Source organism: Veillonellaceae bacterium, from assembly GCA_025992895.1.
Classification (GTDB): Bacteria; Bacillota; Negativicutes; order Veillonellales; family Dialisteraceae; genus Dialister.
The window spans coordinates 502,672-560,342 of sequence record DAJPGA010000001.1; the positions used below are offsets into that span (position 1 = coordinate 502,672).

Here is a 57,671-nt window from a genome sequence, read left to right on the forward strand (position 1 = left end):
GTCCGTCATCTCTCCCTTCCGACTTCGATTGCTGTCCCTGCTCTGGAGCTTATCCCGCAGATCATGCATGACAAGAAGCGGCGCGGCGGAGAAATCACCCTCGTCGTACTGGATAAGATTGGAAAAGCTCACCTCCTCAAAGTGAAGACGGCAGAGCTTGAGAAATACATCGTCACAGAATAGCAGGTGCATCATGATTATCAAAATCACACCGCAGACATTGGACGGCACGATCCACGTTCCCGCGTCAAAGAGCATGACACACAGGGAGCTCATCGCCTCCGCGCTTGCCCAAGGTTCGTCGATACTCCGGAACGTCACCATGTCCAAAGACATCGAAGCGACCATCCGCATCCTCCGCCAGTTCGGCGCTGTCATCGATGTGGAAAAAGGAGAGAAAGAAACCCTCATCCATGTCACGGGCGGCCTCAAAAAGCAGGAAGGGACAATCATCGCCGATGCCGGCGAATCAGGCTCGACGCTTCGTTTCCTCATCCCGATCGGCATTTATTCAGGAAACCGCGTCCAGTGGACCGGCCGCGGGCGCCTGTCTGAAAGACCGCTCACGCCTTACTACGATCTTTTCGATGAAAAAGGCATCACATACCAGGCTGAATCCGGCGGCCTTCCACTGACCGTTGAAGGGAAATGGGAAGGAGGCCTTTTCGAGCTCCCGGGAAATGTGAGCTCGCAGTTCTTCACGGGCATCCTCTTCATCCTTCCGCTCCTTGAAGGAGGCTCCGCTTTGGAAAGCACGACTGAAGTCGAGTCGGAAGGCTACATCAATATGACGATCGACACGATGAGGAAGAGAAATATCGCGCTGACGCTCCGCCGGGCAGGCCATTATGAAGTCTTCGGCCCGCAGGAGTACGAGCCGGCAGACACCGTTGTCGAAGGCGACTACTCGCAGGCTGCTTTCTGGCTCGCAGCCGGACTTTCCGGAGGGACGGTCAAGCTGAAGGGGCTCACAAGAAATTCCCGTCAGGGCGACCGCGCGATCCTCGATATTCTGATCCGCATGAATGCATTCCTTGCTTTCGAGCATGACGACATCATTGCCGTCGAGTGCCAGACAGAGGGAACGGTGATCGATGCCAGGGACTGTCCGGATCTCGTTCCCGTTCTGGCGGCGCTGGTTTCTGTCAGCAAAGGAAAGACGGAAATCGTCAATGCAGCCCGCGTCCGCCTGAAGGAATCTGACCGCCTCCATGCAATGGCTGTCGAGCTGAATAAGATCGGCGCGATGGTAGAAGAAACGAAGAGCGGCCTTATCATTGAAGGCGTGCCGGCCCTTACCGGAGGCACCGTTTCCTCCTGGAACGACCACCGCATCGCCATGGCTCTTGCCTCCATCTCGCCCCGCTGCAAGGAACCGCTCATCATCAAAGGCGCCGAAGCCGTCGCCAAGTCGTACCCGGGCTTCTGGGACGATTTGGCCTCGATTTCCCGCATTCCGCCTGAAGTCATCAAAGAATAAGGAGGGCTAATGGGAAATACATTCGGAAACACGCTTCATCTCACCATTTTCGGCGAATCCCACGGGACCGCCATCGGCTGTGTCATCGACGGCCTTCCTGCCGGGATTACCATCGACTGGGACAAGGTCTCCTTTGAAATGCGCCGCCGCGCTCCGGGTTCTTCGCCTCTCTCAACGCCAAGGAAGGAAAAGGATGAATTCGAAATCCTTTCCGGTTACTTTGACGGGCATACGGAAGGGGATTCCCTTGCGATGCAGATCAGGAACGGCGATCAGCATTCGAAGGACTACAGCCGCCTGAAGGATGCCATGCGCCCGGGCCATGCCGACTACACGGGCCATGTGAAATATGACGGATACAATGATTACAGGGGAGGCGGCCACTTCTCCGGACGCATCACCGCGCCCCTCACCTTTGCCGGCGCGATTGCCAGGCAGATCCTTGCCAAGGAGGGCATCGTGATCGGCGCCCATGCGCTTTCCGTCGCAGGCATTATGGATTTCCCCTTCGACCCGATGGGCGAAGAACGGGATCTTTTTGAGAAACTTTCCTCCATGCGCCTTCCCGTCATTGACGGCGAGCAGGGGGCAGCGATGGAAGAAGCCATCCTTGCCGCACAGAAGGAAGGGGACTCCGTCGGCGGACAGATCGAATGCATGGCCATCGGCCTTCCTGTCGGCATGGGCGAACCTTTCTTTGATTCCCTCGAAAGCGAAATGGCGTACATGGCATTTTCCATTCCGGCCGTGAAATCCATTTCCTTTGGCGACGGAGAAACGCTCGCCGGCATGAGAGGCTCGGAAGCAAATGACCCCATGCGCTATGAAAACGGGAAAGTGAAGACGATCACGAATCATAACGGCGGCGTCCTGGGCGGCATTTCCAACGGGAACCCGCTCCGCTTCACCGTCACGATCAAGCCGACGGCCTCCATCGGAAAACGGCAGGAGACAGTCGATATTTCCAAGAAAGAGGACACGATGCTTTCGATCGGCGGACGCCATGACCCCTGCATCGTCACGCGCGCCATTCCTGTCGTCGAGAATGCCGCTGCCTTCGTCCTTCTGGACCTGCTTCTCACGGGAAGGAGGTACCACTATGGCCGATGAAATGAAAAAACTCCGCGTCGGATGCTACGGCGCGAAGGGATCCTACACGTATGAAGCCATGGAGCGCCAGTTCGGTGAAAGGGAGAGAGAAGAGCACTACTACCCGCTCTTTGAAGACGTCCTCAAAGCCGTCTCCGAAGGCGCCATCGATTACGGCGTCGTCCCCATCGAGAACTCCTCGACCGGCGGCATCACCGAAGTCTATGACCTCATCATGAAGTATGACTGCGCCGTCGTCGGCGAGCAGCTGATCAAGATCGAGCACAACCTTTTGGGCGTGCCGGGCGCGACGATCGAGGATATCGACACCGTCTACTCGCATCCGCAGGGCTTTGCCCAGTGCCGTCCCTTCTTCAATGAGCACAGGGACTGGACGCTGAAGCCGTATTTCTCGACCTCAAGGAGCGCCGAGAAGGTCGCAGAGGACGGGAAGAAGAACCAGGCGGCTGTCGCAGGAAGGGCTGCTGCCAAGCTGTACGGCCTTTCCATCCTGAAGGAAAATATTTTCTTCAACGACAGCAACTGCACCTGCTTCTTCGTCATCGGGCCGCACATGGAAATCACGGAAAAGTCCGACAAGATCACCCTCGTCATTGCCGTACGCCACGAGCCGGGGGCCCTTTACCACGTCCTTGGCTACTTCTTTTACGGCGGCATGAACATGACACACCTCGAATCCCGTCCCATGGCAGGGCGGCCTTTCGAATATTTCTTCCACATCGACGTCACCGGCCGGCTCATGGACCCGTCCAACCAGCACACGCTGAAAGGCCTCGAATCGATGTGCACCTATTTCAAAATACTGGGAAACTATCCTTCCTGTATCAGTGAAGAGGAAAGAAAGGAGCTGCGATGAAACTTGGGCTTATCGGAGAAAAGCTGGGACACAGCCTTTCCCCTGAAATACATCAGAAGATTTTTGAAAAACTGGGCATCCGCGGCACCTACAACCTGCTTCCCATTGCCAGAATGAATCTGAATGATACCGTCGAATCCCTCCTTGAAAACATGGACGGTTTCAACGTCACCATCCCTTACAAGACGGATATCATGCCGTTTCTGGACGAAATATCCCCTGAAGCGAGGACCATCGGCGCTGTCAATACCGTCGCTGTCCGTGACGGCAAAAGATACGGCTACAACACCGACTATGATGGCTTTGCCAGAACGCTCGACAAAATAGCAGCCGACGTCAAAAACAAGAAAGTCTTCGTCATGGGCCATGGCGGAGCCTCGCGCGCCGTCGTCCAGTGCCTCCACGACAGAGGCGCAGGCGCCATCCTCATCGTCAGCCGCTGCCCTGAGGCCGTCGATGAATCCTTCCAGGAATTTGCAGAAAAGAGAGACTGCCTCATCATCGACTACAGCATCCTCAATCAGGAAGACGGCTACCTCCTCGTCAATGCCACCCCCGTAGGCATGTACCCGAAAGCAGGCTTCTCCCCCGTGCCTGCCGAGGTCGCTGAACGCTTCGACAAGGTCATCGACCTCATCTACAACCCCTCCGAGACAAAACTCCTCTCCGATGCCATGAATGCCGACAAGTCGAACGGCCTCTACATGCTCGTCATGCAGGCCATCCGCGCCGAAGAAATCTGGCTCGGCCATGATATTCCCGAATTCGTCGCCATGGAAATCGTCGAAGAAATGAAACAGCTCCAGAAAGAACGCGTCGAAGCAGAAAAGGCCAGAGAAAAGAAGGCAGGCCTATGAGGAACATCATCCTGATTGGCATGCCCGGAAGCGGCAAGACTACCTTCGGCAAAGCCATCGCCGAAAGACTCGGCCGCCCCTTCATCGATGCCGATGACTATCTTGAGGAAAAAGAAGGAAGAACCATCGCCTCCCTCTTCGCCATTTCCGAAGACGCCTTCCGCGACGCTGAAGAAAGGACCATCCGGGACCTCTCCGAAAAAGAAAACCTCGTCATAGCCACCGGAGGCGGCGTCATCAAAAGAGAGGTCAACATAGAGAACCTCAAGAAAAACGGCCACATCTTCTTCCTTGATCGCGACGCCAAAGATATTGCCAGCGACGTAGAAGTAGAAAAACGCCCGCTCCTCAAAGACGGCCCCCAGAAAGTCTACGACCTTTATCAGGAACGAATCACCCTCTACCGGAATGCCGCCGATACTATCATAGGCAACCACGGAAGTGAAGAAGAAGTCCTCAAAAAGATCCTTGCAATCATTGAAGGACTGTGAGTTGGAATATAAATGTAAAAGAGCCATGAAAATGAACATTCATCTTCATGACTCTTTTTTTGTGGAGAATTCGGGCGTCCCGTCCGGCAGCGTGGAAGAAGGTCCGCGGCGAATCAGGTCAGGAATGTCTTACTTTTTATCTTTTTGTTTCCAATGATGGATCAGGTCATAAATCACAGGAACAACGACGAGCGTAAGAAGGGTGGACGTGGTGACGCCTCCGATGATGGCATGTGCCATCGGAGCGCGGGTTTCAGCACCGGGGCCGATACCTAAGGCAATGGGGAGCATGCCGAAAATCATGGCGATACTCGTCATGAGGATAGGGCGGAGACGGATGGTGCCGGCCTCAACGAGCGCTTCTTCGCAGGATAATCCAGCCTGCATGCGCTTCTTGGCAAAATCAATAAGAAGGATGGCATTCTTCGTGACAAGACCCATCAGCATCATGATACCGATGAGAGAAACCAGGCTCAGTTCGCTCCCCGCGATGAAGAGGCCTGCCAGAGCGCCGATCATGGCAAGAGGGAGGGAGAACATGATGGCAAAAGGCTCGCTGTAACTTTCGAATTGGGCGGCCAGGATCATGAAAATGAAAGCAACCGCCAGGGCGAGCGCCATTGCCATATTGGAGAAGGAATCGTCCATGTCGTTTCCTGCACCGGCCTGCCCGACAGCATATCCGGCAGGAAGCTGGATCTTTTCGATGCTCTCGAAAAACTGCTCGTTTGCCTCGCCCATAGATGTGCCATCGACATTGGCAGAAAGGCGGATTTCCTTTTGCCGGTCATAACAGCGGACGTCGCTGGCGCTGGTGGAGTATTGCCAGCCCGCGGCCTGGGACAGCGGGACAAGAAGCGGATGGCCGCCTGATTCGTGATCGCTTGGCACATATACCTTCTTAAGCATATCTGCATGGCTCCGCTCACCGCCTGTAAGACGCATGCGGATATCCACCCGTTCATCCTTGTCGTCGAACTGTCCGATGGTTGAACCGTTCAGCAGCGTATGCATGGTGCTTCCCAGTGCGCTAGAGGAAATGCCGAGATCGCTCGCACGGTCTTCATTGAGCGTAAGGTTCAGCTTGGGAAGACCCGCATGGTACGTCGATGCTATGTCTACGACGCCTGGAATCTTTTCAAGCTTTTCCTGCAGATGGTCGGCCAGGGGGACAAGCTCTGACTGGGAAGGACCTGTGATGGAAATGGCGATTGGCTTGTCTTCGCTTTCGATGAAATCGGCGCGTACACCGGGGATTGCATTCAGCTTCCGGCGGATATCCCGGATGACTTCCTTCTGGGAATGGCTGCGCTTCTTTTTCGGAGTCAGCTGGATGAAGAAATTTTCTTCGCGATTGGCGGCATATGCATACACATGGCTGATTTCAGGCGATTTCTCCAGAACGGAAGTAAGCAAAGCGGTCTGCTTATCTATTTCCTCTACCGTGGCATCCGAAGGCGCCTGTACCTTTATCGTGAATTGCGACTGGTCCGTTGAAGGCAGGAATGTCGAACCCAGCATGGGAAGGAGACAGAGGCTGATCAGGAAAAGGCTAAGGGCAGCCCCGATGACACGATACCGGTATCCGCGAAGAAGCAGGCGGAGCGTCTTTGCATACCATTTCGTCAGACGTCTGAAACCGCGCTGCCATAAGAGCCAGGGCTTTTTCAGGAATCTGGGCATGGACGGCTCTCCGACCGGGAGGTAGAGGGCTGCCATCATCGGAGTGAGGGTAAAAGATACAAAGAGGGAGAGTATGACGGCAAAAGCGATCGAAAGCCCGAATTCCTTGAATATCTGCCCGTCGATTCCTGACATGAAGCCGACGGGAAGGAAGACGGCGGCGACAGTGAAGGTCGTTGCCATGACAGCCAGCGCGATTTCCTTTGTGCCGTCGATGGCAGCCGTCCTCGCATCTTTTCCCATCTGGCGGTGGCGGATGATGTTTTCAATCACGACGATGGCATCATCGATGAGAAGCCCGACGGAAAGCGACAGCCCGAGAAGGGACATGCTGTTGATGGAGAACCCGGCCAGCTTCATGAAAGAAAAGGTTGATGCAATCGAGGCAGGGATGGCGAGGGCGCTGATGACGGTGCTGCGCCAGTCGCCCAGGAACCAGAAGACAATCAGGACGGCAAAGATGCTCCCGATGAAAAGGTCGAACCATACTTCTGTAATCGATTCGGAAATACGCGATGCATCATCCTTGATGATATGGAGTTCCATGCCCTGCGGCATCTCAGCAGAAATTTCCCTGAGAGCCTTCTTGACGTCTGTCGCTACACTGACGGCATTGCCGCCCGACTGCTTTCCGATGGAAATGCCGATGGCGGGCTTCCCGTCATAGCGGGCCGTCGATGTGACATCCTTGATGGTATCCGCAACGCTCCCGATCTGCCAGAAGTAAATGGGCGTATTGTCACGGGTGCCGACGATGACGGAATCAAACTGGCGGACATGATCGAAATTGCCGGCAGTGCGCACGGAAATCTGCTGCCGGCTGTCCTTGAGATTTCCGGCAGGCACATCCTGATTGACGAGTTTGAGCTGCTCGCCGACTTCAGCAGCAGAAAGGCCGAAGGAATTCATCTGGTCCTGATCCAGCAAGAGCTGGATTTCCCTTTTCTGCTGGCCATTGATCGTGAGCTGGCCGACGCCGTTGATCTTCTGAAGGCGCGGCTTCACTACGTCTTCCACGAAGACGCTGATCTCGCGCAGGCTTGCCGTTTCTGAAGTAATTGCGACAGAAATGACAGGCTGCGCATTCATGTCATAACGGGAAATGACAGGCTCCTTGACGGAATCAGGAAGATCGCCGCGTATGGCGCTGACCTTGTCCCTGACATCCTGTGCGGCCTGGGAAGGATCGATGCCGAAATTGAATTCCACATTGACCTCGGATTCGCCTTCCCTGGAAACGGACTCGATATGCTTGACGCCTTTTGCTTCGCTGACAGCCTCTTCGACCTTCTCGGTGACTTGCGAATCGACCTGTTCCGGCTGCGCTCCCTCATAGGTAATGGATACCGAAACATAGGGGAAACTCGTATCAGGCATTTCATTGACATTCATTTTTGAGTAGTTCAGGATGCCCATCAGGATGAGCGCGGCCAGTATGACCGTCGCGAAGACAGGGCGCCTGATGCTGATTTCAGGTAAATTCATTGCGCTTCTCCCTGCTGCAGCGGGCTCCCGTCTTTCAGCATGTCCAGATTATCCGTCAGGATGACCATGTTTTCAGAGGCGCCCTTTGTGATTTCTATACGATCACCGATAATATCACCGGTTTCTACACGGACCTTCTTTGCCTTTCCATTTTCTTCCGTAAAGACATACCGGATGCCCTTCTGGCCAAGGACAGACCGTATCGGGACGGAGAGGACCTGCCTGGGCTCGCCGAGCTTGACCTGCGCCTGGACAAACATCCCCGGCTTTAAAAGCTGGCCTGGATTATCCACCTTGATTTTCACCTGGAACATGCGGCTTTCCTTGCCGGCAACGGGGCTGATCACATTGACATGGCCCGTGAAAACTTTGTCCGGATATGTATCCACCGTGATATTGACGCTGTTTCCCATGTGAAGGTATGCCATATCCCGCTGCTCCACCTGGATGACGATATGGACGGCATCGAGCTCTTCGACGGTCATGACCTGCGAGCCGTCTGATACGTTCTGCCCGGAGGTCAGGTTCTTATTGGCAATGACGCCGGAAACGGGACTTACAACGGTGGCATCGGCTACCTGCTTTCTGGCGCTGCTTAAATTGGCTTCGGCGGAATCGTAGTCCGCCTGGCTGGCAAGCATCTTTGTGTGGTAACTTTCAAGCTGCTGGCGGGAGCAGGCGCCCTTTTCGTACAGAGAAGCATATCTTTCATATTCATCCTCATCATTGTTGTACCTGGCCCGCGTCTGGTTCACATTGTTCTGGGCGACACGCAGATTGTTGCGGAGTTCCACGGAGTCCATCACGAAAAGAGGCTGTCCGGCTTCTACGGATTGTCCGTCCTCGACCAGGACATTGGTGACATGGCCGGAAAAACGGCTGCTTATAATAGCGGAAGTGAGACCTTCGACGTTTCCTGGAAGAGGTTTGATAGAAGGTTTCGTTGTAAGTTTTACTGTATCTCTTGAAACGGAAAGGGGCATGTTCGTGGAAGCTTCATCTTCTTTTCCAAATATCCGCCATGCCATCGTAAGCAATACGAGGAGCATCAGCCCCAGCATCAGCAGCCGCACTTTATGATTTTTCATCGCGTTCTCCTTTATTGACTTGGGTCAGTAACAACTGAAAATAAATAAGGATGAGCATATGCACATCCTTTTGATGTATATTGGGTCAGGATCCGATCTCCTGCGTATCTGTGAAGGGAGACAGGGTCCCTTTTTCCATGCCCAGAAGCTGCTCGAAAAGTTTCACGGCAATCGTGACGCGGATTTTCATGCTTTCATCCGTCATGGTTTCCTGCGTATCATCAGGCCAGATACCGTCCGTCAGAGCCCAGAAGAAATCCAGACACTCCTCTGTATGTTCTACATGCATGGAGCCTTCCCTGTTTCCCTGAGCAATCATTTCACGGAGCAGGGGATTGAAACGATTGATGATGACACGCTGCCAGAGCTGCGTGACAAGATCCTTGTACTGCTCCTTCCAGAGCTGATCGAACAATGGCTCGATGACGTTTTCCCGGGCAGACATCTGCATAAACAGATTCAGCTTTTCGACGGCACTCATGGATTCGGATTTCTTTACAAACTCAGCAATGAAATCAGAGGTCCAATCCTCGAAGATTTCCTTTAATACAGCATCCTTGGAGGGGAAATAATAGAAAAATGTACCTTTCGCGACTCCGGCTGCCTGGCAGATATCCTGTACCATCGTCTTTTCATATCCATTCTGACTGAACAGCCTGGCCGATATATCTACGAGCTCTTTCCGGCGTTCTTCTGGATCTTTTCTTATCCTGGCCATTTTTTACCTCCCAGCAATGCTATTGACCTTGGTCAGTAAAAGTATAGAAGCTTTTCGTGGAAATGTCAATGATGAAAATTAGAAAGGAAATCCGTATGAAAAACTGCGGAGGAAAGGCGGGCTGGAAGAAACCCTCCCGGAAGCGCCTGCTCCAGCTTTCCCAGAACAATGCATCAAAAAATCCCCCGGAAGGATCCGGAGGATTTCTTTGTTTTTATTTGACTTCCTGAATGATCGGAAGGATCATCGGTCTGCGCTTGGTGCGGTCGAAGAAGTACTTGCCGAGGGAGTCTCTGATCCGGGTCTTGATGGCGTTCCATTCAGTGACGTTGCCTGCTTCGCAGCGGTCGAGGATGGATTCGATGCGGTCTTTGGCTTCGGTCAGGAGGCCTTCGCTGTCTCTGACGTATACGAAGCCTCTGGAAACGATGTCCGGGCCTGCGAGAACCTGGTTGCTGCCTTTTTCAAGGGCGATGACGACGATGACGACGCCGTCCTGCGCAAGCTGCTGGCGGTCTCTGATGACGATATTTCCTACGTCGCCTACGCCTAAGCCGTCAACGAATACGGCGCCTGCCTGGACTTTGCCATTGATCTTCGCACTGCGGTTGGTGAGTTCGAAGACGGAGCCGTTTTCTCCGATGAGGATGTTCTGTTTCTTGACGCCAAGGCTTTCAGCGAGTTCTGCATGGCTGCAGAGCATGCGGTATTCGCCATGGACGGGGATGAAGAATTTCGGATGAACGAGGGAGAGCATGGTTTTCAGGTCTTCCTGGGATCCGTGACCGGAAACGTGGACGCGTGTGTTGTGGCTGGTGACGACGTGTGCGCCGAGACGCATGAGGTTGTCGATGGTGCGGCCTACGCTGTTTTCGTTGCCCGGGATCGGGGATGCAGAGATGATGACGGTGTCGCCGGCATGGATCTGTACCTGACGGTGGCTGCCGTCTGCCATGCGGGAGAGGCCTGCCATCGGTTCGCCCTGGCTTCCTGTGGTGAGGATGCAGATGCGGTCGTCTCTGTAGCGATTGAGTTCTTCCGGTTCAATGAATGTGCCTTCCGGTGCTTTGAGGTATCCCATTTCACGGGCGATGCCTACGACATTGACCATGGAGCGGCCGAAGACGCAGACTTTTCTCTTGAATGCCAGAGCGGCATCGACTGCCATCTGGATACGGGATACGTTGGATGCGAATGTGGCAAGGATGATGCGGCCCTTGGCGTCGGCATAGGAGCTCATGAGAGACTTGGCGACGACGGCTTCGGACGGGGTGTAGCCCGGGTTCTGCGCATTGGTGGAGTCAGCGCAGAGGGCAAGTACGCCTCTGTGGCCGAGCTCAGCCAGTTTGTACATATCGGTCTGTTCTCCATCGACCGGTGAATGGTCGAATTTGAAGTCGCCCGTGTGGACGATGGTGCCGACCGGGGTTCTGAGGTAGATGCCGCAGGAATCCGGAATGGAATGGCAGACGTGGAAGAATCCGAATTTGAACGAACCGGCTTTGAATTCGTCCCCGGATTTCACGACGTGCAGATCAGCGTCATTGACTTTCGCTTCCTTGAGCTTGCCTTCGATGAGGCCGCAGGTGAGGCGTGTCGCATAGACTGGCGCTTTGACATCCCTTAAAAGATAAGACAGGGAGCCGATGTGATCTTCGTGACCATGGGTGATCAGAATCGCCTTGACCTTGTCTCTGTTCTCAATTAAATAGCTGAAATCGGGGATGACGATGTCAATCCCCGGCATGGTTTCATCGGGAAATGCCATGCCTGCATCAATTACGATAATTTCGTCGCCGTAACGGAAGACAGTCATGTTCTTTCCGATTTCCCCTAGTCCTCCCAAGGGAATAATTTGTAATCTGGTTTTGGACAAGAAAAATACCTCCTGTGTGATTTTGTTTCATGCATATGTGGTGTTCCGTATCATAAGCTGAATCAATCGATCAAAAAATACATGATAAAAACATTATATAGATAAAAAAATAAGCCGTTCCATAGTCGTTACTCTTATTATAACACAAGGCATGCAGAGCGATAGTAGAAGAAAAATGAAATTGGAAATACATTTTCATTCCCGTATGCGCAAAATCATGCCTTTTTTCTAAATTTCTGTCATGCAGATTTTTCTTATTTTTATGTTAGAATAGAGGTATCACATTATAGGTTTACAGTAAAGGAGACAGTATGGGAGATTTCAAGGCAGGCAGCACCAACGCGGTCGTATTGGCAGGGATGTGTACGGCTCTGGCCGTAGTCCTTTCTATGATCGGGCTCTACATGCCGCTTTTTTCCACTATCGTATTTCTTTTGATCCCTCTTCCGATCGCATACCTGGGGATGCGCGAGGGGATCCAGTGGTCGGTCATCGTCACGAGCGGGATCCTGATCCTGGACTCGGTTTTCTTCGGCATCGTTTCTGCCGCTTTCCTCTGTGCGATTTTCGGGATCCTGGGCATCGTGATGGGGATCTGCTACAAGCATAAGATTGCGGCATGGAAGGCGCTGATTGCAGGCGCCGTCGTCGTCCTCATCGCACTTGTCGCCGAAGGGCTGGCAGCGCTCTATGTCCTGGGGATTTCCTCTCCGGTTTTAGGCGGGGAAGGCTTCACGCAGATGGAGCAGTCGATGAATGAGATGCTTCCGTCCTTCTATTCGGGCGAAGCGCTACGGCAGGCGCAGGAACGCGTCGATGTCATGATGGAATCCATCAGGAAATCCATTCCCTTTGCCATGGTGGCAGCGTCCTTCTTCTATTCCTGGGCGTCCATGACGCTTGGCAAGATGATTTTCCAGAAGATGGGCATCAAGGATATCCCGATACTTCCGGCTCTGGAACGCTGGGAAATGCCAAGACCGGTTCTTTATGTGTACATCGCCGTCGTCGTGGCAGGGTATTTCTTAAAGCCTCAGGGCATGATGGACTATGTCCTCTACAATGTGGAAGTCGGATGCGTCCTGATCTTCTGGCTGCAGGGGCTTGCGACGCTCTGGTGGATGCCGCATAAGTATCCTAGGGTCCGTCCCTTCTGCGTGCTGATCGTGCTTCTGTCCTTCTTCGTGGGACTTTTCCAGATGATGATGGTCTTCCTTGGAATGGCGGATATGGCGGTCAACTACCGTAAAAAAAGAAATTATCAATAAGAAGTGGAGATGAAGGGGGCTGTCTTATAGGAAACTATGGATCAGCGCCCTTTTATTTGCATTTGAGATGCTTTTCGGGTACGATTAGAGATATCAGAAGGGATAGGGAAACTATCCCCTGCTGGTATGAGCCGCGGCTCAAAAAGGTATAAAAGGGAGAAGCAAAATGCTCGGTGATATTTGGGTTTATAAGAAGACCAGCCGGATTTACATTGCTCTGCTGCTATTGGCAGTTATCATGCTGGCGACCCAGAACTGGCAGCTCGGTGTCCTTCTTTTCATCATCGTCGCAGGATGCATCGTCTATACGAAACGATGCGACCTCACGCAGGAAAAGAAGCTGATGAAGTACCTGGACGATCTGTCGGCTGGTGTGTCGGCCGGGACTGTCTATGCCGTCAAGAACCTGCCTGTCGGGATTGCGATGATGGACAGCGGCAAGGAGCTCGTCTGGACGAATGGTGTATTCCGGAGCTGGCTGGGAGATGATGCGCAGGAAGGCGCAAGTCTCCAGGACCTGATCACAGGTCAGAAAATTTCGAAAATATGGGGCAAGACCGGATGGTTCGACTGCCATGCCAATGGCACGTTTTTCCGCGTTTTCCATAAGTATGTGTCTGACACGGAAGGCATGGAAGACCCCTTCATGGTGCTCTACTTCATGGACCGCACCGATGTGGAAGTGGCTGTGCGCGAATGCGCTGATGCACGCCCTGTCTTCTGCATCATCCGCATCGACAACATGAGCGAAGTCACTTCTGAAATGACGGACGTGGAACGCTCCTCGCTCTCAAGCGATGTCACGGAAAAAGTCCTTTCTTACTTCAATGAGAGGGACGGGTTCATCAAGCAGTACAATAATACGGATTTCGTCGCATGCATTTCGCATAAGGCGCTGGAAGAAATGATGGAGCATAATTTCGACATCCTCGATACCGTGCGTGCCATCCATACCGTCAACCGCATTCCTGTGACGCTTTCCATCGGTGTCGTGCAGATCGACGATACCTTCGCCAAGCAGTATGACGAAGCGCAGGTTTCCTTAGACCTCGCTCTTGGCCGCGGCGGCGACCAGGCCATCGTCAGGATCGGCAAGGACACGAAAGCATTCGGCGGCAAGGCACCGACCTCTGTCAGCTCGACAAGAGTCAGGGTCAGAGTCGTTGCCCAGGCGCTCAAGGAAATCATCGAAGGCGCAGACCTTGTCCTCGTCATGGGACATAATCACGAAGACTTCGATGCGCTCGGATCCGCTGTGGGCGTCACCCACCTTGCGCGTTCCTCGCACATCGATACGCATATCGTCCTTTCCAAGGAAAGAGACACCTGCCGCAAGATGGCAGAAGCCATTGAAAAGAGCGGCGAAGTCGAAGGACTCATCATCGATGCCAGCGAAGCGAAGAGCCTTGTCACAGACAAGACCGTCCTCGTCGTCGTCGATACCCATATTCCGGAACTCGTGGCAGCGCCTGAGCTCCTGAAGAAGGTCAAAAAGAGAGTCGTCATCGACCATCACAGAAGAGCCAAGACTATCATCGAAACGCCTCTTCTGACATACATGGAACCATCCGCATCGTCCGCATCCGAGCTCGTCACCGAACTCATCCAGTACTATGGCGGCGATGAGGAAATGAATGAAATCGAAGCATCCTGCCTCTATGCAGGCATTGTCGTCGACACGAAGAGCTTCACCGTGCAGACGAGCGTCCGTACCTTCGATGCGGCAAGCTACCTCCGCCGCTGCGGTGCGAACACGCAGCTCGTCCACAGGCTCTTTGCCGAAGACATCGGTTTCATCCAGAAGAAAGCGCAGATCCTTGCCCAGATGAAAATCGCCCACGGGTGCATCGCTGTTGCCGAATGCCCCAAGGACGCAGAAGAATCACAGATTCTGGCGGGACAAATTGCCGATTACCTTGTCACCGTGAAGGAAATCAGGGCCAGCTTCGTGTTCTACCACGCAGAAAAAGGCCTCTGCATCTCCGCCCGGTCTGACGGGTCCATCAATATGCAGGTCATCATGGAAGCCGTGGGAGGCGGCGGTCACCAGACCGTAGCCGGCGCCCAGGTCGGTGATGAAGCCGATCAGGAAGCCATCACCAAGACGCTCATCCGTGAGGCCGAAAAACAAATAGAGGAGGAAAAAGAATGAAAGTAGTATTACTGCAGGACGTCAAGAAAATGGGAAAAAAGGGAGACGTCATTGAAGTCTCCGACGGCTACGGCCGCAACGTACTCATTCGCAAAGGCCTCGGCGTAGAAGGCACACGCCAGAACCTCAATACAGCAGCACAGCGCCAGGAAGCCAAGGAATTCAAGAGCCAGGTCGCTGCCGACGAAGCAGTCATCATGGCTGCCCAGCTGAAGAAAGTCAAAGTCGTCATCAAAGTACAGTGCGGCGAAGACGGAAGAGTCTTCGGCTCCGTCACAGGAAAAGACATCAGCGAAGCCCTTCAGGCTCAGTACAAATTCAAACTCGACAAGAAAAACATCCGTCTCGAAAGCCCGATCAAAGCGACAGGCGAATACGATGTCGAAGTCTGGGTACACCAGAACGTCACCAGCACAGTACACGTTTCCGTCATTCCGGAATAAAAAAGAGGGGCCTCGCAGGAGGTCCCTTTTTCTCTAGAAAGGAGAACTATTATGGCATTGGAAATTGGAAAGAAAGCGCCGGACTTCACACTGCCCTCCGACAGCGGCAAAGATGTGTCCCTCTCCGACTACCTCGGAAAGAAAGTCATCCTTTATTTCTACCCGAAGGACAATACCTCCGGCTGCACACTCGAAGCACAGGCCTTCAGGACGCACCTTGCTGACTTCGAGAAACTCGGCTATGTCGTCCTTGGCGTCAGCCGCGACTCCGTCAAGAAGCACTGCAACTTCAGGGACAAGAACGAACTCAACTTCCCGCTTCTCTCGGATGCCGATGAAGTCGTCGTCAACCTTTACGGTGTCCTCAAGGAAAAGAGCATGTATGGCAAGAAGTACATGGGCATCGAAAGATCCACCTTCATCATCGATGAAAAAGGAAATCTCGTAAAAGAATACCGCAAAGTCAAAGCAGCCTCCCACGTGGACGACCTCTTGAAAGACCTCGGCGGGAAATAAGGAAAACCAAAAAAGGCTGGAGCGAAATGATGGTACATTTCGCTCCAGCCTTTTTCTATTTAAATCCTTTTGATAGCCTGGAGAGCCAGATTGAGCGCCGCATTTTTTGCGTCTCTGCCCCATGTGCGGACATCGTGGCTGACAGTGGCCAGGGTGTCTGTCGTGAAGAGGATTTCAGCAAATTCCTTATGCCTGAAACGGGCGCAGGCGGCGAGTGCACTGCAGGCCATATCGACGACCTGGCAGCCCTGTGCCTTCCTCATTTCCACCTTATTCCTTGTTTCACGGAAGAAGGCATCCGTCGTCCATGTCGTGCATGGCTCGACGGAAATGCCCAGGTCCATGAAAAGAGCCTCGATCTTAGAAAGGGGTTTGGGATCGAGCTCTATGAAATGGGAAGCCGGCATGTAATGGGCCGACGTGCCCTCATCTCTATACGCCCTTTCGACAGGGAGAAACGTATTCTCTGGCATGTCGACAAGCGTCCCGCAGCAGGAAATCATGAGCATTTTTTCGACGCCGTACGCAAAGAGCCTCTCCTGCGTGATGACAGAAGCAGGCGCGCCCAATGGCGCCTCCATGACAGCTACATCCTCGCCGTCATCATTGACGATCCAGATCGGGATATTCTTCATCGTCGCAGGCAGGTGGCCGATCAGTTTTCCTCCGCGGCTCTCGATATAGCTTCCAATCCGCGCTTCGGAAAGGAAGGCATAGACAGCCCTTTCGGGCAGATGCAGATCCAGTTTCTCATAATCCGGCGAAATCAGGCCTTCCGACGGATCGAATTCAGTATCCAGACTCATGATAGTGCCTCCTAAGCAGGCAAGGGGACTTCCCGTCCCTCTTCTTATTAGCATATACTTGTTTTATGTTATTATTATATCATTTTAGATAAAATCTCGTAATAAAATATTTCGAATCATATAAAACTTCTTTGATTCAATCAATACTGAGGAGGGAGAGGCGGGGCCGCCGCTAACACTCGCCTTCCCAGACGGGGAAGGGGGACCGCTTCGCGGTGGATAGGGTTGATTACCTCGAGCAAAGCTCGGTTGTATGGTTTTATCATCGTTTCCCTTCTTTATCTGTTGCATGATTTTAATTCATAAGGGATTCTTCTTTCTATATCCCCACGCAAAAAGGGCTGTGACAAAATGTCCAATCATTTCGCCAAAGCCCCTTTTTCTATTGGAATATTCTATTAAGGGATACTAACAAATGTATTTATTGGTCCTATCTGAAAACCTCAAAGGATGCTTCGCCTTTTTAGAAACTGCACCCCTATCGCCCTTCGGGCACTTCCCTCCGTTGGGGGAAGCTCGGCGATGAGAAACAAAAGAAATCAGTTCTTATTTGTTTTGAACTTATATAGCTTTGCTCGAGAACTACTGTATTCCCTGGCTTCGCCAGGACCTTGGTATAATTCAACAAGAAAGACAGAATAATATCATAAATATATTAGGAGGTCATTCTTATGCCATGTAAAACCAAAGCGTCCCCGGAGGAAATGTTAGACCAGATTGCTTCATATCTCTATCAGGGTGTTACGATTACCCAGGCAGCTGAAAATCTTCATATGAGCCGCATAACATTCAGGAAATGGGTCCTCCGGTATAAAGAGGAGGGCTTTAAGGGATTGCGGCCCAGGCAGCATTTGTCTTACTACTCCAATCAGATGAAGATCCAGGCCGTAAAGGAATATCTTAAAGGCGGTGTTTCCATGCTTTCCGTCTGTGCCAAATACAGAATTTCCGGCACACTCTCCCTTAAAACATGGATTGAGGCGTATAATGAGCATAAGTTGACAGACCTCGTTTCTGAAGGAGGAGATCTTATGGGCAAACGCCAGCAATCGGTCAAGGAAGAGCGAGTCAGAATCGTTCAGGAGTGCATCGCCAGTGGATGCGATTATAACAAGATAGCCAAGAAGTACAACATGTCCTACCAAACGCTCTACACATGGGTAAAAAAGTTCAAGGAAATGGGCGAAGTTGGTCTTGAGGATTACAGAGGAAAGCCGATCAGGCTCCAAACGCCCCGGACCGAAGAAGAACAGCTGCGTCAGGAGAATGCCAGACTTCTTGAAGAACAGAAGGATCTTATAGCAGAGATTGCCCTGCTAAAAAAAAAGATGGAGATAGAGGAAAGGTTGCGTTCCTCGAAGGATTCAGCCTTACTCACCTTCTCAGAGATTTTAAAGCCATAAAAGAAGTCCATGAAGAAACCAACATCTCCATAGAAAGTCTCTGCCGACTCTCAAAGGTCTCCCGGGCAGCTTATTACGGATGGCTGAATCATATTAAGAGCGGCCGTGAACTGCTGAGAGAAAAGGTCGCACAGGAGGTCATGAAAACCCATCAGGAATATCCGGATATGGGATACCGCCGGATTAACGATTGGATCAAGAAGGATGACAACATCAATATAAATGTAAGCGACAGTCTGGTTCTTCGTATCATGCGGATACTTAATATTAAGTCCGTGATCAAGTACAAGACCGATGGTTGCACTCGTAACGCAAAGGATCCAAAGTACATTTTTGAAAACCTGCTGAACCGTGACTTTGATGCCGGCGTGTCCAATGCAAGATGGATGACGGATGTCACTGAATTCAAGTACACAACTGCTGATGGAGTTTTGCACAAGTTATATTTAAGCGCGATTATTGACGGCCATGATCGTCGGATTGTCTCTTATGTCATCGGCGACAGGAACAATACTGCACTGGCTTTTGAGACAATGGAAAAGGCACTTAAAGAGAATCCTGGAGAACATCCAATGATTCATACCGACCGCGGATTCCAGTATACAAGCAACGGATTCCATAAGATTGTTGAAAAAGCAGGACTGGTTCACAGCATGTCCCGTGTAGGCTGCTGTGCAGACAACGGTCTGATGGAAGGGTTCTGGGGAATGCTGAAGCGCGAACGTTACTACACACGTAAATTCACCAGCCGTAAAGCAGTGGTAAGCATGATCAACGGCTACATCTACTTCTACAACAACAAACGCATTCAGCGCAAATTACATCTTTTAGCTCCAATGGAAGTATTCAACGCAGCTCCAATGGCTGCATGATTAAGATTAAAGTACGATTAGATTTTTTATGATATTTATTTGTCTGTATTAACAAATCCGCACCACCTTCTCCTTCGGAGCAAGGTTAACACCCTTAAACCTCGCTTCGCTCGAGAAAAGAAAAAAGCAGCGTTTTAACGGATTTTGTCACAGCTCCTTTTTCCATTCATTCTACATCCCCAGTACGGCTTCCATGGCGAGTGCGAGGGAGGCGTTTCTGCTGTCTTTTCCCCAGTTTCTTTCATCGTGCCTCATGGAGGCTAAGGTGTCTGCGGTGAAGAGGATCTGGGCGAAGGTCTTTCCTCTGAATCTGGCGCAGGCGGCAAGGGCGCTGCATTCCATATCGACGGCCTGGCAGCCGGCTTCTTTCACCTGTTCGATCTTTTCCTTCGTTTCGCGGAAGAAGGCGTCGGTGGTCCAGACGGTGCAGGGCATGCAGGGGATATTTCTTTTGGCAAAGATTTCCTCTATATGCGCGAGCGGTTCTTCATCGAGGACGATGGAGTCGGATTCGGGGAGGTAGTGGAAGGAGGTGCCTTCATCCCGGAAGGCTTCCCGGACGGGAAGGAAGGTGTTCTCGGGAAGGTCGGTGAGGGCGCCGCAGCAGCCGACGGCGAGGAGTTTCTCTGTACCGTAGGCAAAGAGGCGCTCTTCCATGAGGACGGCAGCCGGTGCTCCGGCCGGGGCCTGGATGAGGGTGACTTCTTCTTCTCCTATTTTTACGACCCAGACGGGGAAGTTCTTTGTCAGCGACATGAATTTCCCTGCCTGATATCCTTCGTGTGCTTCGGCGAAGGACTGGATATGTCTTTCAGAAAGAAATGCCATGACGGCGTATTCGGGAAGGGCAAGGCCCAGTTTCTCAAAGCCCGGGCTGATGAGCCCTTCTTCCGGATCAAAATCAGTGAAAAGCGGCATGAAAACCTCCTTATATTACAGCATGGTGCCTTCGATGTGGTACGGGCTCTCAGGCGAGGGCGAAAGCGGACGGAGGGGGATGCCCCTTCGTTCCAGAAGCTCTCTTAAGATCCACGGGCGGTCGGAAATGATGCCATCAGCGCCTTTTTCAATCGTTTCCAGCATGTCGTTCCTCGAGTTCACGGTCCAGGGCAGGATCTTCATGCCCAGTTCATGTGCTTCGTAAGCATCTTTTTCCGTGAATTCCCGGAAGTTCGGCGAGAGGATATCAGCTCCCGCTGCATAGGCGCAGGCGGCGATGTGGCCGCTGTAGTCGTGGATGGAAAGGCCTGCCAGCCACGGCGAAGGTTCCATCCGTGTCATGTGGATGGTATCCCCGTCGACCGGACTATCGGGGGACAGCTGGTAGAGGGCGGACGTCCGGATTTCCGGCGCCTCGTCCTTCATGATGCGCAGCGTCCTCCAGTCGAAGGACTGCAGGATGACGCGTTTCTCCATCTTGTACTTGCGTACGATGCGGAGAAATTCGTCGACAAATTTGTGCGGGTCTGCATTGTTCTCATAGAAAGGGCTCTGCGGATCCGGATACGATTTCGTTTCTATATTGAATTCTGTTGTGTTGTGGCCGGTATCGGCCGCAAGCTGGAACATTTCTTCAAGCGTCGGGATTTTGGCGTGGAGCGTAGTCTGCGAGCCGTGAAGGCCGAAGTACTCGCTCTCCGGGTTGATGGCGCCAACGTCAAAGGACTTGATTTCCTCGATGGTCATCAAACGGATGTCATAGATGCCCGTCCGAAGGTAGGAACCGTGGATATCTCTTGTGATATCCGGATTCAGGACCGGATTGTGGCTCATGACGATGCCGTCGCGCGCGAGCTGCATGTCGCACTCGATGTTGGCTCCGATTTCCATGCCATAGAGGTAGGAATACAGTGTGTTTTCCGGGCGCGCGTCTCTCCCTCCGCGGTGAGCCTGGAAATCAAACATCTTTGCCTTCCTCCTCTGCATTGGCGATCAGGTTCAGGAGGATGGCAGGATTTTTCGTGTCATACTCGACCTGTTCCGACCAGCGTGCGGCTGAGCGGATCGGATCATCCGTCAGCGCCGCTTCAAGGAAAATGTATTCGGCGGCGTTGCGAGCAAAGTCCGAAACGGCTGCCATGCCGTACGCATCTGATTCATCGAGCGCCCGGTACCAGATGTACTGGTAAAGGCGGTTGAAGAAGTACGGATCATATTTCGAAAGGTAGGCCCTGGCCAGACGGATGAGCGATTCCGTCCTCCTCGTCATGAGGGACAGGCGGTCCGTCCATGCCTCGTCGATCGGCTCTGTCTTTTCGAGACGCGAAAGAACTGTCTTCACGCGCTTTTCCTCAAGGCTCGGGCGGAAGACGTAGGCAGATGTCTGCATGTCCCAGCCGAGCGCATTCACGAGGTCTTCGAGCGAATAGAAGCCGTCGGCCTTGTCCGCGCGGAAGGTGAGCGAGCCTTTTTCTTCCATGAGCTGCTCGACGGTCCTTTCACAGGAGAGCCCTGTCCCGCAGAGTTCCCAGTCGTCGATGTACTTGAAGAAACGCGGGTGCATCTTGCAGATGTCGCAGAGATAGTCATCGCCCTTTTCAAGGACGAGGCGGCAGAGGCCATCCTTGGTGAGGAAATGGCAGTATCCTTCGTCATTCAGTCTGAAACAGGTGGACCCGTCTTCACTCTTCTGCATCCACTGGGCAAGCTCTTCGCCAAGTGGTCCTTTTTCGCTTCGGTAGCGCGCCTCACTGTCGGGATCGATATCGATTTCCCAGATCTGGCAGCAGGTATGGCTGCAGGCATCCGCCTTGCACTTGAAGTAAGGGAAAAACACCGGATAGATTGACAGCATAGAACCCTCCACTATTTCAACGCATTACGATTTCGATACATAGTCATATATATATTATAATGCAGCGCTCATCGGCACTCAACGATAAATATCAAATTGTCACCCTGAAAAGAGGCGATTTTAGCCGTTAACATTGAGAACGGGCGCGGAAAGGTCTATAATAAAACAAATACGGCCTGATATACGAAAGGAAGACTTTCCGGGAAGGGAAGGCAGGGCCGGTGCAAAGGCTGCGAAGACGGCTGATTCCGCTTGGCGGAAGGTAATTTTAGAGAGGTGACCTGGATGTTTGTACATGAAATGATCAATGGAGCGGATCCCGCCCATATAGCCCTTGACGGCGACGTAGAAATCACATATGGCCAGCTGGCCGAAACCATCAGGAGATTCAGAAATCTGCTTTACAGAGAGGGTGTCAGGAAAGGCGACCGAATCGGCCTCTACTGCGCCAACCGCCCTGGTTTCATCTATACATACCTGGCTGTCATTTCCCTGGGCGCCATCATCATCCCGATCAACAATTCCCTTGTCGACCGCGAAGTCGATTTCATCCTGAAGGATGCCGGTGCCAAGCTCGTCGTTTCCGATGTGCCGCTGACCGTTTCCAGCCGTGTCATCGATCTGCATGATTACGACTACGAAGCCAAGGACGGCCCGCTCGAAGAAGCACCGCCATTCCCGTCTGATCTGACAGAAGACGACGTCTGCGCCCTCGTCTACACCTCTGGCACGACCGGAAGCCCGAAAGGCGCCATGCTCACGCACAAGAACCTCATTTCCAACGTGGAACAGTTCACCAAACAGGTCATCTTCACGCCGGAAGACAAGGTCCTCTGCATCCTGCCGATGTTCCACTGCTACGGCCTCACGACCGTCGTGAACTCCAGCCTGTATCATCATTCCACAATCGTCATCCTGCGTTCCAAGAGCCCGTCTGAAATCATCAATACGATTGTCGAACACTCCGTCACCATCGCCATCATGGTTCCGCCGATGTACAACCTGCTTGCCAGAAAAGGCGAACCGTCCGTCATGGAAACCGTCCACGATTTCATTTCCGGCGGCGCATCCATCCCGCAGCCGGTTGCCAAGGCATTCTATGACCGCTTCGGCCATCCGGTCCGCGAAGGATACGGTCTGACAGAAGCATCCCCGGTCGTCAGCGTCCTTCCGGAAAACAAGCCGAAGTACCTGACAAGCGGTCCTGCCGTGCCGGGCGTAGAAGCCATGATCCTTACAGAAAACGGCGGCCCGTACGTACCAGGCACCGTCGGCGAACTCTTAGTCCGCGGCGACAATGTCATGAAAGGTTACTGGAACAAGCCGGAAGAAACGAAGAAGGTCTTCACCGAAGACGGCTGGCTCAGAACCGGCGACCTTGCCTACATGGATGAAGACAGCTACATTTACATCGTAGACCGCCTGAAGGACCTCATCATCGTCAATGGCGAAAACGTCTATCCGGGCGAAGTCGAAGACTGCATCTACGAAGTCGAAGGCGTAGGCGAATGCGCTGTCGTCGGACATCCTGATCCATTGAGAGGACAGGCAGTCTGGGCTTACGTCGTCATGAAAGACGGATACGAATACGACGAAAACAAGATCCGCAAGTACATGGCAGGCAACATCGCCACCTACAAGATCCCAAGACGCTTCATCCCGATGGACGCCCTCCCGAAAAACGCAACAGGCAAGATCCTGAAGAGAGCACTCAGAAACGGATAATCAATAAAATCGAAAATAGAAAAAGAAGGTCCCTTGAGAAGGGGGCCTTTTTTTGCTGCCATTTAAGAAGAATCTCAAATTATAGAAATCTCATATATAATCATATATAAAGAGAAGTTGATACTATATTATAATCTAACTATAATATAGTCATAATAAAAATATAATGCGATTATAATGAACATATTATACTGTATTTCGCGTAAAAATTGTCTGCTGCCATGCCAGAATGGACCAGCAGAATGAGAATGCAAAGGGGATGGCTTGTTTCGGCCTCTGAAGAAAGTTTCCAGAGGCTGCTTTATTGAAAGAGGATGGCAAAGGTTCAGCCGAAGGCTTGGGAAGGGAGAGATGCATAATGAAAAAAATTGCTGTCTACGGGAAGGGAGGCATCGGCAAATCCGTCACGACATCGAATGTGTCGGCAGCGCTTGCGGACAAGGGGTACAAGGTCTGCCAGATCGGATGCGACCCAAAAAATGATTCCACGAGGCTCCTGCTGGGAAGAATATGCAAGGAAACGGTGCTCGATAAGGTAAGGGTTCTTGGCGACAATGTGCAGATTTCAGATATTGTGCACCAGGGTTACGGCGGCGTGACCTGCATCGAGGCGGGCGGGCCGGAACCTGGCGTAGGATGCGCAGGGCGCGGGATCATCGTAGCTCTGGGCAAGCTGGAAGAATTGGATGCCATCGGCGATGAGGATGTGATCATTTATGACGTTCTCGGCGATGTCGTGTGCGGCGGTTTTGCTGTGCCCATCCGAGAGAATTATGCACAGGAAATCTATATCGTCACTTCGGGAGAGATGATGGCTCTTTATGCAGCCAATAACATATGCAAGGGAATCAGCCGCTTTGCCCGGCGCGGATCAGTGCGTCTCGGCGGATTGATTCTGAACTGCCGTATGGTCGCCCGCGAGGTGGAACTGGTACAGGAGTTTGCCAAGCGGATCAATGCACGCATCGCAGCTGTCATTCCGCGTGACGGCATTGTGCAGCAGGCGGAAGTGCGCCGCAAGACGGTCATCGAGTATGCGCCGGAAAGTGATCAGGCCCAAGCATACAGGAAGCTGGCTGATTACATGATGGCATCGACAGAGACGACGATTCCCACTCCCATATCTTTTGATGAACTGGAAGAGCTGGTGGCAGAATATGGCAGTGAATAAAAGACGGCTGAATACGAATACAGTCAGCAGCAGCTGCGGCATGCCGGGCGTATGGCGCGCTGTGTCGCATAACGAAGGGTGCGTGGTCGTGTACCACTCACCGGATTCCTGCGCGCACATCACAGACGAAATGGAACGCAATTTCCATCTCCGCACGATGGCAAGGGGAGAATACAAGAAGCCTGTCTACACGGCTCCCCTGATCACATCGGGCATAGGCCGCAATGAGTCGATCTTCGGCGGGGCGGCAAAGCTCTCATCCTGCATCGACTACGTAGTGGATACGTACAAGCCGGGCTACCTGGTCGTGACGGATTCCTGCGTGGCCGGCGTCATCGGTGATGATACGGCTTCCATCTGCGAGGATATGGAAAAGAAGCATCATATTCCCGTTATTTATGTGCCTGTCCATGGATTTCTGGAAGGCGAGTACTATGGCGGCTATGTCGATGCCTGCCGGCTTCTGATCGACCGGTTTGCTAGGCCCGCTGAAAAGATTCCCACGACGGTGACGGTCATCGGCGAGAAGGACGGCCCTGACTCGACAGCCATGCGCGACTTCAGGGAGCTTTTAAGCTATTTCGGCATTACCGGATACTGCCGTTTCCCCGGGTACTGCACGAAGGAAGAAATTGAATCCCTGGGGAAGTCTGCCTTTTCTGTCATTGTGGGAGGAACACCGAAAGCGTACCGCCTGCTCCGGTCAGTGGCGGATTACATGACCGAGAAACTGGATGTCCCGCACTTTGCCGCAGACTATCCTGCAGGGCTCCTTGCGACCGAGGAATGGGTGCGGAGGCTTGGCACCTTCATGGGGAGAGAGGATGTTGTGCCTTCCGTGATCCAGAAGATCGAGACATCGCTGGAAGAAGGGTATGCACCCTACAAAGAGCGTCTTGCCGGGCAGCCGGTTACCATTTACCTAGGGCAGCGGGGAGCAGACTCCCTGCTCAAGTGGCTGCTGGAGTTTCTGGATCTGGGCCGCATTCCTGTACATCGTTTTATTTTGGCAGATGCACTGACAGGCGAGGACCGGAGGGTGAACCGCGAGTACATTGAAGCCCGCTGGAAAAATCCTGTCATCGAGGATGAAACGGCGGAAACGAAATTATCTCCCAAGGAGCTTGTCATGATGACACAGGAACTATCGCAGGACAATCTCCGCCAGTTGATGCTTCCCATGCTTCCGCCCATCGGAGTCAGGGGTTTCCTTCATATCTACAAGAAATTGTATTTGTTGGCGCGCCGCAGTGAAGGCAGAGGAGTTGTGTTATATGGATGGTAAACAGACAAGCTGGCATGATCACGAGATGGGCATGGAGAGCTGTGCGCTTGCCGGGGCCGGTTCCTTCGTGCTGGGTATGACGGATACGGCGGTCGTCGTCAATGGCCCGCTCTGGTGTTACTACTACGCCATGGGAGCCATTGAATATCCGATGGGAAATGTAGGGCAGCGCTTTGCCTGTACCTGCCCTTCGAACGGCGCTGTCGTCTTCGGTACGGAAAAGGAACTCCGGCAGACACTGAATAGAGTCCTTCACTCACCGGAGCTGCCCGCCCTTATTTTGGTGGAAAACAGCTGCGCCATCAGCCTGATCGGCGACGATATCAAGGGAATCTCCCGTGAGATCCTTGATGACTATTTCGATGAAAATCCCGATGCAGAGGGGTTGGTCAGGGTAGTCACGATGGATTCAGGCGGGATCCAGGGAAATTACTGGGCCGGGTACCGCCTGGGCATGGGAAAGGTCCTGGAGGCCCTTCCTCCTCAGGAAATCGATCGGGATCCTTTGACGGTCAACCTCATCGGCTGCGCCTTCTGGTATTACAATGAGCGCGCGGATATCGCCGAAATGAAACGCATCCTGAATCTTTTGGGAATCAGGGTCAACTGCGTAATCGGCATGGATCATCCCTTCAGGGATCTCTCCGGCATAGGAAAAGCTGCATTGAATGTAGTGGTCCATCCCGAACTGGGGCTCAAAGGGGCAGAATGGCTGGAGAAGCGGTACGGGATTCCCTATATCGCGCCCCGCCTGCCTTATGGCATTGCAGGAACCGATGCATGGGTAAGGACGATTGCGGGATGCTTGCTCGAACAGGCTGGGAATGACGAAGATGCCAGAGAAAAGCTCCGCGAAGGCCTTGAAAGATGGCAGGCAGCCATCGAGAGGGAACGCCTTGCTGTTTTTGATGCAACGAAGGATCTGCAGCGCCTCTGGGGAGATCCCTGGTTCTCCGAAGTATGGATGGCAGGCCCCGGATCTGTGGTGACAGGCATGAAGGCAGTCCTGAAAGTGGAATGGCTCGATACGGATACGCTGCACTTTGTGTATTACGATGATTTTGATTACGACGATGCATCGCTCGTGTCCGTCCATAAGGAACCATTGAAGCCGCTTACGATTCCATCGCCTGACCGTCTGGTCTTTGGCTCCGGCGTAGAGCGGCGCCTGGTCCAGCAGGGCGGAGAGCAGCTGACGGTATCGATTCCTATCGCAAGGCCCGTCAGTGACAGTCTGAATCTTGACATAACGCCCTTTATGGGACTTAAGGGAAACAGGGCCATGCTGGAGCGCATATGGAATATCTATATTTTCCAGAAGCAGGCGGATGCCCTGTGACGGATCGATGAGGTGTCTATGAAAATATGGATAAAATTTCTGGCGGGCCTGATGATGGCAATCCTGGCAGCGGCTGCGGGCGGCTGCGGGCCGGACGTCCCGCTCCGTCAGTCCGGTGAGACAAGGATCGTCGTCGATGATGAAGGGACAGCCGTCAGGGTGCCTTCTCATCCAAAGCGGATCCTTTCACTGACGTCAGCCATCGATACCATCATGCTGGATATCGTGGATCCGGACCGCATGGCGGCCGTAAACAGTCTCGACCGGTATGAAGGATTTTCCATGTCCTGGGAAAAGGCGCGGAAGGTGAAAACCGTCCTGCGTGATTATAATATCGAGACAATCGTGAAGCTCAAGCCGGATCTTGTGCTTGTGCCGGACTACTCGAGCGAGAATGTCGTCTCAAGCATCAGGGGCATGGGTATACCGGCGGTCGTGATAAACAGCTCCACTACTGTCGATTCGACCTTTACGATCATCAGGAAGCTGGGCGAAGTTGTCAATGAAGAGGCTGCGGCAGAGGCCCTGGCCGCAAAGGTAGAGGCCGATCTGGACAAGGTCGATGAAATGCGCGCCAGGATTCCCAAAGGGCAGGAAAGGTCAACGGTATTCCTGTCCACGATGAACGGATATGCAGGGACGGGAAGTCTTTATGACAATATGTGCCCCCGCATGGGCATTATCAATGCGCCATCTGCCATGGGCCTGCCGCCCCGCACTGCCTTTACGGATGAACGCATCGTGGCCATGGATCCGGACTACCTCTTCCTTCCCGTCTATACCAAGAGGGATCTGGCGGTGGTGGAGCGCTATTACCATGATCCTGCCTTCAGCGGCATGAAGTCCGTGCGCTCGCATACCATCCTGCCGCTGAAAGCAGCGTATCTGTATACATCCAATCAGTATATCGGAAAATCCATGATGGCGATCATGCGGGCGGTTTATCCGGATATTTTTACCGAAGAACAATCGGAAAGTCAGGGAGGAGTCTTGTGAATCTGGCAAAGAAAAGAACGTGCGGCGTTTTATTGATGGCCGCACTACTCATTATTGTAGTGATTACTTCCATTCATCTGGGGACAGTTCCAATCCCGCTTGGAGGAGCGTTCCATGAGTTCCTTGTCGGGGCAGGACTTTCCCATGAATCCCTGCTGACGCCTGATCAGCAGGCGGTATTCTGGTTCATCCGTCTGCCGCGTATCGTCGTGGGTCTCCTGGTGGGCGCCGCTCTTGCTGCAGCCGGCGCTGTCATGCAGGGGGTATTTTCCAATCCGCTGGCAGATCCCGGCGTCATCGGTGTCTCTGCCGGTGCTTCCCTGGGCGCTGTCATTGCGATTTCCCTGGGCCTGTCGTCAGCAGGCTTCTGGTACATGCCGCTTTTTGCCTTTGCGGGGGCATTCCTTGCCGTCGCAGTCATCGTGCTTCTGGCGATGGAAGGCGGCAGGACCCGTCCGGTGACGCTGCTGCTCTCCGGGGTCGCCATGAGCATGTTCCTGGGCGCCCTGACATCGGGCATCCTGACATTCATGAACGAATACAGGCTGAAGGAATTCCTCTTCTGGATGGTAGGCGGACTGGACTACCGGCGCTGGGAGCATGTCTGGCTGGCAGCCGGGCCTATCCTGATCGGGCTTATTATCCTGTTCCTGCTGGCCAGGCATCTGAATGTCCTGGTCCTCGGGGATAATGAGGCGCGTGCGCTGGGACTGCCCGTCATGTTTTACCGGCTGCTGTTTTTATTCCTGGCATCCCTCATCACGGCCATCGCCGTCTGCGTGAGCGGATTCATCGGATTTGTCGGTCTTGTGGTGCCGCATATCGTGCGCATTCTTGCTGGGCCTGATCACCGGTACCTCCTGCCTGTGTCGGCACTGACCGGGGCCGTATTTCTTGTCTTCTGCGATACACTGGGGCGCGTCATCGTGGCGCCGGTCGAAATCCGACTGGGCGTCATGACGGCAATACTCGGCGCACCGTATTTCCTTTACCTGCTGCACCGTATGCGCGCGAAGGGAGGCTTCTGAATGAGTATTCTAAGCGTAGAAAAGCTGGGAGTCGTCATGCAGGACAAAGTCATCCTGCAGGACTGCTCATTTGAGACGGAAGCCGGGAAGTTCATCGGCATCATCGGGCCGAACGGCTCTGGCAAGACGACATTCCTGAAAGCAGTGCGGGGGCTCATCCCCTATACGATCGGCCGTGTGTACTTGTACGGGCAAGACATTGCCGGCATGAAGGAGAAGGCAATCGCGAGAAAGCTTGCCTATATGCAGCAAAGCGTAGAGGTGAGATTCGGCTATACGGCGGAGGAAATCGTGATGACCGCGCGCTACCCTTACCTGAAATGGTGGCAGAATGAAGGTTCTTCCGACAAGGAACTGGTAGAGCGGGCCATGCGTTTTGCAGGAGTCTGGCACCTTAGAAAGTCGCGGATCAATGAGGTGAGCGGCGGGGAGAGGCAGCGTATTTTCCTGGCCAAGGCACTGGCGCAGGAGACGGATATCCTTTTTCTCGATGAACCCACGGCGGCTCTCGATCTGGTGTATGCCGATGAAATATTCAGGTACTGCAGGACGCTTTGCAGGAATGGGAAAACCATTGTCCTTGTCGTGCATGATCTGGAAATGGCAGCCAAATTCTGCGACCGGCTGCTGCTGTTTTCCAAAGGACAGATTATCAGGGACGGCGCGCCGGATGACGTGCTGACGGCAGACAATCTGGCAAAAGCCTTCCATTTGTCTTCTACCGTTTATGATGATCCTTACTTTTCGCAGCGCCGCATTTTCATCTATCCCAACGGGACGGAGCGGGCAGAATCCTATTGCCGCAGCGGTAAGGGACTGCCTGAGCGTTCGTCGACAGTGATTCTCAAGGAGCAATTATGATCCAGCTGGTCATCCTGGCGCTGACGGGTTCATGCAATCTGGCCTGCACGTATTGCTATGCATCCAATCAGGCAAAGACATTCATAAAAAAGGAAACGATAGATGCACTCATCAGCCGCCTTGTGGAAGAAAGAAATGAGAGCATGAAAGCGCCGCCTCTGACCGTGCAGCTGACGGGCGGCGAACCGCTTCTTGCTTGTAGGCAGATTTCATACCTGGTCAGGCGCATGGAGGAAGCAGGTCTTCATGCATCCTTCCAGCTGCAGACAAATGCCACGCTCATGACGCCGGCCATAGCATCATTTATCAAAAAGCATCACATAGCGGCAGGCGTCAGCCTTGACGGAGTGCCGGAAGTGAATGATCTGACAAGGCCGGAGCAGGGCGGAGGCGGCTCTTCCCTGAAGACACTCCGGGGCATCCGCATACTGGCAGAATCCGGAGTCGAAATCGGTGTGACCTGCGTTGTGTCCAGATATAACGCAGCGCATCTGGATGCGCTTGTCGACCTGTGCTTTTATATGGGAAATGTCAGGAAAATCGGCTTCAACCTCCTGCGTCCGCAGGGCCGGGGCACGAAAGAGGCGAAGGCAGAAGCCATGGCTGCCGTCAAAGGTATCAGCAGGGCCATTCTGCATGCCAGAGAAATGGAGTCCCTGACGGGGCGGACCATGATCATTTCACAAATGGAAAAATGCGGGAAACTCGAGGCGGGCTATCAGCCTTTTTCACACTGCTACGCCTGGCATGATAACGGCATGTATGTGGACCCGGAAGGATCCATATACGCCTGCGCGTCCCTGTCGGGGCAGGAGCGTTTCAGGCTGGGGAATGTATACGGCGGTGTCGAGCCAGAGAAGGCAGAGGCCCTTAGGAGGAAGCTAGAGACGGTCGTGAATTACTGCTCAAGATGCAGGTACCTTGAAGAGTGCGGCGGTGCCTGCTACAGTCGCGCGGATGAATGGGGCGCGGTCGATGAGACGGAATGCGCCGTGAGAAAGGCATGCATCCATCTATATGAAATAAATCATCCGGAAAAAGAGGCTGCGAGGGGCGGCCATAGCGTTGGAATCAAAGGAGACAGGGAATGAAAAGGAAAAAGTATCCATTCACAGCCATCGTGGGACAAGAGGATATGAAGCTTGCGCTGGTGCTCAATGCAGTCCTGCCGGTCATAGGCGGTGTGCTCATCAAAGGGGAAAAGGGAACGGCGAAGTCGACAGCCGTGCGGGCTCTGGCGGACATTCTTCCTCCCTTCGGGAGTGACGGCAGCGAGGCGATGTAGGTGGTAGAGCTTCCTGTCAATGCGACCGAGGACCGCGTGGTAGGCACCATCGACCTCGAGCATGCACTGAAGGAAGGCGAGAAGAAATTCGAACCGGGACTTCTGGCTAAAGCACATAATAATATCCTCTATGTGGACGAAATCAACCTGCTCGACGATCATGTAGTCGACGTGCTGCTGGATGCAGCGGCCATGGGGGTCAATACGGTAGAAAGAGAAGGCATCAGCTATTCGCATCCGTCCCGCTTTGTCCTTGTCGGCACGATGAACTCGGAAGAGGGGGATATCCGTCCCCAGCTCCTGGACCGCTTCGGCCTTTCTGTTACCGTAAAAGGTGAGGAAACAGTAGAGAGCCGCGTGGAAGTCATCCGGCGCCGCTACGCATTTGAGATGGATCCGGAGGCGTTTGCCGCTTCCTATGAGGATTCGCAGCAGGAGCTTCGCGGCAGGGTGCTTAAGGCGCGCGAGATCGCGGGGGATGTCGAAATTACCGATTCGCTGCTGGAAGCCATAGCAAGGATTTCCATTGCGCTTGGTGTGGACGGGCACCGTCCGGATATTACCATGCTTCATACGGTACGGGCACTGGCAGCACTGGACCATACGACGAAGGTGGAAAAGAAGCACCTGGAAAGAGCGGCGCGTCTGGTCATGCCGCACCGCATGCGCCGTACGCCTTTCGAGGAACAAACCTTTGACTGGAACGTCGTGGAAAAGGCAATCGAAGGTGTCTGACCTATGGCGGGCCATACAGGAAAGGAAGCAGGAGCTGCGCTTGACCGGGCGCTCGCTCCGGGTGACGTCAGGACAAGCATCGAGCGTGCACTGATGATGTGCGTCGTAAACAGGAACCTTTCGGGCGTCCTGATATCCGGTCCTTCGGGATCCGGCAAAAGTTACCGCGTGAGAAAATTCATGCGCGAACATGGCATTTCCATGGCGACACTGCCCCTGCATGCGACGGAGGAGGTCCTCGCAGACCAGGTCGATCTGGAAACGACGCTGCGCACAGGGACCGTTACAGCAGAAAAGGGATTCATATCCAGAAACGAGGGCGGCATCATCTACATCGATGATGTGAACCTGCTCCGGCCGGCCGTTCTGCAGCAGCTTTGGCAGGCGGAGAAGGACACGGTGACGGGGATGCCCCGCTTCACGATCATCGGCTCGATGAACCCCTCTGAAGGACTGCTGCCGCAGGCGGTCCTGGAAAAATTCGACCTTTTTGTGCAGGTAAACAGCCCGGGCCGGGAAGAGCGCCTCTCCGTCCTTAAGGAAGAAGCGCGGAAGCTGAAAGATACAGGGAAATCGGACAGCAGGAACGCGCGGCCGGCCGAAAGCGGGGAAAATCATGATGCACAGGGAATGGTGAAAGTCCTTCAGGAAACAGAAGACGTCAGGATGGCAAGAAGAGCAGCGGAATCCATGGAATGCAGCAGGGCGCATATGCTTCTTGCCGCATCCTATTGCCGCCAGGCGGGGACGCAGGGCAATGATGCAGAAATGGTGCTGCTCCGGGCGGCCGCTGCCTTGGGTGCCATAGAAAAAAGCAGTTTCATACTTCCAAAGCATATAGAAGAGGCTGCTATCTATGTACTGCCCCACCGCATGCACGAGGTGCAGGGAGAATCTGAAAGCCAGGAGGAACCGGAGGAAAGCAGGCAGGAGCAGCCGGCAGAAGATGCCGGGGAGGATGCGTCCCCTGAAAGCACAGAGGAAACGGATTTTTCCGATGGCGGCGATGGTGAGGTGGAAAATCCTCCGGCGGGTTCCGCAAATCAGGAAACGTCCATGGATTCTGGCCATCAAACAGATCCTGGAAAAGAGGAAGAGGGACAGGAAGAAAGCAGCGGATCTTTCAGCCTGCCGGATATAGTTGCGGCCATTGGCAGAAACCTTGGCGGACTTTCCTTCGGAACAGATCAGACCACCGACCGGTTTGCCAGAAGCGGATCAGGCAAACGGATGATGACGCAGAGCGATACGAAAGAAGGCCGGTATGTCAGGGCCGTGATGCCCAAGGGAAAGGATATCGACCTTGCCGTCGATGCAACGATCCGGGCTGCGGCGCCTTACCAGCGTTTGCGGGATAAGCACGGGCTTGCAATCGCCGTCCACAAGGAAGACTGGCGGAGCAAGCAGAGAGAAAGGCGCATCGGGTGCCATATTCTCTTCGTCGTCGATGCCAGCGGGTCCATGGGGGCAGAAAAACGTATGGAAGCCGTCAAGGGAGCCATATATTCCCTGCTGAGGGACGCCTATGAGAAGAGGGACTCTGTCGGCCTGATCGTTTTCAGGAAGAAAACGGCGGAAGTCGTCATTCCCTTCACACGAAGTGTGGAACTGGCGCAGAAAAATCTGGAGAAGATGGCGACGGGAGGACGGACGCCTCTGGCAGAAGGCCTGCACAAAGCATATGAGGAACTGAGGCGGCTTTTTATCAGGGAGCCGCACGGAAGGCCGCTCCTGGTCCTTGTGACCGACGGGCGCGCAACATACGGGCAGAGCAGTGATCCGGCGGAGGAAGCGATGGAAAGAGCCAGGGAACTTGCAAGCCTTGAGGTGGAAAGTATAGTGATTGACACGGAAAATGATTTCGTTTCCATGGGTATTGCCAGACCGCTGGCCAGGATTCTCAAAGCGGCCTGGTACCCTCTTGATTCTATTAATGAAAATGCAGTGCTCCGCGCTGTGCAGGGACCGAGGTTGAAAAAATGAAGCATATACTGTTTATCTCAAATAAAAATCGTCAGATTGCCTATATGAAACGAATGGCAGGGCACGAAGCACTCGCCGGCCGCATCACCGTGAGCGCAAGACGCTACACGGGCGATCCTGCTTTTGATGGGGAGTGGACAGAAGCTCTTGCATCAGCGGATATCGTCCTGGTGACCCATATGGGGACCGGACTGGACACGCGGTTCATGCAGAAGATGGCGAAGTGGCTGCAAAAGCATCATCACCGCTATCTGATGCTCGTCGAGGAAAAGAGCATGGACGGCCTTCTCGAAGGCATTACGCTGGAGGAGGCGCACCAGGTATCACTCTATTTGGCCCATTCAGGCGAGGAAAATTACGTAAACCTCATGAACTACCTGGCAGCGCTGGACGGAGACGGGGATCCCGGAAAAGTCACGCCGCCAAAGAGCCATCCCTGGTGCGGCATTGTAGGGCGCAGGGGGGAAGTCTATGCATCCTGCGAAGAGTATGAAAAGGAATACCACTTTGACAAGGAAGAGCCCTGCCTGGGAAAAGTCGGCGTCCTCTTCTACCGTGACGAATGGATTGCCAATGAACTCCATTACCCCTTTGCTTTATTTGATACGCTCCGCAGGAACCATCTGGAGCCGGTCCTGTTCTTTTCCCCGTATATGCGCAACGAGGAAAGAAATCAGCCGTCCCTGAAGGATTCGCTGGATCAGCTCTTTGGCAAAGACCAGCTGCCACTCGATGCGCTGATCGATACGTGCAAATTCTCATTCTTAAGCATGAAAGCCATGACGCTCGAAACACTGAAATCCTACGATGTTCCCGTATTTCAGGCCTATGTCATGTACCAGTCCGGGGAGGAATGGGAAAGCAGTATCGAAGGCCTGACGCCGGTCGAAGTGTCTCTCTCCGTGGGGCTTCCTGAAATGGATGGAAGCCTGCATGGCGGAGTGATTGCATCACAGGAAACCATCGATGAAGAATCCGTCTATCTTCCGATAGAGGAGCGGGTCGAAGCGGTGGTAAGCCGGGTAAGGAACTGGGTGCTCCTTCGCAAAAAGCCCAATAAGGACAAACGCGTGGCTATTATTTTCCATAACTATCCGCCGTCGAATTCCAATGTCGGCTCGGCCGTGGGACTGGACTCTCCGGAGTCGGTGCGCCTGCTGCTGGAGGCCATGAAGGATGAGGGATATGCCGTCGATCATGTGCCGGATGACAGCCAGAACCTCATGGAAGAAGTGCTGACCCATGCGACAAATGACAGGAAATTCCTGACGGCCGCGGCAGCCAGACTGGCAGAGGGGCACCTGGAAGCCGATGCCTACAAGGAATTTTTCAGCAGTCTTACCGAAAAGGCAAAAAAACATATCGTCGAAGACTGGGGAGAACCGATCGGCGATGTATTTGTGTATGATAACGAGCTCCTGATTCCCGGCTTCTCCAACGGGAATGTATGGATCGGCGTGCAGCCGCCGCGCGGATTCAGTGATGACCCGAACAAGCTATACCATGATCCCGTGTCAGCACCTACGCACCATTACGAAGGCTTCTATCACTGGCTGAGAGAGGTGTGGAAAGCGGATGCCGTCATCCATGTGGGAACCCATGGCAATCTGGAATGGCTGCCCGGGAAGGGGACGGGCCTCAGCGCATCCTGCTATCCGGAGATGGCGATCCAGGATCTGCCCAATATTTATCCGTACTGGACGACAATCGTGGGAGAAGGCATCCAGGCGAAACGGCGCGGAGCTGCCTGCCTCGTCGGGCACCTGACGCCGCCTATGGATCAGTCAGGGCTCTATGATGCGTATGAAGAGCTGGAATCCCTTCTGGATGAATATGCGGATTACAAACAGCAGAAGGATGAAGCAAAAGCGGAGAAGGCAGGAGAACTCATCATCGAGAAAGCGAAAGAGACGCATCTCTATGATGAAATCAGCTGCGAAGGGCTGGACGACCTGGCCGGCAAGCTCCACGAGCTTCTGACAGACATGAAGTATATGCAGATGCGGAGCGGCCTCCACATACTGGGGAAGAGCCCGGAAGGAGAGCCCCTGCTGAATTTCCTCTCGGGACTTGTACGCACAGAAAACGGCTCCGTGCCGTCCCTGCCGCAGGTGCTCGCGTCCATGCGCGGCTATGACCTCAATGAACTTTTCGAGCATAGCGGCGAATATACGAAAGAAGGCAGGCTGAAGGCAAAAATCGTAGATGAAATCATGGAAAGTGCCAAAGGCGTCCTGAACTATGCCGCATCCAAAGATTTCCAGATGGATGCTTTGGATATGGATGAGCTCATTTCAAAAGTTCCCCTGGTTTCCAAAGAGGGCGCGGAGAAGCTGGTTCCCGTGCTTGAAGCAGTATGCGGCGAATATGTGCCCAACCTCAAAAAGACCAGCCAGGAAATCACCTCTGTGATGCGCGGACTGGAAGGGCAGTACATAGAACCCGGACCCGGCGGAGCGCCTACGGGGGGCCGCGCGGACGTTCTTCCGACGGGACGCAATTTCTATGGCATCGATGAACGTATGCTGCCGACAAAGACGGCCTATGAAGTGGGGAGGACTCTGGCGGATCAGGTCATTGAGGCTTTCATCAAGGAAGAAGGGAGATATCCGGAACAGATCGGCATCGTACTCTGGGCGGGAAGCAATACAAGAAGCCACGGGCAGTGCGCAGGTCAGTTCCTGAATCTCCTGGGCGTCAGGCCTGTATGGCAGGGCGGCAGCGGCCGTATCGTTGGCCTGGAGGCGATTCCGCTGTCGGAACTCAAGCGCCCCAGAATCGATGTGACGGGGCGCATCAGCGGCCTTATACGCGATATGATGCCGTCTGTGATCCGGTGGCTGGACAAGGCTGTGCTGCTCGTTTCCTCGCTGGATGAATCGCCTGAAGAAAATTTCATCAAGAAACACGTTGCAGAAGATGCGGCGCTTTTTGAAGAAGACGGCGATACCCCGGAAGATGCCTATGTCAAAGCGCGCTGGCGTATTTTCGGCGATCCGGCAGGCGCGTACGGCGCTGGCGTCGGGGCTGTTCTTGAGGCTAAGAACTGGGAATCCATTGATGACCTGGCGGATGTCTATGTGACATGGGGCGGATACAGCTACAGCACGGACCGCCCGGTCACCCATGATGCCAAGGTATTCAAACGCAGGCTGGCTACCATGGAAGTGACCGTCAAGAATGAGGATAACCGTGAAGTCAGCATGCTGAGCTCGGATGATTACAATGCCTATCACGGGGGTATGATTGCCGCTGTCAGAAGCTTGAGCGGCAAGAAGCCGATGTCATTTGTCGGCGACAGCAGCGATTCATCGCGCGTCGTCACACGTGACCTGCAGACGGAAATAAAGCGTATCTTCCGCTCGGAAGCGGCAAACCCGAAGTATATAGAGGGCATGATGAAGCACGGCTTCAAAGGGGCGGCGGATATGGCCAATTATGTAGCGCACAGCTACCAGTGGGATGCGACCAGCGATGTGATCGACGACTGGATGTATGAGGAACTGGCCAATAAGTATGCCCTTGATGCCAAAGTGCAGGAATGGATGAGAAAGGTCAATCCGTGGGCGCTGCAGCGCATATCGGAGACCTTGCTGGAGGCACAGCAGAGAGGACTCTGGAATGCCAGTGAAGATATGAAAAAAGAACTGCAGAAGATCTACTTGTCGATAGAAGGCACCCTTGAAGAAGATGCAGACGACTAGGAACGCAGAAATCTTTAAAGCGCTGAATCAGGACATACGGTTTTGCAAATGATCCAATCAAAAAGGAGCTGCAACAATGAGCAATCATTTTTGCAGCTCCTTTTATCTTTCCATGTATCCTCAGATCAAAATCCCATGCAGGTGGTCGATTTCGTGCTGGATGACTTCTGCCGTAAATCCCGTGAAGGTCTTCGTCTTCTTGCGGAAGAGGGAATCCATGAATTTGACCTCGATCTTGTCATACCTTTTGCAGGGACGGCGGCCGTCGAGGGACAGGCAGCCTTCCTCGGCATCATACGGGGCAGGGGAGGTCTTTACGATTTCCGGATTGTACATGACGACGGACTTATTTCCCTGACGGAAAACGATGACTGCCTTCGTGCTCCCGATCATATTGGCGGCAAGGCCTGCGCAGGTATCAAGCTTGCTCTCGAGCGTATCAGTGAGGTCCCTTCCGACCTGCCAGTCGTCCTTTGTCGCCGGCTCTGCTTTCCTCTGCAGGAAAAGAATGTCTCTTACAATATTTTTTATCATAGAAATCCCCCTATATCAAAAAACCTGACACTGTGTTATAATACTATTATATTGAACATGTTAAATGTAAAGATACCTTTACATTATAGTATCAAATAAATCATATTTCAGAAAGAAGGATTCAATCATGGCAAAAATTTTAGTTATTTCCGGACATCCGCATCTTGACCAGTCTCTGGCAAACCAGACCATCCTCACCGAACTCAAGAATTCCGGCCTCGACATCACCATCGAAGATCTCTCCAAAATCGGCTGGGACTTCGACATCGAAGCGGAAAGAAAAGCTGTCGTAGAGGCAGATGCTCTTGTATTTGAATTCCCGCTCTACTGGTACTCCTACCCGGCACTCCTGAAGAAATGGGTCGAAGAAGTCCTCGCTCACGGCTTCGCATACGGCACCGGCGGAACAGCTCTGCAGGGAAAGGATTTCTTCATTTCCAGCACCGCTGGCGGCCCGGAAGCATCCTACAGCCATGAAGGCCCGCAGAACCATCCGATCAGCGAATTCTTCTTCAACTTCGACCAGCTCGCAGCCTTCACCGGCATGAAGAAGCATGAACCGGTCATCACCTACGGCTGCATGTACGTACCAGGCATTTCCACCGAAGAAGACAAGCAGAAGATCGTAGATAACTGCAAAGCAAGCGCTAAGAAACTCATCGAAGAACTGAAAAAGATCTAAGAGAATTCAAGCAACAATAATAAAAGGACTATCCATGGAGATTTACGGATAGTCCTTTTTTATTTCCATTTTTTACATGGTGAAGTCGTTCGTCTGGTCGCTTGTCTTGTCCAGACGGCGGGCGATGTCGTCGTAGTATTCCTTCAGGTGGAAAACGAGAAGGTCGAGGGACGTGCGGACGACGGACGGATCGAAGCGGTCGTCGCGGGATGTCACGCAGACATCGAGGAAAACATTGTCGTCACGTTCGACGGAATATTTCACGATCGCATGGTGGCCGTTCAGCTGGTTGATATAGTCCAGGAACGTCTGGCGGGCCGGTCCCTTCGGGCAGGTGCCCAGATGCACGCGGACGAGAAGGTACATGCTGTTATTCGTAATGACAGCCGTCACGACCTTGTGGCTTGTGCCGGCCGGCAGCGCTGTCATGAAAATCACCGTATCAAAAGAATCATGCACATCCTGACGGCGGAAGAAATTCAGCCCTTCTGCCTTCATATACTTTTCGAAAGCATCCGCTTTCAAATTCTTATGCCGAACCCCCTGCGGGAACGGAGTCACATTATCTGCCATAAAAACCTCCACGCTCAGTAAATTCATTAAGTATTACTTCTATTATACAGGATACGGAAGAAATAGCCAAAAGAGCATGAGCGGTCCCATGCTTTCCATGTATGCTGCAGGCGCAGGCAATACCACATCGGGTGCTCGAAGCCTTTCCAGCAAAAGAAGCAGGGCATGAAATCATGAAAGTTTTTGCATGCCGGGACTATGCCGGAAGGCAACTGGCCGTAAAAAAAGATTGCGGAAGGTTTTGCCACTTTGTTCAGCATCCTCTTGATGAGATGAGATATAAGCAGCAAACGATGATGATATAGAAATATTCTATTGCCATTACTTTTTTATACATTATGCATAAAGGATTTGAACGCCCGGTCAATTTTCAAAACACTTAAAATCATGGTCATTTTGAAAAAAGCTCGATTGTATCGGATATAACTTGAACTCATTCAAAGGCTTTAAGATGAGTTTGAGTAATAAGACAGCTGTTTAAAACTGTATAACTTAATGAGATTGATATGCTATCTTGTTATGACTTAAACATATCAATAAATAGAGAATGGTCAAGCCTACTATACATTTCGAAAAAAGAGAATATAATGGAAAACATACAAGTTATCGGGCTTCCGGGATACGAGAGATCCCAAGCCGAATGTTAAAACAAAGAAATGTGGTGAACGAGATGGATCTTATGATGCTTCCAGAATTTGTAAAATTAGCTCTCTTTATGGCAGCCGTATTTATTTCAAATATAATACAGGCCCTGACCGGATTTGCCGGCGTGATGCTCTCCATCCCGCCGACCATCCTCCTCTACGGACCAGATATGGCCAAAGCGGTCATAAATGTCATCTGCTGGCTCGTATGCGTTCTGCTCATGGTGCAGAACCGCAAATATATCAACCCGAAGGAACTCTTCCGAATCGTTGCCTTCATGCTCGTCGGCATGGCTATCGGCATTCACCTCTACAACGTCGTGAACCAGGCCATCCTCGTTCCTCTCTACGGCGGCATCATCGTAGCCGTTGCACTGAAGAACCTCTTCATGAAGCAGTCTAATTCCTCCCTCCCGGCATGGATTGCCATCCCGGTACTCCTCGGTGCAGGAATCATCCACGGCATGTTCGCTTCCGGCGGCGCCCTCCTGGTCGTCTACCTGGTTGCCACCTTCCGTGACAAAGACTCCTTCCGCGCCAACGTCGCTTCCGTATGGTCGATCCTGAACCTCGTCCTGATGTTCAACGACTATTCCAAAGGCCTCTACAACGCGCAGTTTCTCCAGCTCCTGGCACTCGGCGTCATCCCGCTCGTATTTGCCATCTGGCTCGGGAACAAGATTCATGACATGATCAACCAGAAAATGTTCAACCGCCTGACTTACTGCTTACTTCTTGCAGCAGGCAGCATGATCCTGATCTGATCAATAAAATGGGAAAAAGAGCAGCTCTCCATGGGCTGCTTTTTTCATGCTCTTTCTTCATATTGATACATTGACAAGCGTGAATACATACTCTATACTTGCCATATATTACAAGAGGGGGCTTCAGGATGGATTATAAAAACGATGTACGGATCATAAAAGCGCTGACGGATGAGAACCGTCTGGCGATTCTCCATATGCTGCAGGACGGTTCAAAATGTGCCTGCGTTATTTTAGAGGAGCTGCACATCACGCAGCCGACGCTTTCGCACCACATGAAAATTCTCTGCGATACAGGCCTTGTCGATTCCTGCAAGTGCGGGAAGTGGATGTATTATTCGCTGTCGCTGGAAGGCGGCAGGACGCTGCGCGCACTGGTAGAGCGCTACACCATCAGCGAAGAAGCCTATGCGGATTACAAGACCTGCGAATTCTGCAGGGATAACGGAGCAGGGGATCCCTGCCAGGATGACGGAAAGGAAGCCGGAAAATGAGCCAGGAAAAACAGGAAGGCATCAGCTTCTTCAACCGCTACCTGACGGTCTGGGTATTTCTCTGCATGGCCGCCGGCGTGCTTATTGGTAAAGCCGCGCCGTCCGTGACGGCTTTTCTTGGAAATATGACGATTGCAGGGATTTCCATACCGATCGCCATCCTCATCTGGGTCATGATTTATCCCATGATGATGAAGGTCGACTTTGAAAGCGTCAGGGAAATCGGGAAAAATCCGAAGGGCCTCATCGTCACATGGATCGTGAACTGGCTCATCAAGCCGTTCACCATGTACGGCATCGCCAGTTTCTTCCTCTTCGTCGTATTCAAAGCGTGGATAGCGCCGGACATTGCGACGCAGTACCTTGCCGGCGCCGTGCTCCTGGGGGCGGCTCCCTGTACGGCCATGGTCTTCGTCTGGAGCTCTCTGACAAAAGGAAATCCGGCGTATACTGTCGTCCAGGTCGCAACGAATGATCTCATCATCCTTGTCCTTTTCGTGCCGATCGTGAAATTCCTCCTGGGCGTGTCCCATGTCGAAGTCCCGTACAGCACGCTTTTCCTAAGTGTCCTCCTCTTCGTCGTCATTCCGCTTGCAGGAGGCATCCTGACACGTATCAGCGTCATCAAGAGCCATGGCAGGGAGTACTTCGAAAAGACATTCATCCACAAATTCGATAATGCGACGACCATCGGACTTCTCCTTACGCTGATCCTCATCTTTGCCGGCCAGACTGAAGTCATCCTGTCGAATCCGCTGCACATCGTCCTCATCGCCGTGCCGCTCATTCTTCAGACATTCCTTATCTTCTTTATCGCCTATGGTGCCTGCCGCATCCTGAAGCTGCCATATGATATTTCCGCTCCGGCAGCCTTGATCGGCGCATCCAATTTCTTTGAGCTCTCCGTGGCCGTCGCCATTGCCCTTTTCGGCACGACGAGCCCTGCCGCGCTGGCAACCACCGTCGGCGTGCTGACAGAAGTTCCTGTCATGCTCACCCTTGTCCGCATCGCCAATTCGACGCAGGACTATTTCCCAAAGAGGAAAGCAAAATGAATAAAAATAAACCGAGAGTGGCTTTCCTCTGCACGCACAATGCTTGCCGCAGCCAGATCGCAGAAGCTCTGGGAAGGAAACTGGCGGGAGATGTTTTCGAACTCTTTTCAGCCGGTACGGAAAAGCAGGATCATCTTGACCCGGGCGCCGTCGAATGGATGAAAGAGCTGCATGGCGTAGACATGGAAAAGACGCAGAAGAGTAAGACGCTCAGGGATATCCCGGCGCCGGACATCGTCATTCTCATGGGATGCGGCATAGCCTGCCCGGCCATGAAGGCCGCTTACGAAGAGAACTGGGGGCTTGACGATCCATCCGGAAAATCCAGGGAAGAATACGAGAAAACAATAAGAATCATAGAACAGCACATTCTGGACCTGAAAGAGAAAATCCAGAAAGAACGTTAGCAATAAAAAAGAGCTGAGATGAAATGCCTGCACATTTCGTCTCAGCTCTTTTGTTTAATAAAGGTAGGGGAAGACGTCATCCTGGTCCTGATCCTGATCATCGGGTTCATCGTAGTAGATCATATCATCAATGATTGTGGCACTGCTTCCGTCAGAGCCGTAAATCATATCGCCGCATCGCATATACGTCCTGCCGTCACTGCCATACGTCATGTCGCCGTCGGTGATGTACATTCTCCCGTCGCTCGAATACGTTGTATCTCCATCTTTCCAGTACATATTCCCATTGCTGTCATATGCTTCGTCGCCGTAGACATCGATGATCCCGCTTGCCGCTGAAACACTGAAGGCACACGTGACAGATAAAATGCCGGCCAAAACAATTGCTTTTAATTTCCGCATATAAGACACCCCGCTTTTGGTACAGAAAGATAAACATAAGACACTGTAACTTTATTCTTTTCTTTATTGTACTATTCCGCAAAACGGAAGGAAAGGCAGGAAAGCCCCGGCATCTTGCGCTGCTATATCAGACGCCCTGCTTTTCCAGCCTTTTCTCGTACTGGTCCAGGATATCCTGCATGCTGATGGAGGCCATTTCCTCTTCTGCCTTTTTCTGCACCTGGTCGTAGCAGTCACGGATGACGAGCTGGATATTGACGCCCACGCCGCATTCCGGATTCGTGTGCGTGTCCTGATGGAGGAGGGGCTTGTCGCCTTCGACGGCGCGGTAAACGTCCAGAAGGGATATGTCCTTCGCATCCCGGGAGAGGGCCGGCTTGGCATGGCCTTTGATGCTTGTCAGGAGACCTGCGTTTCTGAGGGACGACATCATCTGCCTCACGAAGGCGGGGTTCGTCCTGACGCTTTCTGCGATGGCCTGGCTCGTCAGGCTTTCCCTCGCATTCAGCGCAATGAAGGAAAGGATGTGGACGGCATCGCTCACTTTTGTCGAGTATTTCATGGAAATCGCTCCTTTGCTGTACATTAAATTATAACAACAGATTGACAGGATGGCAAGAAGTCTGTAATATATGGGTGTAAGAATAATATTTACAGCAATAAGGAGAACAGCCATGAGTTTTTACGAAGATCTTGTCATGCAGACACAAATGAATTTCCAGAAATATTACGGCATTTACAGAAGAGGCGGCACGCCTTACGAGCTGGCCGGCCCATCCAAGCTTTCGATGGATGAGAAAATCGATCGTCTCGTTCAGGAAATCCGCGATGCGGACTGCGTCATCGTGGGCGGCGCTTCCGGCCTTTCTGCGGCTGGCGGCGGCAATTTCTACTATGAAAATAACGATTCCTTCAAGAAATACTTCGGCAAGTTCGAGGAAGTCTACCACTTCAATGGCGCCTTTGACGGCATGTTCCGCCACTGGAATGACCGTGCAGCCTTCTGGGCATTCCTCGCGACATTCCTTCATACGACACTGACCGCGCCCGTCCGTGCACCGTACCATGATCTGGACACCCTGCTCAAGGGGAAGGATTTCTTCGTCATCACGACGAACCAGGATACGCAGTTCATCAAACTCTATCCGGAGAGTAAAGTCGCAGAGCTGCAGGGCGACCACCGTTTCTTCCAGTGCGCCTCCTGCTGCCAGGATGACACGTGGGATGCAGTAAAGCCCGTAGAAGACATGATCCGCGCCATGGGAGACGGCATCAAGATTCCAAAGGACATGATTCCGCGCTGCCCGCACTGCGGCGGCGAAGCCTTCCCCTGGGTCAGAGGATACGGCAATTTCCTGCAGGGAAAGAAGTATGAAGAGCAGTACGAAAAGGCATCCAGCTACATTGCATCACATAAGGATGCAAAGATCCTCTTCATTGAGCTCGGTGTCGGCCGCATGACACCGATGTTCATCCAGGAACCATTCTGGCAGCTCACCATGGGCCTGCCGCATGCAAGATACATCGGCGTGAACAACCAGTTCGATTTCCTTCCGCGACAGATCGAGGACAAGGGCATGACCATCTTGGGAGATATTGCAGAAGTCCTGACCGCAGCTGTCAAAAAGAAAGGGGAGGAGTAAGAAATGGACTATCAGGCAATTGCAGAAAAAATCAAGCAGGCCGACGCTGTCCTGATCGGCGCCAGCAACGGCCTTTCCATTACTGAAGGGCTCCACATCTTTGCGGACAATAAAGCCTTCGAAGACCTCTTCGGCGATTTCAAAAGAAACTATGGCATCACCTGCCTCCTTCACGGCATGACGGCCCACTGGCCGACCGAATCGGAGAAATGGGGCTTCTGGAGCCGCCTCATCCACCATTACTGCGCGGAGTACGAAGAGACGCCCGTCATGAAGGACCTCCGGGATATCATCGGACAGAAGGACTACTTCGTCCTCACCTCCAATGGTGAATGCCACTTCGAAATGAGCGGCTTCGATCCGGAGAAGATTGATGAAATCGAAGGAAACTGGCTCACCATGCAGTGCCGGGCTGCCTGCCATGACACCCTTTATCCCGTCCTTGAAAAAGCAGAGGAAATGCACAAAGCAGAAAAAGACGGCCTTGTGCCGGGGGAGATCACTCCGACATGCCCGAAATGCGGCTCTCCTATGGACATCCATATGATGGGCGCCGCTGACCGGTATGTGGCAGACGACGGCGGCCAGCGCCTCGGCGCATTCCTTGAAAAGTATCATGGAAAACGCCTCGTCATCCTGGAACTGGGCATCGGCTGGAGAAATCAGCTCATCAAGGGCCCGCTCATGCGCCTTACCGCAGCTGAACCGAAGGCCACCTACATCACCATCAACCTTGGCGAAGTCTACATCACAGAAAACATCAAGAATAAATCCTACGGCATCGACGGCAAGATCGCTGATGTGCTGAGAGAAATCAAGAAAGCCATGTAAGAAAGAGCAGGTAATGAATTCCGCAAGGATCCGTTTCCTGCTTTATAATAGGTAAGAAAGGAGCTGATTCCATGAATATTCCTTCTTCCATCGCATCCGATTATGCCCGCTGGCGCAAGTTTCTTCATGACAACGTGCGCTTCCTTATGAAGGGCAGCGAGATACACACTGAAGAACATTGCGCCTGCGTCCTTCTCTTTGCCCTCCTCATTGCAGAAGAAATGAAACTTCCTCAAGATGACCGCGAAGCCCTTGGCGCCGCTTCCGTTTTCCACGACTCCCGCCGCATGGAAGACGGCTACGATACCGGCCACGGCGACAGAGCCGCTGCATATTACAGGGAATACTGCGAAAAAGGCGGTCTTTCCTTCGATCAGCGCGTATTCGACGTCATGAGCTTTCACGACAGGGACGATACCCTCGGCATCGAAGCCATGAAACAGAAGAAACCGCCGCTCAAGGACGAGATTCTCCTTTATAAAATATTCAAGGACGCCGACGCCCTCGACCGCTTCCGCCTGGGACCCAACGGCCTCGATCCAAGATTCCTCCGGACAAAAGAAGCCAAAGAGCTCGTGCCCTGCGCCAGGAAGGTATGGGAAGAGAGCAAGAAATAGCAGACAGAAAGAAGAGCAGCCATGTGCCGCTCTTTTTTTGTTTCCTTGAAATGGACACCCGCAGAGTAAAGAATGAATCTTACAAAGTGTCAGTTAGACGCAAATGTATATCATTTATTAAGTATACATAGAAAAAGTTCTTTATAATCGTTCGAATCATGGTAGACAATTGTCTAGAATTGCTACATAATATCGTCGATTTCATGGGATTTCCAGAAAGAAATAATTGATTTGACAGCATGGATTAAAATAGTATAATTGAGAAAATTAGATATATAGATATCTATATAAATTTCATGTTAGCAGCCATGCCCGGGGAAAGGCATGGAAGAGATGGAGGTTTTAACATGGGATGGCGGAGGATAGCAGGAAGGATCGCGAAAGTAGGAGCGAGAATTAAGGGAGAGCCGGAGCCGAAGTATCAGAAAATCAGGTACTACGAAGAGGAAGCGGGGATTTTCAATGACCGCGAACTCATCGACATGTACAAAATCAGTGAGCAAACCTACCAAAGGACACAGCACGAGGAAGACAAGTGGTGCGCGTACGGCTATAAAAATGAGCTCAAGAAACGCGGTCTGACCGATTAACAACAATTGAATAGCAGACAGAAAAGCCCCACGGCAGAGCTGCGAGGCTTTTTACGTGGGAGAAATGGATTATCCCGGCAGAAGCACCAGGTTCTTCTATCTTCTTTGAAATCTGTAAAAGCACATTCAGAAGTATAAATAAAATATTTCAAAAATAAAGTATACACAATAGCAGGCAGTTTATATTTTACGGAACGCGCACGGAAGCGTTGTATATTGATAAATCTGAAAAATGCAGTAAACATCGATAATCTGGGATACATTTAAAGATTGACATAAATAAAAATAGTGATAAAATAGTAAAAGGTTTATAAATAAACTGTAAAGAAAAATTTCGAAGTGCCATGCAGGGGAAGAATGGCAGAAGAAAGAAAGGAGGATCTGCATGGGGTTCTGGGGCGCGATTGAAAGCTTGAGAAACGAAGGATGGAAGGAAAATAAGGGTAAGGAGCAAAAGCTGGAGTACTATCAAAACGAGGCACGCATCTTCAATGACCGTGAGCTCGTACAGATGTACAAGGTCACCCGTGAACAGTACAAGAAGACACACCACGAGGAAGATAAATGGTGCGCCTATGGATATAGAAACGAGCTGAAAAAGAGAGGAATTCTCTCAAGGGACTGATGAATAAGGGCTGTGGAATGCGCATATTTCCACGGTTCTTTTTTTATGGCTGCGATTTCCAATTTCTTACAGAAACTATTAAAAAAATATTTCATAATTTAGAAACGCAGGCAGGGATGCCTCCATTCTCTTTGGGGATTTCTCTATGTCTTTTATGCACAAAAACATAGATATCTTGGTACTTTTAGGAATTGGAAGCAGGATTATTAGGTTTGTATAATTAAGATAATAAGGTATCGCAGGAACTGTTTATAAAATGTCCATTTGTTATAAAAAAGCAAGGTGGAGAACATGGACGAAGAGAAACGGGAGAAAACAGCACTGGGGGCCGCAGAAGAGGGAGTGGATGCGGCAGCGCTGGTGTCATCATCGGAAGCGATAGGCCATTTCCATGCGAAGGCAGATCTGAGGATCCGCGGAGATTATGCCGGAACGAACAGGAAACTCTATTGGGCATCCCTGCGTGCGAATGCCGCTAAAGGCGCGAAGACGGAGTGGGAGGAACTGACTTCCATGAAAAATCGTCTGAGCACAGGGACAAAGCTCACACGAGGGGCGCATGCGGCCAATGCGGAAATAGAGCTTGGCAAGAAAGTCGCCCTGAAGACCGTCCAGAAAGCAGGCGGCGAGTTCTACAAGGGGGCGTCTCTGACGATCCGCATCGCGGCTCCTGCCCTGATCATCAAAAGCTGCATGCAGGCAGCCGATGTCATCATGGGAAAGAAAGATGCCGATGATGCGGCCAAGGATATGGCCAAGACAGTCGGGACGATCACGGCAGCCGGCGGTGCTTATCAGGCAGCACTGACGATGACAAGAGGGACGACGAGCCATCTGGTTAATACACTCCTGCGCTCGAATGTAGGCGTTCTCGTCCTTCAGGCAGGTATTGAGCTCAGCCAGCCTTTGAAACAGTACGTGAACGGGGAAATCACAGGGCAGAAATTTGCCCAGGATGCCGGTTACCGCGTCACGTCCCTCGCCGCGTCGTGGGAAGGCGCTGAATGCGGTGCTGCTGCAGGCGCCATTCTGGGACCACTCGGCATGACCGGAGGCGCGCTCCTTGGAGGCATGATTGCATCGATTGCCATGGGCCTTACGGGAAACCAGCTTCTGGCGGGCGAGGAGTCCATCGAAGTGTACAACGAAAAATCTGAGACGATTAATGAAATCTATAAGAAGGTCGAAGAAATCATCCGCAAACGCCAGGATGAATACCAGAAGATGACTGAAGAAGAACTTGCCCATTTCGATTCCGTCATGGGAGATGGACTTCATGAAATCTTCACTGGCGCTCTTTCCTCGGATACAGACTATGACACCGTCACGAAAGGAATAGACAAAGTCCTTGCTTACTGGGGGAAGACCGTCCTTTTCCATTCCAAGGATGAATACAAGGCGCAGTGGGATCAGCCATTGATCCTGAAATTCTAAGGGGGCGGCATCATGATTCCGTTAATCGTAGGTGCAGGAATTATCGGGAAATTTCTTTACGATATCAACGAAAGCCACAGCATGGAGGAGGAAGCTGAGGAAAAAAGGCTCGAGGCCATTGCCAGGGAAGCAGAAGGATGGCTCCTCCAGAAACAGGAAGCTGACCGCATGCAGCGCCGGCTGAATAATATCGTAAGGAAACGTCAGGCCATCATGGAGTACACGCTTCCCCGGTTCGTCAAAGTCTATGGGAAAATACAGACCGTCCTCTACGAGTCCCTCCCGCCGGCCGTTATCCATACGACGGATCTGGCGCGCATCGGGGACCTGCCTGTTTCGGCAATCGAGTCGTATGAGGGGCTCAGCAGCAATGAACTCGCTTCCACATGGCTTCTCGAAGGCCCGGTGAACTTTGCGGCTGGCGGAGGTCTCGAAATAGGCGCTGCTGCCATCGGCGCAACAGCCGGCGTGACGCTTGCCTCTATCGCCGCTTCCGGCGGCATTGCATTTCTGACCCTTGGCGTGGGCGCGTCCATGAAAAAGGATTCCGAAAGAGCCCTCATTGCAGCTGGCAGGCAGATGAGAGCGGCCAATGCCGTCTATGCCCAGGCAGAAAGCCATGCGCAGATATGCCGCGCTATCTGCCAGTTTGCAGACAGAATCGCTGAAATTACCGCTGCCATGAACCTTCTCTTCACGAGAGCCATTGCTGCCTGTGACCAGCTGATTCAGGAAAAGGGTACGGATAAATGCGCTTACACCGATGAAGACGTCAATATCCTCATGTGACCTGCGCCAATCTCGCCGGTGCCGTCTGCACCATCTTGACCGTTCCTATCATGGACAGCCAGGGCAAGATTGCAGAAAACGGACAGGAACTCATTGCCAGCGGGGTGGAACTCCTCACCGAAGCCCAGTCCATGTGCCTTGAAGCGGGCATTTAACGGGAGAAAATCATGAAAAGAGTCATCATTGGAGAAAAGTGCATCGGCTGCGGCATCTGCCTGCACAATAAGAAATACATAGAAGAAACGACAGACGGCATCGCGCGTGCCATCCCGGGGATGATGGTCACGGATAAAGACCTTCCCGATCTGGAAGAAGTAGAGAGGATCTGCCCGATCCATGAACTGCATCTCTCGTCCCTCAAAAAGGAAACCGCTGACTCCCGCGTCCTTGCAGAATCAAAGGAGCGCCTTCTGGAAGAAATGAGGGATTTCAGGGATCATTTCAAGCTGAAAAGACCGGAATTCCATCCCGATCCCGGGTATGATATCACCGACCTCCCTCTTGATTATGATTATCCGGAAGAGACATTTTCCTCCTGGGACGACGCAAACGAGGCTCTCATGAAATGCTTCAAGAACCATGTCTATGACGAAGATATCCGCAACATGATGACGAGGCAGATCCTGGCCCGCTACAAGGCAGAGCGCCTCAGCGCCTACTACCTCCCGGCAGACAATCCGTGGAGCTATTTCTACGAATACAACAAAGACGTGCAGGACCTCCTCGGCGCCGTCTATGCCAGATGGGACGCCGTCTCACCCGACGAAAGCGACTTGCCCGAATCATGGAAGGAAATCGTAGTATCTCCAACGGCGGATGAGACCTGCTTCAGCGAATTTGAAACCTCCGCTTGGGGCATGGATGATTTAGAAGAAACCGTTGAGGACAGCGTAAAAAGCGACAGCGATGAACCGTATTCCCATGCCTATGAAATCAAGGAACTGAAAAAGGATACCGGCTTCTTCCGCTCCAACGGCGCCTACGTCATCGATCAGTACAAAGCCCTCGTCGATGAATACGGCAAAGACCTCATCCAGGGAATCAATGAAGGGATTTCCAAAGACATCAAGTTCGACGACATGTTCAAGAAAATCTTCGATACCTATGAAAGAGACATGAAACACGCCATCGGCGAGAAAATAAAAGAACTTGAAAGTAAATAGAAAAGCAAGGAGGCCCGCAGTCATATCCGCGGGCTTTTTCCATGCCTTATAAAAAAATACAGTATTTAATTATTAAAATTTTATTTCGTTTATTACAAGCGCCAAAGATTCCCAAATTAATGACACTTTCACGTTTAGCGATACCTCTTCGGACATTCGTATGTCTCTGAGATGGAAAATCCTCGCTTTTACCGCACTATTTCGAAAGATTTCACATTACTTTTCGCGATTTGACATAAAAATCCACTGTGCTACAATGATAGGGAATATATAAACAAATCGTTAAAACCGTATGTTGGGAGTTCTGCGTGGGAGGCAGAGCTGCCAGGGCGGAAAAGGATGGGAGGGTAGAGCAGGATGAGCGTTTTGGATGCAGTGGGCAGCATCGCAAGATTTTGTGTAAAAAGCGTAGAAGAAGGTTTCTCTGAAAAGGCAGATGTCATTAAAGACTGCCAGGCAGAAGCGAAGTGGTATGGCAATGAAGAACTCCTCGCCGTCTATCAGGCGGCCATCCGCAGGTACAATAAAACCCGCAAGGAAAGGGATAAGTGGTGCATCTGGGGATACGGCCGCGAACTCAAACACAGAGGCCTCATCTGCGACAACGGTGAATACTAAAGGTGAATACTAAAAAGCTCTGGCGGAACGGAACCGTCAGGGCTTTTTGCATGTGAATCAAGGAAAACCGCATCTTACGTCCGACCGTATTTCCCGATAAAATCGGATAGGATATAATGGCGGGAGAATCACATTCGTATCGCAGTTTATTCACAAAGGGAAGGCGCGCTATGAAGATGAAATACCGGGAAATCCGATCGACAGGACGCTGCCTCGTCCAGCGAAGGCACTAACTGCCCAAGGCACCTTTTTCCCTTTTCACCGCGAACCCATCATCCCTTGGAGGCAAAGCCCCATTTCCACAAAGGAGCTCCCTATGAAACCACTCGATCACGTACGACTTGTCATTGATTACAAAGGCCTGCCCGCTGAAACCGAAGGCACCATCGTCCATGCCTACGACGACGGCACTTACGAAGTCGAATACTTCGATAACAGCGCCCTCACCATCGCCGTCTTTCCGACACCTGCGGATGTCCTGGAAGAAGTCGACGAAGAATAAAAAGAAATCAGAAGCAGCTTCGGCTGCTTTTTTTGTGGGACTCTTCAGTTTTTCATAATACAATTTTTTTATAATCCCTTAATGATTTTTTGCATTTTTAATTTTGAAGGAATCGTAGTATTTTAATATTGAAGAATATAAGTATATAGATTTAAAATCAGTATAGTAAGTATATAAGGAAGTAAGTTAATATAAAGCAGCGTTGCTTTGTGTTGGCTTACTTTTTGTTGTTTTAGAGGAGCTGTTATGAACTTTGATGAATTCTTAATTGATCCTAAGGCAGGAGTAGAGGAATGCAGGCTGGCTATCTTGCTTGCATTGACACCGACTGCCGAGATGGAAAAGGAGCTGATCGCCAAGTATAAAGAGATGGGAATCCGCAGCGGCGTGACGATGATTTCAGGGTTTGGCATTTCTTCGCAGTCTCATATTATACGAAGCGTAATAAACCTGTGCCTAAATCTGGATATCATCTCCCGTAAGAAGGAACATATTCATCCGGTAGCGCATTGTGTACTTGAAACTACGCAGAGTACAAGAGCATCGGACGCGATTGGGCAGAATTTCTGCTTCAAAGCAGCAGTTGTCCGCAAGGGAAGTCATTTCGCTCTTTGCTTCTATGGCGATCTGGCTATGCATGAACTTTCCGGGCACAAGACAATCGGTGTGGGATTCCAGATTTTGGGAGAATAAGCATTATTTACAACTTCATAAAGGATACTAGTATACAGCAAGTCGGATTCATTTTTCAGCAGAAAAGTATAGTCACCATGGTGGTGATACTTTTCTGCTGTTTTTATTTATAAGAAAGGAAGTGTTGATAGATGACTAAGGAGGTCTATCACGACAAAGGAGGGAACTTTATTTCCTCGATGGGTCAGGTACTGCTAAGGCTGTCTCTTAAGTACATGCCTGATGCAAGTATTTTCGCTATTGTTCTTACATTTATCGCTTTTGCACTGGGCGTGGCTTTAACAGATCAGGGGCCTTTCCAGATGGTTAAGAACTGGTACAAGGGATTCTGGGAGCTGCTGGGTTTCTCTATGCAGATGGCGTTGATCGTTATCACGGGCTCCTGCGTTGCCAATGCACCGGCAATTAAAAAATGGATTGATCATATTGCATCGATTCCGAAGAGCGCCAAGTCAGCCGTCTTTACGGTAACATTTGTAAGTATTATTGTATCGTTCATTCACTGGGGGTTGTCTCTGATTGTCGGAGCCATTCTTGCTAAGGAGTTGGCAAAAAACTTAAGGCAGGAGCATATTCCTTTTGAATACGGACTCCTGGCAGCAGGTGCCTATGTCGGCCAGATGACCTGGCAGGGGATGTTATCTTCGTCAATTGGTCTCTTCATTTCCTCCCCGGGGCATGTCATGGAAAACCTGATCGGCGTTGTCCCTATGAGCCAGTACATGCTGAATCCTATGAATATCGGTGTAACGATAGCTCTGGCGATTTTACCACCGCTTATGGCAACGCTTCTGCTTCCGAAAAGCCCTGATTTGTATCAGCCATTAGATGAAGAAGCTATTGCCGCCATTGAAAAGGAAAGCTTAAATCTGAAAGGAAGACCTGAACATCCAACCGTAGGCGAATTTCTGAATTACAGTCCGGTCCTGGCATGGGCACTCGGAATTCTCGGGTTCACCTATATTGGTTATGCTTTCTATACAAAAGGGCTGAATGCATTGGATTTCAATATGCTTAATGCGGTATTCCTATTTGGAGGGATTCTTCTCTATGGAAATATAGCTAATTACATGGTCGCCTTCAAAGATGCAGTCAGTGGTACTGCCGGAATTATTTTCCAGTTCCCTCTTTATGCGGGCATCATGGGTATTGTCAAGTATTCCGGACTGGTCGCTGTTCTGGCAAATGGCATGGCAGGGGTTAGTACGGAGACTACATTCTACTTCTGGACCTTTATTTCTGCTTCGATTGTGAACATGTTCGTACCTTCCGGCGGCGGACAGTGGGTCGTACAGGGACCTGTCGCTCTCGAATCTGCAAAGCTGATTGGCGCTGATCCGATCAAGACAGCATTGATGGTTGGTTACGGGAATACATGGACGAATATGGCTCAGCCATTCTGGGCGATTGCTCTCTTGGGCATTACGGGTCTTAAGGCGAAAGACATTATGGGATATTCCATCGGTATCATGATTTTGTCCGGTATTATCTTTGTTGCAGCAGCATTTTTATAACATAAGGTGGGATCGATATGCGGAATTTTGAAGAAATTACGATCAAGCAGGTTCAGGAGGGGTATTTATCCGGGGAATTTTCCTGCGAAGAACTCGTCAAATGGTATCTGGAAAGAATAGAGAAATTTAATTTTCAGGGACCTGAGCTTCGCGCCATGATTACTGTGAATCCTAATGCTTTAGAAGAAGCTAGAAGAATGGATGAATATGTCAAAGAGCACCATGCCTTGATGGGGGCAATGCATGGAGTTCCGACCATTCTGAAAGACAACTTCGACACGAAGGATATGGAAACAACGGCCGGATCGATTGCGCTGAAAGGCTGGAGGCCTCCTGATGATGCTTTTGTCACTGAGCGGTTAAGAAAGGCCGGCGCTGTATTTCTTGGGAAATCCAATCTTCATGAATTTGCAATTTGGGGTGAAACAATCAGCTCTATACTGGGGCAGACTTTAAATCCGTATGACTTAACCAGAACGCCGGGGGGCTCTTCAGGTGGTACAGGTGCGGCTATTGCATCCAACATGGGACTGGCCGGCCTTGGCACTGATACTATCAATTCGATCCGTTCACCTTCTTCTGCTAATTCACTGGTCGGAATCCGCCCGACACTTGGCCTTGTCTCAAGAACTGGTATTGTTCCATACTCGCTGACGCAGGATACGGCCGGACCTATCTGCCGGACAGTAGAAGATGCGGCAAGGACTCTGGCGGTCATTGCCGGTTATGATCCACAGGATGATGAAACAGCCTGGTCTGCAGGGCATGTGAAAGGCTCATATGCTGATTCATTGCGTGAAGACGGTCTCAAAGGGAAACGAATAGGGGTGCTGGAGAGTCTGTTTGGCAAGGAAAAAGTCAATGAGTCTACGAATCAGGTAGTAAGAACTGCACTGAAAGCATTTGTAGAGCAGGGAGCAGTATTGATACCTGTTAAAGATAACATTGATCAGGTATACCTAAGCAATGAAGTATCCGTTCATCTGGACGATTTCCGTCATGATCTGGATAGTTATTTGCAAAAGCTGCCCAAGGATTGGAAGATTCATTCCATGAAGGAAATTCTGGAGCAGGGGCTCTATCATCCGTTCTCGAAAGAGAATATGGAAGATGCTATGACAAGAGAAGTCGGATCTCTGTCTTACCTGAAAAAGCTTAGAAATCAGAAGCTCATGGCGAAGAAGATTATGAATATCATGGCAGAGAACAATTTGGATGCCATGGTTTATCCACATCAGCAGCAGCTGGTCTGCAAAGTGGGAGATCACCAGCTTCAGAGAAATGGCGTTCTTTGTTCTTCCATCGGATTCCCGTCCATTTGTGTACCGGCAGGATTTGCCCCGAGTGAACATGCACCGATTGGAGTACCGGTAGGTATGGAAATCATGGGAAGGCCATGGACAGAGTCTCTGCTGATCGAAATTGCTTACGGATTTGAACAGCATACACATTTCAGAAAAGAACCCGTTCTGTAGTGACATGAGTCTCTTCCTGAATTTATCATAGAAAAAGCCGCGCAAAGACGAAGAATTTGTTTTGCGCGGCTTTTCATTTTAGAGTAAAATAGAAACATATTTTTTCGAAAAGGCGGTGACAGGATGAGTGAGAGAACAACGGGGTTTTTAGCGACGATATCATGTTTCCTGCTCTGGGGTGCTCTTCCGATTTACTGGAAGCTCTTAGAGGGCGTCGGGGCGTATGAAATCCTGGCGCACCGGATCATATGGTCCTTCTTCGTCATGATTCCTGTGCTGATCGTCCTCAGGAAGATCGACCTCTTCAAAAGTACGGTTCGTGAGCTGATCCATAATAAGAAGAAAGGACTTCTCCAGATTGCGTCCTGCCTTCTGATCTGTGCGAACTGGTGTATTTTCATCTGGGCAGTGACGAATGACCACATCGTCGATTCCAGTTTCGGGTATTATATTAATCCGCTGATGAGTGTTTTCCTGGGCGTCCTGATTTTCCACGAACGGCTCTCCCGCTTGAAGTGGTTTGCGATTGCTATCGCGGCCTGCGGCATTCTCTGGATGAGCTTCCAGCTCGGGCAACATGCCGTATATTTCCCTGGGCGTTGCCCTGACATTTTCCCTCTATGGCGCGGCAAAGAAGGGACTCCACATCAGTCCTTTCGTCAGCATTACTTTGGAGGCGTTCCTCGTCCTTCCGATTTTCCTTGGCTACGTCATTTATCTGGGTGAGACGGGGACGGGTCATTTCCTGATTGGAAATACGGTGTATACCGTCTGCCTCATCGGGGCTGGCGTCGTCAGTGCCCTTCCGCTCGTTCTTTTTTCTGTCGGGGCCAATCACCTCCCACTGAACGTCCTTGGATTCTGCCAGTACATTTCGCCAACCATTTCACTTCTTATCGGCATCTTCCTTTACAATGAACCGTTCAATGCAACGCAGATGACGGGCTTCGGTGTCATCTGGCTCTCCATCATCATCTTCACCATCTCGGATATCCGGGAACAGATTCATAATGAAAAAATGGCAAAACTCGCGAAAAAGAACGCCTGAAATCAGAAAAAGCTTTGGAACACGGCATGCCGCATTTCCAAAGCTTTTCTATTGGTCTTTCCTATTCAATTATTTATTAGCAGCTGCGTTCTGCAGAGCGATTCTCCAGTCACGGCCCTGCTGATGAACGTCATTCGGGTCTACCTTTTCCTGATCCTTCTGGTCCTGAACGACTTCTTCCTTCTGCTGCGCGGTCAGATGGATGCTCTGATCCTGATCCGGAGCACCCTTCTTCTGTGCGTTGTAGAGTGCGATTCTCCAGTCACGTCCCGGATCGTTAGCTGCTGCGGGATCTGCTGCCTGAACGCCTACAGAAACACAAGCCAGAGCTAAGCCGGCTGCTGCGATTGCCATTGTCAGTTTTTTCATGATGACTCTCCTTTTCTATCCACAACCCGTGGATACCTTGATAACTATATTATATTCCTAAACAAGTTGTAAGTTAATAGAAAGATTTAGAAATAGAAATAAAGAAATCAACAAAAATTTTTATACTCATCAATAAAATGCATAAGTCTGAAACGGGTCACGTCTGATTTTGCTCTGCTTTACCATTCCTTATAC

At 51.7% G+C, this 57,671-nt stretch carries 56 protein-coding genes and 2 pseudogenes (1 of these 58 running past the window's edge); 45 read left to right on the forward strand and 13 right to left on the reverse strand.

Translation table 11 applies throughout. The features are described 5' to 3' along the window. The 6 genes in view from aroB to OIM03_01930 are tightly spaced (at most 10 nt apart) and all read left to right on the forward strand, a layout consistent with a single transcriptional unit that may run on beyond the window. Positions 1-183: the final stretch of a 3-dehydroquinate synthase gene (aroB, locus tag OIM03_01905; protein ID HJI73027.1), read on the forward strand. 885 nt of this gene lie to the left of the window's left edge; only the last 183 of its 1,068 coding nucleotides appear in the window; the start codon falls outside the window, past its left edge; its stop codon occupies positions 181-183. A gap of 10 nt (positions 184-193) precedes the next feature. After that, positions 194-1,480: a 3-phosphoshikimate 1-carboxyvinyltransferase gene (aroA, locus tag OIM03_01910; GenBank protein ID HJI73028.1), complete on the forward strand. Its 1,287-nt coding sequence runs from the start codon at positions 194-196 to the stop codon at positions 1,478-1,480. 9 nt (positions 1,481-1,489) lie between these two features. Further along, positions 1,490-2,590 (forward strand): chorismate synthase, encoded by a 1,101-nt coding sequence (gene aroC / locus OIM03_01915; protein HJI73029.1) that lies wholly within the window; start codon positions 1,490-1,492, stop codon positions 2,588-2,590. Then, the gene (pheA, locus tag OIM03_01920) at positions 2,580-3,446 is read left to right on the forward strand and encodes a prephenate dehydratase (protein HJI73030.1); all 867 of its coding nucleotides are present in this window, start codon (positions 2,580-2,582) and stop codon (positions 3,444-3,446) included. The genes aroC and pheA overlap by 11 nt, the downstream gene beginning before the upstream one ends. Next, positions 3,443-4,303, forward strand: a complete 861-nt coding sequence (locus OIM03_01925) for a shikimate dehydrogenase (GenBank protein ID HJI73031.1) — start codon at positions 3,443-3,445, stop codon at positions 4,301-4,303. Before pheA ends, OIM03_01925 begins: the two co-directional genes overlap by 4 nt. Continuing rightward, positions 4,300-4,794 carry a shikimate kinase gene (locus tag OIM03_01930; GenBank protein HJI73032.1) on the forward strand — a complete coding sequence of 165 codons (495 nt, stop codon included), beginning with the start codon at positions 4,300-4,302 and terminating at the stop codon, positions 4,792-4,794. Before OIM03_01925 ends, OIM03_01930 begins: the two co-directional genes overlap by 4 nt. 129 nt (positions 4,795-4,923) lie before the next feature. On the opposite strand, the gene OIM03_01935 is transcribed toward OIM03_01930, so the two are convergent. From OIM03_01935 to OIM03_01950, 4 genes are all read right to left on the reverse strand, one after another. Continuing rightward, positions 4,924-7,962: an efflux RND transporter permease subunit gene (locus OIM03_01935; protein ID HJI73033.1), complete on the reverse strand. Its 3,039-nt coding sequence runs from the start codon at positions 7,960-7,962 to the stop codon at positions 4,924-4,926. Further along, positions 7,959-9,050 (reverse strand): efflux RND transporter periplasmic adaptor subunit, encoded by a 1,092-nt coding sequence (locus OIM03_01940; GenBank protein HJI73034.1) that lies wholly within the window; start codon positions 9,048-9,050, stop codon positions 7,959-7,961. The genes OIM03_01935 and OIM03_01940 overlap by 4 nt, the downstream gene beginning before the upstream one ends. A gap of 85 nt (positions 9,051-9,135) precedes the next feature. After that, the gene (locus tag OIM03_01945; GenBank protein HJI73035.1) at positions 9,136-9,768 is read right to left on the reverse strand and encodes a TetR/AcrR family transcriptional regulator; all 633 of its coding nucleotides are present in this window, start codon (positions 9,766-9,768) and stop codon (positions 9,136-9,138) included. A gap of 214 nt (positions 9,769-9,982) precedes the next feature. Beyond that, positions 9,983-11,644 (reverse strand): ribonuclease J, encoded by a 1,662-nt coding sequence (locus tag OIM03_01950; GenBank protein HJI73036.1) that lies wholly within the window; start codon positions 11,642-11,644, stop codon positions 9,983-9,985. A 311-nt stretch (positions 11,645-11,955) separates the two neighbouring features. Here OIM03_01950 and OIM03_01955 point away from each other — a divergent pair, with 311 nt between their 5' ends. The 4 genes from OIM03_01955 to bcp all read left to right on the forward strand — a co-directional run bounded on the left by OIM03_01955 (position 11,956) and on the right by bcp (position 16,023). Continuing rightward, on the forward strand, positions 11,956-12,912 hold the full coding sequence (locus OIM03_01955; GenBank protein HJI73037.1) for a YybS family protein: 957 nt from the start codon (positions 11,956-11,958) through the stop codon (positions 12,910-12,912). A gap of 166 nt (positions 12,913-13,078) precedes the next feature. Continuing rightward, positions 13,079-15,064, forward strand: coding sequence for a DHH family phosphoesterase (locus OIM03_01960; GenBank protein ID HJI73038.1), 1,986 nt, complete (start codon positions 13,079-13,081; stop codon positions 15,062-15,064). After that, positions 15,061-15,507: a 50S ribosomal protein L9 gene (rplI, locus tag OIM03_01965; protein ID HJI73039.1), complete on the forward strand. Its 447-nt coding sequence runs from the start codon at positions 15,061-15,063 to the stop codon at positions 15,505-15,507. The genes OIM03_01960 and rplI overlap by 4 nt, the downstream gene beginning before the upstream one ends. A 51-nt stretch (positions 15,508-15,558) precedes the next feature. Beyond that, positions 15,559-16,023, forward strand: a complete 465-nt coding sequence (gene bcp / locus OIM03_01970; GenBank protein HJI73040.1) for a thioredoxin-dependent thiol peroxidase — start codon at positions 15,559-15,561, stop codon at positions 16,021-16,023. 59 nt (positions 16,024-16,082) lie between these two features. Here bcp and OIM03_01975 read toward each other — a convergent pair whose 3' ends face one another. Beyond that, entirely contained in the window at positions 16,083-16,829 is a 747-nt protein-coding gene (locus tag OIM03_01975) for a nucleoside phosphorylase (protein ID HJI73041.1), read from the reverse strand. A 704-nt stretch (positions 16,830-17,533) separates the two neighbouring features. Here OIM03_01975 and OIM03_01980 point away from each other — a divergent pair. Both OIM03_01980 and OIM03_01985 read left to right on the forward strand, forming a co-directional pair. After that, a complete protein-coding gene (locus OIM03_01980) occupies positions 17,534-18,232 on the forward strand; it encodes a helix-turn-helix domain-containing protein (protein HJI73042.1) in 699 nt (232 codons plus the stop codon). A gap of 29 nt (positions 18,233-18,261) precedes the next feature. Beyond that, positions 18,262-19,104, forward strand: a complete 843-nt coding sequence (locus OIM03_01985) for an IS3 family transposase (GenBank protein ID HJI73043.1) — start codon at positions 18,262-18,264, stop codon at positions 19,102-19,104. A gap of 171 nt (positions 19,105-19,275) precedes the next feature. Here the strand turns inward: OIM03_01985 and OIM03_01990 are convergent, their stop codons facing one another. From OIM03_01990 to fliB, 3 genes are read right to left on the reverse strand one after another with little or no spacing between them, the layout of a single operon-like run. Further along, positions 19,276-20,022 carry a nucleoside phosphorylase gene (locus tag OIM03_01990; protein ID HJI73044.1) on the reverse strand — a complete coding sequence of 249 codons (747 nt, stop codon included), beginning with the start codon at positions 20,020-20,022 and terminating at the stop codon, positions 19,276-19,278. A gap of 15 nt (positions 20,023-20,037) precedes the next feature. Beyond that, on the reverse strand, positions 20,038-21,009 hold the full coding sequence (locus OIM03_01995; GenBank protein ID HJI73045.1) for a glycerophosphodiester phosphodiesterase family protein: 972 nt from the start codon (positions 21,007-21,009) through the stop codon (positions 20,038-20,040). Continuing rightward, a complete protein-coding gene (fliB, locus tag OIM03_02000) occupies positions 21,002-21,898 on the reverse strand; it encodes a flagellin lysine-N-methylase (protein ID HJI73046.1) in 897 nt (298 codons plus the stop codon). Before fliB ends, OIM03_01995 begins: the two co-directional genes overlap by 8 nt. 285 nt (positions 21,899-22,183) lie before the next feature. Between fliB and OIM03_02005 the strand changes: the two genes are divergently transcribed. The 11 genes and pseudogenes from OIM03_02005 to cobN all read left to right on the forward strand — a co-directional run bounded on the left by OIM03_02005 (position 22,184) and on the right by cobN (position 38,010). Continuing rightward, positions 22,184-23,623 (forward strand): AMP-binding protein, encoded by a 1,440-nt coding sequence (locus tag OIM03_02005; GenBank protein ID HJI73047.1) that lies wholly within the window; start codon positions 22,184-22,186, stop codon positions 23,621-23,623. 358 nt (positions 23,624-23,981) lie between these two features. Then, positions 23,982-24,794: a nitrogenase iron protein NifH gene (locus tag OIM03_02010; GenBank protein ID HJI73048.1), complete on the forward strand. Its 813-nt coding sequence runs from the start codon at positions 23,982-23,984 to the stop codon at positions 24,792-24,794. Beyond that, complete coding sequence (locus OIM03_02015) at positions 24,781-26,079, forward strand: nitrogenase component 1 (protein HJI73049.1); 1,299 nt, start codon at positions 24,781-24,783, stop codon at positions 26,077-26,079. Before OIM03_02010 ends, OIM03_02015 begins: the two co-directional genes overlap by 14 nt. Continuing rightward, positions 26,069-27,418: a nitrogenase component 1 gene (locus OIM03_02020; protein HJI73050.1), complete on the forward strand. Its 1,350-nt coding sequence runs from the start codon at positions 26,069-26,071 to the stop codon at positions 27,416-27,418. Before OIM03_02015 ends, OIM03_02020 begins: the two co-directional genes overlap by 11 nt. An 18-nt stretch (positions 27,419-27,436) precedes the next feature. Beyond that, positions 27,437-28,414, forward strand: coding sequence for an ABC transporter substrate-binding protein (locus tag OIM03_02025; GenBank protein HJI73051.1), 978 nt, complete (start codon positions 27,437-27,439; stop codon positions 28,412-28,414). A 35-nt stretch (positions 28,415-28,449) separates the two neighbouring features. Then, entirely contained in the window at positions 28,450-29,442 is a 993-nt protein-coding gene (locus OIM03_02030; protein HJI73052.1) for an iron ABC transporter permease, read from the forward strand. Then, the gene (locus OIM03_02035; protein ID HJI73053.1) at positions 29,443-30,303 is read left to right on the forward strand and encodes an ABC transporter ATP-binding protein; all 861 of its coding nucleotides are present in this window, start codon (positions 29,443-29,445) and stop codon (positions 30,301-30,303) included. After that, a complete protein-coding gene (locus OIM03_02040; GenBank protein ID HJI73054.1) occupies positions 30,300-31,394 on the forward strand; it encodes a radical SAM protein in 1,095 nt (364 codons plus the stop codon). Before OIM03_02035 ends, OIM03_02040 begins: the two co-directional genes overlap by 4 nt. Beyond that, positions 31,391-32,323, forward strand: a pseudogene (locus OIM03_02045) (AAA family ATPase). Before OIM03_02040 ends, OIM03_02045 begins: the two are co-directional and overlap by 4 nt. Before the next feature lie 3 nt (positions 32,324-32,326). After that, positions 32,327-34,306, forward strand: a complete 1,980-nt coding sequence (locus OIM03_02050) for a VWA domain-containing protein (protein HJI73055.1) — start codon at positions 32,327-32,329, stop codon at positions 34,304-34,306. Next, positions 34,303-38,010, forward strand: coding sequence for a cobaltochelatase subunit CobN (gene cobN, locus OIM03_02055; GenBank protein HJI73056.1), 3,708 nt, complete (start codon positions 34,303-34,305; stop codon positions 38,008-38,010). Before OIM03_02050 ends, cobN begins: the two co-directional genes overlap by 4 nt. 120 nt (positions 38,011-38,130) lie before the next feature. On the opposite strand, the gene OIM03_02060 is transcribed toward cobN, so the two are convergent. Next, positions 38,131-38,544 carry a peptide deformylase gene (locus OIM03_02060; protein HJI73057.1) on the reverse strand — a complete coding sequence of 138 codons (414 nt, stop codon included), beginning with the start codon at positions 38,542-38,544 and terminating at the stop codon, positions 38,131-38,133. A gap of 127 nt (positions 38,545-38,671) precedes the next feature. Here OIM03_02060 and OIM03_02065 point away from each other — a divergent pair, with 127 nt between their 5' ends. After that, positions 38,672-39,226, forward strand: a complete 555-nt coding sequence (locus OIM03_02065; GenBank protein ID HJI73058.1) for an NAD(P)H-dependent oxidoreductase — start codon at positions 38,672-38,674, stop codon at positions 39,224-39,226. Between the two features lie 72 nt (positions 39,227-39,298). Here the strand turns inward: OIM03_02065 and OIM03_02070 are convergent, their stop codons facing one another. After that, positions 39,299-39,799: a hypothetical protein gene (locus OIM03_02070; GenBank protein HJI73059.1), complete on the reverse strand. Its 501-nt coding sequence runs from the start codon at positions 39,797-39,799 to the stop codon at positions 39,299-39,301. A 101-nt stretch (positions 39,800-39,900) separates the two neighbouring features. Here OIM03_02070 and OIM03_02075 point away from each other — a divergent pair, with 101 nt between their 5' ends. The 5 genes from OIM03_02075 (at position 39,901) to OIM03_02095 (ending at position 43,163) form a co-directional block, all read left to right on the forward strand. Further along, positions 39,901-40,104 carry a hypothetical protein gene (locus OIM03_02075; GenBank protein HJI73060.1) on the forward strand — a complete coding sequence of 68 codons (204 nt, stop codon included), beginning with the start codon at positions 39,901-39,903 and terminating at the stop codon, positions 40,102-40,104. 335 nt (positions 40,105-40,439) lie between these two features. Further along, positions 40,440-41,207, forward strand: a complete 768-nt coding sequence (locus tag OIM03_02080) for a sulfite exporter TauE/SafE family protein (GenBank protein HJI73061.1) — start codon at positions 40,440-40,442, stop codon at positions 41,205-41,207. A gap of 128 nt (positions 41,208-41,335) precedes the next feature. Further along, complete coding sequence (locus tag OIM03_02085; GenBank protein ID HJI73062.1) at positions 41,336-41,701, forward strand: metalloregulator ArsR/SmtB family transcription factor; 366 nt, start codon at positions 41,336-41,338, stop codon at positions 41,699-41,701. Then, positions 41,698-42,756: an ACR3 family arsenite efflux transporter gene (arsB, locus tag OIM03_02090; protein ID HJI73063.1), complete on the forward strand. Its 1,059-nt coding sequence runs from the start codon at positions 41,698-41,700 to the stop codon at positions 42,754-42,756. Before OIM03_02085 ends, arsB begins: the two co-directional genes overlap by 4 nt. Then, positions 42,753-43,163, forward strand: a complete 411-nt coding sequence (locus tag OIM03_02095; protein ID HJI73064.1) for an arsenate reductase ArsC — start codon at positions 42,753-42,755, stop codon at positions 43,161-43,163. The genes arsB and OIM03_02095 overlap by 4 nt, the downstream gene beginning before the upstream one ends. 54 nt (positions 43,164-43,217) lie before the next feature. On the opposite strand, the gene OIM03_02100 is transcribed toward OIM03_02095, so the two are convergent. Beyond that, complete coding sequence (locus OIM03_02100) at positions 43,218-43,565, reverse strand: hypothetical protein (GenBank protein HJI73065.1); 348 nt, start codon at positions 43,563-43,565, stop codon at positions 43,218-43,220. 127 nt (positions 43,566-43,692) lie between these two features. Then, positions 43,693-44,127: an Rrf2 family transcriptional regulator gene (locus OIM03_02105; GenBank protein ID HJI73066.1), complete on the reverse strand. Its 435-nt coding sequence runs from the start codon at positions 44,125-44,127 to the stop codon at positions 43,693-43,695. A 112-nt stretch (positions 44,128-44,239) separates the two neighbouring features. Between OIM03_02105 and OIM03_02110 the strand changes: the two genes are divergently transcribed. The 16 genes and pseudogenes from OIM03_02110 (at position 44,240) to OIM03_02185 (ending at position 57,107) form a co-directional block, all read left to right on the forward strand. Further along, positions 44,240-45,208, forward strand: a complete 969-nt coding sequence (locus OIM03_02110) for a hypothetical protein (GenBank protein ID HJI73067.1) — start codon at positions 44,240-44,242, stop codon at positions 45,206-45,208. 3 nt (positions 45,209-45,211) lie between these two features. Then, complete coding sequence (locus tag OIM03_02115) at positions 45,212-46,039, forward strand: hypothetical protein (GenBank protein HJI73068.1); 828 nt, start codon at positions 45,212-45,214, stop codon at positions 46,037-46,039. A 71-nt stretch (positions 46,040-46,110) separates the two neighbouring features. Beyond that, the gene (locus OIM03_02120) at positions 46,111-46,656 is read left to right on the forward strand and encodes an HD domain-containing protein (protein HJI73069.1); all 546 of its coding nucleotides are present in this window, start codon (positions 46,111-46,113) and stop codon (positions 46,654-46,656) included. 296 nt (positions 46,657-46,952) lie between these two features. Continuing rightward, complete coding sequence (locus OIM03_02125; protein ID HJI73070.1) at positions 46,953-47,246, forward strand: hypothetical protein; 294 nt, start codon at positions 46,953-46,955, stop codon at positions 47,244-47,246. Positions 47,247-47,631: 385 nt separating this feature from the next. Next, positions 47,632-47,871, forward strand: coding sequence for a hypothetical protein (locus OIM03_02130; GenBank protein ID HJI73071.1), 240 nt, complete (start codon positions 47,632-47,634; stop codon positions 47,869-47,871). 291 nt (positions 47,872-48,162) lie between these two features. Then, entirely contained in the window at positions 48,163-49,305 is a 1,143-nt protein-coding gene (locus tag OIM03_02135) for a hypothetical protein (GenBank protein HJI73072.1), read from the forward strand. Between the two features lie 12 nt (positions 49,306-49,317). Further along, on the forward strand, positions 49,318-50,094 hold the full coding sequence (locus OIM03_02140; GenBank protein HJI73073.1) for a hypothetical protein: 777 nt from the start codon (positions 49,318-49,320) through the stop codon (positions 50,092-50,094). Beyond that, positions 50,091-50,249 (forward strand): hypothetical protein, encoded by a 159-nt coding sequence (locus tag OIM03_02145; GenBank protein ID HJI73074.1) that lies wholly within the window; start codon positions 50,091-50,093, stop codon positions 50,247-50,249. The genes OIM03_02140 and OIM03_02145 overlap by 4 nt, the downstream gene beginning before the upstream one ends. 12 nt (positions 50,250-50,261) lie before the next feature. Further along, a complete protein-coding gene (locus OIM03_02150; GenBank protein HJI73075.1) occupies positions 50,262-51,257 on the forward strand; it encodes a ferredoxin in 996 nt (331 codons plus the stop codon). Between the two features lie 357 nt (positions 51,258-51,614). Next, positions 51,615-51,875: a hypothetical protein gene (locus OIM03_02155; GenBank protein HJI73076.1), complete on the forward strand. Its 261-nt coding sequence runs from the start codon at positions 51,615-51,617 to the stop codon at positions 51,873-51,875. A gap of 316 nt (positions 51,876-52,191) precedes the next feature. Continuing rightward, complete coding sequence (locus tag OIM03_02160; GenBank protein HJI73077.1) at positions 52,192-52,377, forward strand: DUF4926 domain-containing protein; 186 nt, start codon at positions 52,192-52,194, stop codon at positions 52,375-52,377. Positions 52,378-52,623: 246 nt separating this feature from the next. Then, entirely contained in the window at positions 52,624-53,070 is a 447-nt protein-coding gene (locus tag OIM03_02165) for a HutP family protein (protein ID HJI73078.1), read from the forward strand. Between the two features lie 131 nt (positions 53,071-53,201). After that, the gene (locus OIM03_02170; protein ID HJI73079.1) at positions 53,202-54,584 is read left to right on the forward strand and encodes a TIGR00366 family protein; all 1,383 of its coding nucleotides are present in this window, start codon (positions 53,202-53,204) and stop codon (positions 54,582-54,584) included. 17 nt (positions 54,585-54,601) lie between these two features. After that, positions 54,602-56,059, forward strand: coding sequence for an amidase family protein (locus OIM03_02175; protein HJI73080.1), 1,458 nt, complete (start codon positions 54,602-54,604; stop codon positions 56,057-56,059). Between the two features lie 123 nt (positions 56,060-56,182). Continuing rightward, positions 56,183-56,575: pseudogene (locus OIM03_02180) on the forward strand (EamA family transporter). 61 nt (positions 56,576-56,636) lie between these two features. Next, positions 56,637-57,107, forward strand: a complete 471-nt coding sequence (locus tag OIM03_02185; GenBank protein HJI73081.1) for a hypothetical protein — start codon at positions 56,637-56,639, stop codon at positions 57,105-57,107. A gap of 69 nt (positions 57,108-57,176) precedes the next feature. Here OIM03_02185 and OIM03_02190 read toward each other — a convergent pair whose 3' ends face one another. Continuing rightward, positions 57,177-57,476: a hypothetical protein gene (locus tag OIM03_02190; GenBank protein ID HJI73082.1), complete on the reverse strand. Its 300-nt coding sequence runs from the start codon at positions 57,474-57,476 to the stop codon at positions 57,177-57,179. Positions 57,477-57,671: the final 195 nt, after the last annotated feature.

Bases quoted from the DNA above. Each gene is read 5' to 3' on its own strand.
- OIM03_02005 (HJI73047.1), top strand. From the start codon at position 22,184: ATGTTTGTACATGAAATGATCAATGGAGCGGATCCCGCCCATATAGCC.
- arsB (HJI73063.1), top strand. From the start codon at position 41,698: ATGAGCCAGGAAAAACAGGAAGGCATCAGCTTCTTCAACCGCTACCTG.
- OIM03_02010 (HJI73048.1), top strand. From the start codon at position 23,982: ATGAAAAAAATTGCTGTCTACGGGAAGGGAGGCATCGGCAAATCCGTC.
- OIM03_02130 (HJI73071.1), top strand. From the start codon at position 47,632: ATGGGGTTCTGGGGCGCGATTGAAAGCTTGAGAAACGAAGGATGGAAG.
- rplI (HJI73039.1), top strand. From the start codon at position 15,061: ATGAAAGTAGTATTACTGCAGGACGTCAAGAAAATGGGAAAAAAGGGA.
- OIM03_02015 (HJI73049.1), top strand. From the start codon at position 24,781: ATGGCAGTGAATAAAAGACGGCTGAATACGAATACAGTCAGCAGCAGC.
- OIM03_02065 (HJI73058.1), top strand. From the start codon at position 38,672: ATGGCAAAAATTTTAGTTATTTCCGGACATCCGCATCTTGACCAGTCT.
- OIM03_02095 (HJI73064.1), top strand. From the start codon at position 42,753: ATGAATAAAAATAAACCGAGAGTGGCTTTCCTCTGCACGCACAATGCT.
- OIM03_02135 (HJI73072.1), top strand. From the start codon at position 48,163: ATGGACGAAGAGAAACGGGAGAAAACAGCACTGGGGGCCGCAGAAGAG.
- OIM03_02175 (HJI73080.1), top strand. From the start codon at position 54,602: ATGCGGAATTTTGAAGAAATTACGATCAAGCAGGTTCAGGAGGGGTAT.
- OIM03_01995 (HJI73045.1), bottom strand. From the start codon at position 21,009: ATGTTTGATTTCCAGGCTCACCGCGGAGGGAGAGACGCGCGCCCGGAA.
- OIM03_02020 (HJI73050.1), top strand. From the start codon at position 26,069: ATGGATGGTAAACAGACAAGCTGGCATGATCACGAGATGGGCATGGAG.
- aroC (HJI73029.1), top strand. From the start codon at position 1,490: ATGGGAAATACATTCGGAAACACGCTTCATCTCACCATTTTCGGCGAA.
- OIM03_01980 (HJI73042.1), top strand. From the start codon at position 17,534: ATGTTAGACCAGATTGCTTCATATCTCTATCAGGGTGTTACGATTACC.
- aroA (HJI73028.1), top strand. From the start codon at position 194: ATGATTATCAAAATCACACCGCAGACATTGGACGGCACGATCCACGTT.
- OIM03_01990 (HJI73044.1), bottom strand. From the start codon at position 20,022: ATGCCGCTTTTCACTGATTTTGATCCGGAAGAAGGGCTCATCAGCCCG.
- OIM03_02125 (HJI73070.1), top strand. From the start codon at position 46,953: ATGTTAGCAGCCATGCCCGGGGAAAGGCATGGAAGAGATGGAGGTTTT.
- OIM03_02080 (HJI73061.1), top strand. From the start codon at position 40,440: ATGTTAAAACAAAGAAATGTGGTGAACGAGATGGATCTTATGATGCTT.
- OIM03_02035 (HJI73053.1), top strand. From the start codon at position 29,443: ATGAGTATTCTAAGCGTAGAAAAGCTGGGAGTCGTCATGCAGGACAAA.
- OIM03_02170 (HJI73079.1), top strand. From the start codon at position 53,202: ATGACTAAGGAGGTCTATCACGACAAAGGAGGGAACTTTATTTCCTCG.
- OIM03_01940 (HJI73034.1), bottom strand. From the start codon at position 9,050: ATGAAAAATCATAAAGTGCGGCTGCTGATGCTGGGGCTGATGCTCCTC.
- OIM03_02105 (HJI73066.1), bottom strand. From the start codon at position 44,127: ATGAAATACTCGACAAAAGTGAGCGATGCCGTCCACATCCTTTCCTTC.
- OIM03_02040 (HJI73054.1), top strand. From the start codon at position 30,300: ATGATCCAGCTGGTCATCCTGGCGCTGACGGGTTCATGCAATCTGGCC.
- OIM03_01935 (HJI73033.1), bottom strand. From the start codon at position 7,962: ATGAATTTACCTGAAATCAGCATCAGGCGCCCTGTCTTCGCGACGGTC.
- OIM03_02110 (HJI73067.1), top strand. From the start codon at position 44,240: ATGAGTTTTTACGAAGATCTTGTCATGCAGACACAAATGAATTTCCAG.
- OIM03_01975 (HJI73041.1), bottom strand. From the start codon at position 16,829: ATGAGTCTGGATACTGAATTCGATCCGTCGGAAGGCCTGATTTCGCCG.
- OIM03_02115 (HJI73068.1), top strand. From the start codon at position 45,212: ATGGACTATCAGGCAATTGCAGAAAAAATCAAGCAGGCCGACGCTGTC.
- OIM03_02150 (HJI73075.1), top strand. From the start codon at position 50,262: ATGAAAAGAGTCATCATTGGAGAAAAGTGCATCGGCTGCGGCATCTGC.
- OIM03_02030 (HJI73052.1), top strand. From the start codon at position 28,450: ATGGCCGCACTACTCATTATTGTAGTGATTACTTCCATTCATCTGGGG.
- OIM03_02140 (HJI73073.1), top strand. From the start codon at position 49,318: ATGATTCCGTTAATCGTAGGTGCAGGAATTATCGGGAAATTTCTTTAC.
- OIM03_02160 (HJI73077.1), top strand. From the start codon at position 52,192: ATGAAACCACTCGATCACGTACGACTTGTCATTGATTACAAAGGCCTG.
- OIM03_02100 (HJI73065.1), bottom strand. From the start codon at position 43,565: ATGCGGAAATTAAAAGCAATTGTTTTGGCCGGCATTTTATCTGTCACG.
- OIM03_01955 (HJI73037.1), top strand. From the start codon at position 11,956: ATGGGAGATTTCAAGGCAGGCAGCACCAACGCGGTCGTATTGGCAGGG.
- OIM03_01930 (HJI73032.1), top strand. From the start codon at position 4,300: ATGAGGAACATCATCCTGATTGGCATGCCCGGAAGCGGCAAGACTACC.
- OIM03_02070 (HJI73059.1), bottom strand. From the start codon at position 39,799: ATGGCAGATAATGTGACTCCGTTCCCGCAGGGGGTTCGGCATAAGAAT.
- cobN (HJI73056.1), top strand. From the start codon at position 34,303: ATGAAGCATATACTGTTTATCTCAAATAAAAATCGTCAGATTGCCTAT.
- OIM03_02165 (HJI73078.1), top strand. From the start codon at position 52,624: ATGAACTTTGATGAATTCTTAATTGATCCTAAGGCAGGAGTAGAGGAA.
- OIM03_01925 (HJI73031.1), top strand. From the start codon at position 3,443: ATGAAACTTGGGCTTATCGGAGAAAAGCTGGGACACAGCCTTTCCCCT.
- pheA (HJI73030.1), top strand. From the start codon at position 2,580: ATGGCCGATGAAATGAAAAAACTCCGCGTCGGATGCTACGGCGCGAAG.
- OIM03_02060 (HJI73057.1), bottom strand. From the start codon at position 38,544: ATGATAAAAAATATTGTAAGAGACATTCTTTTCCTGCAGAGGAAAGCA.
- OIM03_02085 (HJI73062.1), top strand. From the start codon at position 41,336: ATGGATTATAAAAACGATGTACGGATCATAAAAGCGCTGACGGATGAG.
- OIM03_01960 (HJI73038.1), top strand. From the start codon at position 13,079: ATGCTCGGTGATATTTGGGTTTATAAGAAGACCAGCCGGATTTACATT.
- OIM03_02120 (HJI73069.1), top strand. From the start codon at position 46,111: ATGAATATTCCTTCTTCCATCGCATCCGATTATGCCCGCTGGCGCAAG.
- OIM03_02050 (HJI73055.1), top strand. From the start codon at position 32,327: ATGGCGGGCCATACAGGAAAGGAAGCAGGAGCTGCGCTTGACCGGGCG.
- OIM03_02155 (HJI73076.1), top strand. From the start codon at position 51,615: ATGAGCGTTTTGGATGCAGTGGGCAGCATCGCAAGATTTTGTGTAAAA.
- OIM03_01945 (HJI73035.1), bottom strand. From the start codon at position 9,768: ATGGCCAGGATAAGAAAAGATCCAGAAGAACGCCGGAAAGAGCTCGTA.
- OIM03_02075 (HJI73060.1), top strand. From the start codon at position 39,901: ATGCTGCAGGCGCAGGCAATACCACATCGGGTGCTCGAAGCCTTTCCA.
- OIM03_02025 (HJI73051.1), top strand. From the start codon at position 27,437: ATGAAAATATGGATAAAATTTCTGGCGGGCCTGATGATGGCAATCCTG.
- OIM03_02185 (HJI73081.1), top strand. From the start codon at position 56,637: ATGCCGTATATTTCCCTGGGCGTTGCCCTGACATTTTCCCTCTATGGC.
- fliB (HJI73046.1), bottom strand. From the start codon at position 21,898: ATGCTGTCAATCTATCCGGTGTTTTTCCCTTACTTCAAGTGCAAGGCG.
- OIM03_02190 (HJI73082.1), bottom strand. From the start codon at position 57,476: ATGAAAAAACTGACAATGGCAATCGCAGCAGCCGGCTTAGCTCTGGCT.
- bcp (HJI73040.1), top strand. From the start codon at position 15,559: ATGGCATTGGAAATTGGAAAGAAAGCGCCGGACTTCACACTGCCCTCC.